The sequence below is a fragment of the Dyadobacter frigoris genome (assembly GCF_005280585.1).
Lineage (GTDB): Bacteria > Bacteroidota > Bacteroidia > Cytophagales > Spirosomataceae > Dyadobacter > Dyadobacter frigoris.
In genome coordinates this window covers 403,699-461,369 of record NZ_SZVO01000003.1, presented here as the reverse complement: position 1 = coordinate 461,369, position 57,671 = coordinate 403,699, and the positions used below count along the sequence as shown (strand labels likewise).

Below are 57,671 nucleotides of genomic sequence, written 5' to 3'. Positions count from 1 at the left end.
GGACGTTGAAATGAAGCGTTCCGGTATCTCCCACCTGTCCACCCATTTCAGCATAAAAAGGAGTGCGGTCCAGAACGATGTGGTACTCGTCGCCGGTTTTGGTTTTTACCTTACGGTATTTTACTATATGACTATGCGTTTCTTCAAAATCATAACCCAAAAACTCAACACCATCTGATTCTCGAAGTTCAATCCAGTCGGTCGCTTCTTTGGCTGCATCCTGGCGCGATCTTGCTTTTTGAGCTGCCAATGCATCCTGGAAACCAATTTCATCAATAATGAAACTTTTTTCCCTTGCAATCAGCGCAGTCAAATCTACCGGAAATCCGAAAGTGTCGCTTAGTTCAAAAACTTCATCGCCAGCTATTACATTCGTTTCTTTTTCTTTTAACGCAGTCATAATGATATCAAGGCGTTTAAGTCCTGATTCAAGCGTGCGCAGAAAGCTTTTTTCTTCTTCCAGAATCACCCTTGTAACAAATTCCTCCTGTGAAGTAAGTTCAGGGAAAACATCCTTGAACTGCTCGGAAAGAACAGGTATCAACTTATGGAAAAACGGTTCGGAAAAACCCAAATATGAATATCCGTAGCGAACAGCACGGCGTAAAATCCGACGAATTACATAACCCGCTTTTACATTGGAAGGCAATTGTCCGTCCGTAATGGCAAAAGCAACGGCACGAATGTGATCAGAAATAACGCGCATGGCGATATCCGTGAAAGGCTCGTCGCTGCCATATGTTTTTCCGGATAATTTTTCCAAAACCTTAATGGTATTCTGGAAAACGTCCGTATCATAATTTGACATTTTTGCCTGAACAGCCATACAAAGACGTTCAAAACCCATTCCGGTATCTACATGGGTAGCAGGCAAAGGAATTAAAGAACTATCTGCTTTACGCTCAAATTGCATAAATACCAGATTCCAGATTTCCACCACCTGAGGATGATCGTTGTTGACCAACGATTTTCCGGAAATTGAATCCACATCTGCTTGTGGGCGTAAATCTATGTGGATTTCAGAACAAGGTCCACATGGGCCGGTATCGCCCATCTCCCAGAAATTATCTTTTTTATTACCAAGAATAATGCGTTCTTCCCCTACAATTGGCACCCACAAATCCCATGCTTCCTGATCAAACGGCACGCCGTCTTTGGCATCGCCTTCAAAAACAGATACGTAAAGTCTTTCCTTTGGCAGCTTGTAAACTTCTGTCAATAATTCCCAGGCCCAGGTAATCGCTTCCTTTTTGAAATAATCTCCAAATGACCAATTTCCAAGCATTTCGAACATAGTGTGATGGTAAGTGTCAAACCCAACATCCTCTAAATCATTATGTTTACCTGAAACGCGAAGGCATTTTTGTGTGTCCGCTATACGGCGCGAAGGCGGTGTGCCATTACCCAAAAAGAAGTCCTTGAACTGGGCCATTCCTGAGTTATTGAACATCAGGGTGGGGTCATTCTTAGCTACCAAAGGAGCCGAAGGAACTATAAGGTGATCTTTACTACGGAAAAAATCCAGAAAAGACTGGCGTATCTGATGCGAAGTCATTGTATGTAATTTGGTACTAAATCTCTGTGAAAATGTCCGTAAAGTTAGTGAAAAATGCAATTTTGTAATTACGACCGGGTTATTAATTACCAACTTAGGCATTTGAGCTAATTGACTATTTTATTTTTGTCACTTTATTTTGCCGGTTTGAAATACAGGTAATAAGATTAATCCGGATTTTATTTTTGACTAATGTAAACTTTATTGGACACTAACCAGATGTAATATTAAGGTCACGTTAATAAGTTATGCGCGACAGGTGTGTAAAATTGTAAATCTGTTTTTATTACAATAGAGTATAAAAACAAATGAACCTTCTTTTTTAAATAATCAACAAGTAAAGATTGACACCAGGTAAAATTTTTAAATAATTGCCGGAAGTGTTTTGTTTCATGAAACAGACAAACATTCCCTTAACACTCTCAAAGAGCAACTGATGAAACCCTATTCGGAGTATTCGGCCGAAGAGTTAGCGATGGAAAACCTTTTTATCCGATGGGTACGTTTTCCAAATGATCCGCCTATACGCTCTTTTTGGGAAAATTGGATGGTAAAATATCCAAACAAGAAAGAGACGATTGACAGAGCGCGTGAACTTGTTTTAATAACATCAGAATGGAAGCCGGAAACGCTTTCTAATCAGGATGTTAATTCATTATGGGATCGTATAAGGACTTCTCTTGAAATCATTAAAGAAAGAGAACCGGGCGACTCGCCGCAAGACCCTTTGCCTGAAATTTTGAAATCAAACGGCCTGATCCTTGGTGTGATTTCCATGGCTCTTCTGGGTATTTTATGTTTTATTTTACTGATTTTTATTAGGTAATCTTGTCATTCCTACGCGCTGTGTTTTGTGAAAAAATAGCGCTTTTCCAGGTTCTGCATTCTGTAAATTTATCAAAAATGTGCTGTTTTACACTGTATTACTCCGCTTTTAAAGCACATTGAATTCCTTTTTTTATTCATTATTTTCTGGATTTAGGAATACCTTCAAAATCTGTCCAACTGATTTTTTTCAGGTTTTTTTACGGATTATCCGCAGAATTTTCGTCTATATTATTTGTACTAAATATGTATAAAGTACAATTTTATTGACTTTTTATAGAATAGTAATATCATATATTTTATCATAGATTGTCAGTATTTTACCATAAAATATTCGATGATCCATATAATGGCAACGTTCCCGATAACGATTGCATAAATAAAATTCATCTTTCCTTTTCAATTGTCTTCTCCTTTCTATAATCTCAACCAGGAATTGAGAATTGTACTTTGTGTGCAAAAAACTAGATTTATTGGTTTTGTTCAAAAGTGATACGTCGCTTGCGCAGTAATAATCAGACAGTTGAAATTTCTTGTCCGTCCAACAACTTAGAAAGAGTTTATCAAGAATTAATATTTAACCTGTCCCTCAATATGCTGAAAAAACAACTTTTTCTGATCATTCGCTTACAAGGTGTCTGTTTTAATCAAATCTACAATTCGGGACTGCCCTGAAATCTTCTTCTTTGTTAATCGTCCTTAATTAATAACTAAACCTGACATAATTCTAAAAAACTGTAACCTATGTAATGATCTTATAAATATATTATGAAAAAATTAAATCATTTATAGGGGTAAGAGGTAGTTTCTTCGTCAGCAACATTGAGTTTTAAAACATTTTTAATTCTAAAGTCACAATACAGTATGAAAAAAAACTTTACGTGCATTAGGCAATACTTATTCGGTTGTGCCGTGGTGAGTGTAATGAGCCTGAGCCTTTCAGCCCATGGCTCTTCATTGAATTCAGGAACTTCTCCAAAAGAAACAGCAATTGACAAAACGATATCAGGACAGGTATTATCCGTAGAAGATAATACACCGGTTCCGGGAGTATCTGTAGTGTTAAAAGGAAGCAGAGTGGGGACAAATACAGATGCTGATGGTAAATTTAAAATTGATGTACCGGACAATTCAGCCGTATTGGTATTTTCATCCGTTGGCTTTGTATCACAGGAAGTACCTGTTGGCACTAAAAGTACGATCAACATTGTGCTTGCAAGTGATATGAAAAATTTGAGTGAAGTTGTGGTGGTTGGTTATGGTACACAAAAGAAAAGTCAGCTGACTGGCGCAATTTCTTCTGTAAGTTCCAAAATGATCAACGAAATGCCTATCACTAACCTTGGACAGGCTTTGCAAGGCCGTGTTGCCGGGGTCGACGTAGCACAATCGGGAAGTAAGCCGGGAACTGTACCAAAGATTCTTATCCGAGGTCGTCGTTCCTTTAATGCTGGAAATAACCCTTTATATGTTGTTGATGGAATTCCACTTTCAGGTGATCGGAATGAATTGCTTGCAACGCGTCCATTTGATTTTGTAACGGGCGGTTATGAAGATTTGAATCCGAATGATGTTGCATCCATGGAAATCCTGAAAGACGCAACGGCGACAGCGATTTATGGTGCCCGGGGAGCCAATGGTGTAGTACTTGTAACTACAAAAAGAGGTGCGCCAAAAGGAAAAACTACTGTAAGTTACGACACTTACGTAGGTACAACCAATGCATTAGACAAAGTGCATTTGTTAAACGGGGCAGAATACGCAGAACTAAAACGTGAATCCCGCAGAACAACAGGTACTTATAAAGATGAAAACGGAGTAGCGGTGCCAACAGGAACAACCAATACTTATGCGGATTCTAAATTATTCGAAGCAATTGAACTTGATGGTATTGCTAATAACCGAACAACGGATTATCAGAAGATGATGGTTGGAACTGGTTTTCAGCAAAATCATTCTTTGGGTGTTCAGGGTGGTAATGAGAAAACCCAGTTTTATATTTCAGGAGGTTTTTTCAAAGACAAAGGAATTATTCCTGGTCTTGATTACACGCGTACGTCAGTTCGCGTAAATCTTGATCATAATATCAATAAACGTGTTAAAGTAGGTATTTCTTCTTATACCATGTACAGCGTACGTAATGGAGCCAATAGAAATCCATATGGTTCTACTCTGGCACAAAATCCATTGGCACGTGCTTATGACGATAATGGGAAACTTATTTTTTCCCAGACAACTGATGCGCTTTTGACTAACCCGATGGCAGAACTTGTTAAAGGGGCACAAATTGATCAGACTAAAAAATATCGTTTCCTTAACAGTATCTATGCTGAGGTTCAGATACTTCCGGGTTTGAAATACCGTGCAAACTTTGGCCCTGATTTTAGTATTCAGCGCGCAGGACGTTTTATCGGAGCGCAAACCAATGATATAAAAGGTGGTAATCCAACGGCTTCTAACAACAACCAGTATGGTTTTAATTACACGATTGAAAACATCCTTACGTATGCCAAAACATTTGGAACGGTTCATAATTTCAACGTAACCGCTTTGCAGTCTATTCAGCGCGACAATTTTGAATACAATAATATTTCCGTACAGGGTGTGCCGGTTGAAGGGCAGCAATTCTACAATGCAGGGAATGCAAGTACTGTACTGGGCGTAGGTAGTAACTTAATTCAGTGGACGCTTAACTCTTACATGGTTCGTTTGAATTACGATTATAATGACAAATATCTGGTAACGGTTACTGCCCGTCGTGACGGATCAAGCCGTTTTGGTGAAAATACAAAATATGGTAATTTCCCTGGGGTCGCTGTTGCGTGGAATATGTACAATGAGGAATTCCTTAAAAATATCAAATGGATCGATCAATTGAAAGTACGTGCCAGTTATGGTAAAACAGGTAACCAGGGGGTATCTCCTTATCAGACTCAGGGATTGGTGAAGCGTACAGCTTATGCATGGGGAAGCACAGCTGCTTATGGCTACCGACCGAATTCTATCGGGAATCCTGATTTGAAATGGGAATCATCTGCAACCAAAAACATTGGTATCGATTATAGCTTCTTTGGAAACCGCGTTTCAGGATCTATCGAATTATATCAGACTAACACAACGGATTTGCTTCTTTCTGATCAGCTTCCAACATCTATCGGATTTAATGCCGTTACGCGTAATGTTGGTGAAACACGTAACCGTGGTATAGAAATAGGTGTTTCAACGGTTAATATCAACTCGAAAGGTGGATTCAAATGGAGTACCGATTTTGTGTTCTACAAAAATAAAGAAGCAATTCTTTCTCTTTACAATGGTAAAGTAGATGATACGGGTAACAAATGGTTCATCGGAAAGCCGCTAAATTCGTTCTACGATTACAAAAAAATAGGAATATGGCAGTTGGGTGAAGAAGATGCAGCCAAAGCGCAAGGCTTCACTGTTGGGCAGGTTAAACTTCAGGATACCAACAAGGATGGAAAAATCACGGCTGATGACCGTGTAATTCTTGGATCTGATATTCCATCCTTCCAGGGCGGTATTACAAACAGATTCAGCTACAAAGGATTTGACCTGTCATTCTTCATCTTTGCTCGTGTAGGTCAGAAAATTCTTAGTAAGTTCCACCAGAACAACCTTACATTGCAAGGCCGTTACAACCAGATCAAGGTTGATTACTGGACACCGAACAACCCTACCAATGAATTTCCAAGACCAAACTTTAATCAGGAATTCCCGGTTTACAACACGTCATTTATTTATTTTGATGGCTCATTCGTGAAAGTTCGTAATATCAATTTTGGTTATACATTCTCTAATAAATTGGTTCAGAAACTTGGACTTGAATCTCTTCGCCTGTTTTCAAGCATTCAGCAGCCATTTATTTTCTCGAAATACCGTTCGAAATACAATGGTATAGATCCTGAATCTTCTGATGGAAATGTTAACAGTGATGTTACACCTGCAACACGGGTTATGACGTTCGGTTTGAATATTAAATTCTAATTAGGCTATCAGCCGGATAAATATAAAATACGCCGGCTGAGATTAAGATTGAAAAATAGCCAGTTATTAACAATTTTAAAATTAAAAAAATGAAACATAAATATTTGACCAAATCATTCAGAGCACTTGGCATTGTGGCTTTGCTTCTGGTTGGACAGTCTTGTAAGGATTTACTTGAAGAAAAAGTAATTTCAAGCATTAGTGATGATTATCTTGCCACTACGGCAGGTTTTAATTCAGCAGTTAATTCTGCGTATTCGTCGCTACGAAATTTCTATGGTACGGAAAGAGGCCTTTCCATGACGGAGTATGGTACAGATTTATACTCTGCCGGTGCTGATGGAAGTTTTAAAGGCTTTCACTTTTATGATTCTCAGCTAATTGGTACAGTAAGTATCATTCAGGAGGTTTGGGAAGAGCTTTATAAGGGAATTAACACTTGTAATGCTGTGATTGAACGTGCAGCCGCAGTACCAGGTGTTTCTGACGCAATAAAAACCCAAAGAGTAGCAGAAATGAAGTTCTTAAGAGCGCATTATTACTTTATTCTCTTTCAGCAATTTGGTGGTGTAGATTTGCGTCTGACTGAGACAATTTTGCCGACAAAGACAACAAAACGTGCATCGGAGGCTGAAATGTACGCAGCCATTATCAAGGATCTTGAGGAATCGTTGCCAGGTTTGGAAAACAAAGCTAAATCTTCGGATTACGGTCGTGCTACAAAAGCTGCCGCTGAACATTTGCTTGCAAAAGTTTACCTTGCCAAGGCCACTTCTACTGTGAAAGCAGCGGATGATTATGCCAAAGCAGCAACTTATGCACAGAATGTAATTTCTAATTACGGTTTTAAATTGTTGCCGGATTTTGCAAGCGTTTTTGTTCAGGGAGCCGGTGAAATTAACGATGAAGTTATTTTTGCGGTACAGTATACTTCTGATCCGCTTACCAATATTTCCGATCCAACTACAAATGGTAACGGTAATAATCTTCACTTGCTTTTTGGTATGCAGTATGATGTACAGGCAGGTATGCAAAGGGATATTCAGTACGATCGTCCCTTCAAACGCTTGAAACCGACAACTTATGCTTTGGAAACTGTTTTCAAAGATCGTGTAAATGACTCACGCTACAAGAAAACGTTTAGAGATACATGGTTGTGTAATACAACGGGTGGAACTTTCACTAATGTATTTGACAATTCCAAAAAATCAGTAACGTTCAAAGCGGGTGATACAACAATATTTGTACCAGGTGTGGAATGGACTTTGGCGCAGCGGGCTGCGAAGCCTTACCAGGTTTTAGTACCAAGTCTGTACAGCCTTTCCCTTTTCCCGACGCTTGTGAAATTTATGGATCCGCTTCGTCCTGACAAAACATATGAAGCTGGTAGCCGTGATTATCTGGCTTTCCGTTTGGCCGATACTTATTTAATGCTGGCTGAGGCACAAATAAAACTTGGGAAAACTGCTGATGCTGTGACTTCAATAAACATGGTTCGTCGCCGTGCCGCGTTCTCAGGAAAAGAATCTGCCATGGAAATTACTGCTGCTGATGCAACTATGGATTTCCTTATGGAAGAACGCGGACGTGAATTACTTGGTGAACAAACACGTTGGCTGGATTTGAAACGTTGGGGAAATCTTGTGGACCGTGTAAAAAAATTCAACCCCGAGGCAGCGGTTAATATCAAAGAAACCAATAATCTTCGTCCGATCCCTCAGACACAAATTGACAGAAGTGATAAAGGAACGGATGGTGCTTCGGTGTTTCCACAAAATCCAGGGTATTGATCAAAGTGCTTAATTGTAAATAATAAATGGAATTTTAGAGTATCAGTATTTGGATATTCTATTTTCAAACTAGTAAGGAAAAGCTCCCGCTTATGGGGGCTTTTCCTCGTTATAGTCGTCTTGATATTACAGGACAAGTCATAAACCAAAACCAAAAATATTATAATGAAAAATATTGAATCCATTGACCGAAGATTATTTCTAAGAAACATGGTGATGGCGAGTGCAGCGCTGTTAACTTCATCCGCCTGGGCAGAAATACTTGTAAAAAAGGGGGATGTGAAAATCGGATATTCCGCTATAACCTGGGGCGGGAAAGATGAACAGGCCATAACCGATCTATCCGGGCTTGGATTTAGAGGAATCCAGTTGAGGGCTAATACTTTTGCTCCGTACCGGACAAGAGTTTCTGAATTAAAGGATTCACTTGCCAGGCACAATCTGACTTTGTGTATGTTTTCAAGCGGGAATGTGGAAATTGATCCGGCCAAACTGCAAAGTACAATTGACACGCATGTCGCACATGCGAGTTTTGTAAAGGCATTGGGTGGTAACGCTTTACAGTTAACCAACAGTTTGCGCCCGAAAGATCGTGCTCCTTCAATAGAAGAATTGAAAAAACTGGCTCAGGTAATGAATGAAGTCGGAAAGCAAACGGCAGATATGGGTGTTCAGGCCGTTTATCATAATCATATGAACCAGCTCGGCGAAACACCGGAAGAAGTGGATGTGATTGTGCAGGCCATGGATCCGCGCTATATCAAATTACTTCTGGACATAGCACATTACAAACAGGGTGGTGGAGAGCCCCAGGATGCGGTGATCAAATACAAAAACATCATTCATTCTCTGCATTTGAAAGATACCAAACCGGTAGAAAGTAAAAGCGGATACAAATTTGTGGAACTGGGGCAGGGGCGCGTAAATATTCCGGCTGTATTTGAATCCCTTGATAAAATCAAGTTTAAAGGTTGGGCTGTGATTGAACTTGACGGCGTACCTGATCCTGAGAAATCTCCTTTGGTTTGTGCCGAAATTAATAAGAAATACATTGTGGAGACTTTGAAGTATCCTTTGGGGTAAGGGTTTTAAAAAAGCGGTTATTCCCTGAATAACCGCTTTTTTTTAAATTATTTTTTCTTTGGCAGTTCCGGCAACTTTACATTTGCCAGCATTTTTTTCGCGAGTCCGACTTTCTCAGGAAATAATTCCTTTCCTTTAAATCTTTCCAGTCCCTTATTGATTTTGATGCTATTTGTATTTTGTGGTTTCATTTTTCACGGTTTTTTTTACCAAAATCTGACATGATTTTTTGTCTGCGGAATTCTTCAAGAGTGTATTTCAAATTCGATACTAACTGATAAGTGCTGGTCTATCCTTTAAAGACAGGAATATTATCGGTTTAATAATGAATACCTCACCGCGACTACTTTGATTAATAAATACTGTTACCCAAGAATTCATTCTAAACCTTTCAACAATTTGTCAGGGTAAAAGTGCTAATCTATCGTTATATAGTTTAAAGCTTTTCCTTCTTATATAACCAATCATAGTTATAATTTACAAACAGCCATTTTGGCGATAATGGAATATGAAAATTTACAAAGTACACATTGCGTTTTTAGTATTAATCTTATCATTTTCAGTAGCTAACGCACAAAAATCGAAAGATGGCTGGCAGGATCTGTTTAATGGAAAGGACCTGACCGGTTGGAAACAATTAAATGGAAAAGCTAAATATGAAGTAAAAGATGGCGCCATTGTAGGAACCTCGGTTATGGATACGCCAAATTCTTTTTTGACAACAGAAAAAAACTATGGTGATTTTATCTTCGAATGTGATGTAAAAGTTGATAATAAACTGAATTCCGGAATTCAAATCAGAAGTCTTTCCACACCTGATTATCAAAACGGACGGGTACATGGCTATCAGGTTGAAATTGATCCGAGCGACCGTGCGTGGTCAGGCGGACTTTATGATGAAGCACGTCGTGGCTGGTTATATTCATTGGATATCAATCCTGAAGGGAAAAAAGCCTTCAAAAAAGATGCCTGGAATAAATATCGTATAGAAGCAATCGGAAATTCGATCCGCACTTTTGTCAATGGAATTCCGGTGGCTGATGTTGTGGATGATATGACTCCTAGCGGATTTATTTGCTTGCAGGTTCACGCAATTGGTAACAAAGATAAAAGTCTGGAAGGCACGCAGGTGAGCTGGAAAAATGTTCGCATCAAAACGACCAACCTTAAACCAAGTCGAAAAACGAATATCCGTATTGTCAACCTTATTCCAAATACACTTGTGGAAGCTGAAAAAGCGCAAGGATGGAATTTGCTTTATGATGGAAAGTCGGTTGATCAATGGACCTCTTATGCCGGTCCGGAATTCCCTTCAAAACGCTGGAACTACAATGACGGGTCTATTACTATTTCAAAATCAGACGGTTCTGAAACAGGAAATGATATCATCACGAAAGAACTTTACGGACCAGCGTTTGAATTTCAGTTTCAATTTAAATTAACAGAAGGTGCTAATAGCGGGGTGAAATATTTTGTTGATAAAAAGTTTAATTCCAACGGAAAATCCGGTGTTGGACTGGAATTTCAGGTTCTTGATGACGAAAGACATCCGGATGCAAAAATGGGCAAAAACGGAAACAGAACCATCGGCTCACTTTACGATATCATCACATCCGAAAAACCTGCGAATGCAATCAAAAAAATTGGGGAATGGAATTTGGGACGAATTGTAGTAAACCCGGATGGCACCGTTCAGCATTTTTTAAATAATCATAAAGTTGTTGAGTATGTTCGTGGATCTCAATCTTTTAAGGACTTGGTAGCACAGTCGAAGTTCAAAGGCTTTGAAGGTTTTGGTCTTTCTGAAAAAGGATATCTGTTGTTACAGGATCATGGGGATAATGTTTCTTTCCGTAGCCTGAAAGTTAAGGTATTAAGTAAATAAAATTTAGTCTTTCAAAATTTCATTCATAATTATGACTACCAGAAGAGATTTTATCAAAAAAACAGCTTTGATAACCGCAGGAGCTGCTGTAAGTATCAACTCAGTAAACGCATCAAGCTATCGCCGTATTTTAGGAGCTAATGACCGTGTGCGTGTAGGAATTATCGGATTCTCTGATCGTTTCCGCAGCTCGCTTGCTCCAAGTTTTGCTGAACATTCCAAAGAAATGAATTTTGAGTTCATGGGCGTTTCCGACATCTGGAACCGTCGCCGTGACGAAGCTGAAAAATTTATAAAAGGAAAAGGCTGGTCGGCCAGCGAATTTGTTAAAGCACGTAACAACGAGGAATTGCTGGCTCGTAAAGATGTTGATGCAGTTATCATCAGTACTGCCGATTTTCAACATGCGCTTCATTGTGTTGAAGCAGTAAAATCTGGTCGTGATGTATATGTTGAAAAACCTTTTGCTGAATCTTTGGCTGACGGAAAACTTGCACTGAAAACAGTAGAAGCTTCCAAGCAAATTGTTCAGGTAGGTTCGCAGCGCCGCAGTGCTCCTAACTATCATGCTGCCAATGACTTTATCAAATCGGGTAAATTTGGAGATATTTCGATGGTTGAAATGACCTGGAATGTTAATCAGCCCGGAAGATGGAGACGTGCCGAACTGGTTTCTCAAATCAGAAAAGAAGATACTGACTGGGATCGTTTCTTATTGAATCGTCCGAAAACAGAATGGAATCCACGTCATTATCTTGAATTCCGTTTGTTTTATCCATATTCATCAGGTCTGCCGGGACAATGGATGTCGCACCAGATTGATACAGTTCACTGGTTCTCAGGATTGGAAGCGCCACGCAGCGTTGTAGCAAATGGAGGCGTGTATGTCTGGAAAGACGGTCGTGTAAATGCGGATACTTTCTCGGCAACATTTGACTATGGCCCTTTTGATAATCCGGATAAAGGATTTCAGGTAATTTATTCTGCACGTATGCACCAGGCCGCTGGGGATGTGAAAGAATATTATTACTCAAATGGTGGTATGATCAATCTGGATACCAACAAAATCACTTCCGAAGGTGGATTAAAAGAAAAAGATGCTGCCGCAATGGGTATGAAAGCGAATTTGCTTCCTGATCAGTCTTTAAAAACGGGTGAAAAAATTTCGACAGATGCCAATACTGGATCTGACCCGATGACGTCACTTCACATGCGTAACTGGATGGAATGTGTACGCAGCCGCAAGCAGCCAAACGCGCCGGCACGTGCAGGATTCAACCATTCGGTAGCAAATATTATGTCAACACAAGCTTTGCACACGGGTAAAAAAGTGACCTGGGATCCAAAGAAAAGCGACATCGTGCTAAGTTAATTTTTATTTAAACGCAGAGGTAAGGGGAGCGGCCGCCGCGCGGTTATGCGCAGAGTTACACAGAGTTTTTTGTTTAAAATAAAATACCTCAGTGTAACTCTGCGTAAAACTCCCCCTTACTGTGCGTTTAACACTTAAAAGATATACAAGTGAAGTTTAGATATACCAGTATTGCGATTGCTGCTTTTTCTTTGGCAGTGAGCGGCTTGGTTCAGGCCCAGAAGGTTGACCTGGTCGATAATAAAAAAGAAAAAAAGGTGGAGGTAAATATTGATGGGAAACCATTTACTTCTTATTTCTATCCGGGTGAAGATGTTTTGAAAAAGGCAGTTCTTTATCCGGTCATGACAGCAAAAGGTACTTTGGTAACCCGTGGCTGGCCACTAGATCCACGTCCGGGAGAACGTATCGATCACCCGCACCACGTCGGGATCTGGCTGAACTATGAGAATGTAAATGACAACGATTACTGGAACAACAGTAATGCGGTTGATCACGTAAAACATGCTTACGGAACCATAAAACATACCGGAATTGCTTCCATAAAAAGTGGAAAAGATAAAGGAGAATTAACCGTTACTGCCGACTGGGTTGACAGAGACGGCAAGCTGACTTTGCAGGAAAAAACGACTTACATATTTTCGGGAAAAGGTACTACCAGAACCGTCGATCGTTTAACGACTTTGACTGCCGTTATCGACGCTGCTATGCCGGATGTTAAAGACGGAATGTTTGCTATTCGTGTGGCAAGAGAACTGGAATTGCCTTCGACAAAACCTGAAATATTTACAGATGCAAGCGGGATTGCGACCAAAGTTCCTACGCTGAATAATGAAGGAATTACCGGAAATTACCGTAACAGTAATGGCGTTACAGGTGAAGATGTTTGGGCTAAAAGAGCAGTCTGGTGTAACCTGACAGGAAAAATCAAAGATGAGGACATCAGTATCGCCATCATTGATCATCCAAAAAATGTTGGTTATCCTGCTTATTTTCATGCAAGAGGTTACGGCTTATTTGCAGTGAACCCATTAGGTCAGGAAGCTTTCAGTGATGGAAAAGAAGTTTTGAATTTCAAATTGAAAAAAGGAGAATCTACAACTTTCCGTTACCGGTTAGTAGTTGCATCAGAACATCTTTCAGATGCATCAATCAATGCTATGGCTGCTGATTTTGCAAAAGTGAAGTAATTATCTTAATCATAAGTAAATAAAAAAACGGCTTGTAATTTCTTCCGTGGAGGTAGAAATCACAAGCCGTTTTTAGTTATTGGAATAAAATTGATTCTGGTTATTTCCCCATAACCCTAAAAACAGGATATCTTAAATATTCCTTTTCTCTGTAAGGAGAATTTTCATAAATAAATCGTAACTGTGCATCTCCGCTTTTGGCAAAGGCCTCGTCAGATTTTCTTTTGTCATCCAATAGTTTTTGCAATTCTGGCGATTTGCTCAAAAGCTCAGCAGCCAGATCTTCAAAAACGTAACTGGAATAACCTTCTTTTGCCTGAAGAATCGTATCAAAGAAATTCCATTTGAAAAACGAATCAACCGCTTTCGGTTCCAAGGTTTCAATAATATAGCGGTTTGTCCATTGATTTACAGGAATATACCAGTCACCTTTACTGAATTTTACTTTTTTCTTTTCTGTGCGAAGTTCCGTATTCGTATGCCAGTAATGTCCTTCAAAAGGCTGTTTTGGCGCGTCGTAGCTTTGGATATAATAAACTTCAACATCGCGTTCTTCATCTTTTTCAATCTGCGTCATTTGTACCTGATTGAGTTTTAAAAGATCGATCACGTTAAACCAGCCTTGCGGAATAATGTAGGCCAATGGTTTTTGAACAACGTCCAGCGGTTCATAAGTATCGTAAAATGGTGCCTTCACATTTAAAGGTTTCGTACGATCATAATGCAGCCGATCTTTACCGCTTACCTTACTTGGATAATATTCCGGAGTAAATCCTTTGAAGTCGATTTCCGTAGATTTCTCTTTATTGTTTTGCCAGGTAATTGCGAATTTTTCCTGCGTTTTTACGGCCTCTTTTGTCTCTTTCCGAATCTGTAAAACAGCCTTTCTATACTGAGCCAAAACTTTCAGATTTCCATGCAGATAGGCATAAGTTGCCTTCACACGTTTATCATACGATTTAAGCATATGTGTTTCAGTCATCACCCCAAGCGTATGAAAAAGCGCAGCATAACCGGTTGAATATCTCGGCCAGTCAGGGAATTGGACAAAACCTTTATCCGGCGTTTGCCCCCAGGAATTTACATAAGGCGTCGCTTCGTAACCTGCTTCTTCCAGGTATTTGTACATAAAGGGAAGGAAAGTTTCTCTTTGAAATTTTCCCAAAGAACCGCCTAATTTATCCTGCTGGGCATAATCCAACGTCATCACGTACTGATAATCTGCGCCATTACTTACGTGTGTATCAGCGAAAAGGTCCGGGTCTAATTCGTGAAATATGGCGGCAAAACTTTTTGCATTACGCGTATCATTTTTGATGAAATCACGGTTCAAATCATAGTTTCGTGCATTTCCCCGAAAGCCGTATTCTACCGGTCCATCCTGATTTGTACGTGTGGTGCTATTGCGGTTCAGCGCGCCGCCGATGTTGTAAAATGGAATAATCGCCAGTACTACGCTATCCAACTCCGGGAATTTTTCGGGATGAAGCGCAATGTCACGGAGTAAAAGCATGGAAGCATCCACACCGTCGGGTTCGCCAGGGTGAATGGCGTTATTGATCAAGTAAATTGCTTTTCCCTGCGCCTTCAGTTTTTCAATATCGAAGGTTTTAGTTTTGGAATAAAGTACCAGACTTAAAGGTTTTCCACTGTCGGTCAGGCCTTTTTCTGTGATTTGAATTTGGGGGAAGTTTTTGGCTAAAAGTTTGTAATAAGCGATACCTTCTTCATAAGTCGGTGTTTCTTTTTCGCCGCTTTTTTCAAAATGTGTTTGGTACTGGGCAATGGCTGCTGTGGAAAAAAAAAGCAGTATTGCCAGGAGTGTTTTTTGCATAATAGTTTTAAAAAAATTGCATATCGACAATTTTACAGATAAGACTGTCCATATGCAATTTTACTTTACTATTATTTGGCAATTATTCTTCTTCTGATACTAAAATGTCGGGATGTGACGTAGCTTCATAATTATCCGCATATTTAATATCGTCTAACCAATAAGCCGAGCTTACGATATCAAATGTTATTTCGTTTGTTTTCTTTTCAATCGTTTTAAGCTCCCAGATAATATTTTTGGCTTCCTCAAAACTTGTTCCTTCCAGTTGATCGCCAAAAAGACGGTTTACCAAATTATGATCTGACATTCCCTGAGCCAAAATTCTTACAATCGGAGCCTCTGGATTTTCTTCAAAAATCGATAAACTCTCAGGATTTTCAGCTGTAAGTTTTAGTTTAAACTGAACTGCTTCTGCTCTTGGAAATTTGCCGTTATAAGCATCAAACAGAAGTTGGGTTGCTTTGAAGAAACTGACATGCAGATCCAGTTTTGGATTTTCTTCCCACAATTTTTCTGTCAGCATCTGATGCGAAAGATTTTCTATCTGGCCATCGGTTAGATTTTCTTCAAGTAAATACTCCAAAACCAGTTTGGCAGCTTCGGCCGGTTCATAGTCGGTAATTGACATGAAACACATTTCTTTCAATTCTGCTTCGCTGATTTCATCCGGATTTTCGTAATCCATTTTCACTAACAAAGCCTTGTAATCAGTATTTGTCCAGGAACCAGGAATTTCTTTTATCGGAGTGAATGATGTTATTTCGACTGCAAATTTATTTTTGTCTTCCATAAATCTTTTATTTGAATGCTTATTGGATAAAACATTTAACCACGAATGATTAGACGTTAGATTCAAGATTAAGTAATCTCAAAATTAAAGTAAGGAAAACTGTGCCAGCAATCAATTTTTAACTTCTATTTCTAGGAGATAAGGTTCTTTTGAAATAAAAAGCGATCGGAAATAATAGCGAAACCATAACAATGGGAAGAAATAAAGATCCCAAACCTTTTACATGTCCGTCAACAACCAAATTGGTAACGACCAGAATGTAAATAAATCCCACCATGGCAATTAACCGAATAAAGCGGATTGTCCTGATAGCGAAATCGAAATTTTTATTTGGTACCAACGTTGCTTTCGATGGATTGAAAACAAATTTAATTGATAAGGTAATACACATGAAAATGGCAGCGGCGATCGCGAATACTGCAAAAATCATTACTTTTTTTCCAAAGCCATCAGCATGTCCTACCACATTAAAATGAAGTGGGATAATGTCCGGTGAACGGACATAAGTGAATACGGTTATCAAACCCAGTGCGATTAAACCAAACCAGCCCGCGGTATCTAACATTTTGTCAACACCGGAAAATTTGGATTTTGCTGACGGTTTTGTGCTTTTAATCTTTGCCATTATTATTAATTTATGTGCAAATCTAATGTTTATATTGATCGATCAGATACAAATAAGGTTCTAAAAGATGATGCGCAAAAACATCTGTTTTGGAATCCGGGAACAATTTGTAATAAGCGTCATCACCGAGCAGGGTGATTGTGGGTCCAATCCTCACATAATCAGAAGTTTTTACATAAACCGGAGGCTGGAATTCGGGCAGCGTTTTCTTAACCATTTTGGAAACATAATTCCCAAGGTATTTCTCATAATGACGCTGCGCTTTTTCACTTGGTTTTTTCAGTTGCCTGTAAGCATGGCGAAGCGCAATTCTTGTAAAAAATTTTTGCTTTTTCAAAACCCCGTCAATATCCCGGAATGGATTTGTCTCATTAAAATCGGATAAATTCTGTACGGAAAATGGCGTTTGCGGAACCCAGTCAGCGCCATTGATCACATTGATACCCCAGCCCCCATCAATCAGATTTTCATATTCATAAGCGTAATAAACATTTCCTGCCTTTGGTGCTGCACTGCAATAGGTTTTGAAACGAATATCTTTTGGTAAAACATTTTGCTTTTGAAGATTGTATAAATGAGACGTCATCAGATAAGTGAGCGCACCTCCCTGACTGTGGCCCATGATGATGAATTCTTTAATTCCTATTTTATAACAGGAATCAATTTTAGGGAGAATATCTCTGGCAAGATAAGCAACGCCAATAAGCCAGCCGACATGCACAGCTGCCCGTGGATTTTCTGCCAAGTGATATTTGAAGGTAAAATCGTTTGAAAGTTTGAGTTCTCCCTGAGCAGGTACCATAGCCGCATAAAAATTTTGAAGCCAGCTAACAGGATTTGTTGTTGTGCCACGAAGATTAATCACAGCCACCGCAGATTTTTTACTACTCCAAAGATCCCAGCGATTATCCATGCCCACAATGGGTGAATTGTAAATGGATTTGAAATGAACGGGATATGGAATTTTATTCTTGGTGGTATCATAAAGTCTGGCATGCATTTTCATCAGTTCAATATATTCCTGTTTCTCAAAACCAGGTTTTAAAACACTGGTCTGAGCATGTGCCGGAATAATGCATTGAGCTACCAATAAAGAAAAAATGATACTTCTGATCATTTTTGCCGGTACTTTGAAAGATAGAAGAAGTGTGATCATAGCTGTTGTTGAATGTGTAGTAAATATATTAATTAATGTTGCTGCAAGTGTGCTTGTTCCTATTTAACGGCAGTTTTTTTGAAAAATAATTAGTCCAAAACCATGTTGCATTTGACTTTTTCCAATTATTAGAATACACTTAGAGTTTGGTTATAAGCTCTGTGAAATTTTTATGGCTGCTATTTATTTTTTATTTTAGCCAGTCTAAAAAATATTTTCATGGAGTTATACTATTCGTTTTCTGTATTAATTGTCATATCTGCGGTCTTTGCTTACATCAACGCGCGTTTCCTGAAATTGCCTGCTTCCATCGGCGTAATGGTCATTGCGCTCCTGGTTTCTCTGGGTTTGCTTGCGACCGATAATATATTTCCCCACACATTTGACAGGATCACAACGTTACTGAACAGCATCGATCTGACCGAAATTTTGATGGGTGCGATGCTTAACTTTTTACTTTTCGCTGGTGCTATCCATATCCATTTGGAGGACTTAAAAGAACAGCGGATACCCGTCATGGTTTTCTCCACGGTAAGTGTGGTGATTTCCACATTTGTGATTGGTTTGATGATGTATGAAATTCTTCCATGGCTTGGCTTAGGCATTCCGTTCATTCAGTGCCTGGTTTTTGGAGCGCTTATTTCTCCCACGGATCCCATTGCCGTTTTAGGTATTTTAAAACAGGCCGGTGTACCCAAATCTCTGGAAACCAAAATTGCCGGTGAATCACTTTTCAATGATGGAATGGCCGTTGTTGTTTTTATTATCATGCTCGCTTTGGCGAGAGGTGAGGAGGTCAATACTTCTTTTGTTGGTATATCAACGCTTTTGGCAAAAGAAGCCCTGGGGGGAATATTATTGGGTGTTGTGCTCGGATTTATCGGTTCTCATGCCAATAATAAGGTGGATGGCTATAATGTTCACGTACTGATTACACTCGCAATTGTCATGGGCGGGCATTTGGCAGCAGAAGCTATGCACATGTCAGGACCGCTTGCTATGGTTGCTGCCGGATTGATGATTGGTAACTATGGGAAAAATCTGGGAAATATTACGGCAACGGAGCAAGATTACCTCGACAAATTCTGGGAGCTTATCGATGAAATATTAAATGCGCTTTTATTCCTGATTATTGGATTTGAATTATTGCTGATCCCGGATCTGAAACAATATGGCTGGATAGGAACCATTACGATTGCAGTCGTTTTATTTGCCCGGTTTATCTCAATTTATATTCCGGTCAGGATTATTCCTTTTCGCAAACGGTTTGGTAAACAATCCATTATCATTCTCGTTTGGGGAGGTTTAAGAGGCGGTGTTTCCATCGCACTGGCTTTGTCGATTGATAATGATCTGAACAAAAACCTGCTTCTGGCAATTACTTATTTCGTAGTTCTCTTTTCAATAATTGTACAAGGCCTTACGGTTGGGAAACTGACCGGGAAAATTGATAATGTAGAAGATGCGATAATTTGAACAAAAGGTAACACAGGAATTAAATATCTTCCTGTGCTACCTTTTTTATAAGGGCATTCGTTTTGTGCAGCCAAATATCCTGAGCCCGGCAAGTCCAGTGAGAATCACCTCTGAGATACGCTTTTTCTTTCATTTTCCTGAAATCAGGCAGCACATCAATGTAAGGAATATCAAGTTTTGGATTGGAATAAACTCGACTGATCAGTTTATTATAATTACCATATTCCGGCATTAAGACAGATACTTTGTTTGGAATAACAGATAATATGACGTGATCAAAGCCTAGTTTCTGAGCCAGTATTTTACTTTTAGAAACATTGCTGACAATAGAATCAACTTCTGAATCTTCCAGATCTGTAAAAGATGAAGTGATAGCAGGCGTGTCCGTATCAAGGTAATAAACCACGTTTTTGTCGTTGTTTACCAAAGTGACTTTTTTATCAGCTCTGTGAAATAAGTGGTATGTAAATGCCGCTTTCATTTCTTTTAATTTCAACAAAATGTCATTTTGAAGAAAGACAGCATCCAGTCTTCCTTCGGTTCCGTCTGAGGAAAATGCAAGGTCAAGTTTATTCATAAAAGATGGTTCCGGTCCTTTTAACACATAAGTTTCGGAATCAGGAACCAGATTATGAACGGGCGAAATCATCTTTTCGCGAAAATGTCTTTCAACGCTTTCCAGCAAAAGAATATTGATTGCAGAAGTGTCCGTTTTCAGATGCAGAATATTATCCCAATGCACATATTGATATTGATCTACTGCAAAATCTTCTTTTTCAATACGTTCCTTTTCCGTGAAACTATCACCGATAATGTACAAATGAATTTTTTTTGAGCCATTATTTTTCTCAACAAAAATCTGCTTTGGACATTTTTTAACAGGGTCTTTAAACTGTGGTAAATTGGATAAACGATACAAATCGCCAAAACGATAACCGTCTTTGGTAAGATTCCATTCATCCAGTTTTGTTTTTAATGCAGGACTCAATCCGACAAGCCAGACAAAGGAAAAAAGTATTAAGAAGATGTATTTCAAATATTTCATAATTAACGCAGCTTAATCGACCAAACCTGTACTTTCTTTTCGGAGCGGCTGAAAATCAGTAATTTGTAATAGGATGGCAGATAGGTTAACTGTACATTCATTTCGGAAGGGATCGGTTTGTCGCCTAAACGTTTTCCGGTCATATCAAATATTGTCGTGTAATTTCCTGATCGGATCGTTATAAAACGATTGTCAACACCAAAAAAATGATACTGGATATTAGAGTTTGGCAACAGATTTTTGATCTCAAAAAGCTCTTTTCCTTCTTTGGTCAGGAATGCTGCTTTGTTGGTAGAAGTCCTGGCCAGAATCCAGTCCAGAGAATTTCTGTCAAACAAAGTTTTAAACTGGCAGGAAGGTTCGGGACGTAATAACTGTGTTTGTGAAGTTATTTTCCCATCCATACTGATCCGTGTCAAAGCTCCGTAAACACTTATTCCGACAAGTTCCGACTGGCCGGTTTCAGGATTTTGCGTCCAGGTAAACGGACTTTCCGCACGTGCCAGAATATCGGCAGGAAATCCGTCTTTTATGGCACCTGTGGTTTTTAAAAGATAGATTTTTCCGTTTCTCTGAGTTACAATATAATTCCGGTTTCCAATTTGATTCAGTGCCACAACCGGTCCCTGAATATTATCAAAATGCGTCGACCGGTTCAGTTTACGGATTGCCTTTGTAACACTTTCCCAAATGTAAAGTTCTCCGGAAGCATCTGTCATGATAAACCGGTTACTGCCATCTTCTCCGCCATCAATCATGTTAAGCGCTGTAATTCTGGCAGCAGAAGGTAACGCTTTGGAAAAACTGGTAATTACGTGTGTCGAATCATCTTCATCAATGGCGTAAACTGCACTCGAAGTGGCAAAAATCTTTTGCTGCCGGCCGATATTCAGGAAATCAACTTTGTAAGCAGAGGTAACAATCGGGCCGTTCAATTTTGTTATTGTCTCCGTTTTCCCTGTTTTCAAATTATTAACCCGGAGCAGATTATTGTCTTTGTCGGTAAGTAAAACTTCCGAACTTCCGTCAATTGGATTTTGCAGAGCGGTTAAAGATGAATCATACAAAACAGGCCATTCTATATCAATATTCAGGAAAGTGCGATTGAGAACTTTATTGGCCGTCTGCCTTTTCTTTGGATTCAGGGTAATTTCAGGATAAGCGTCCCCACCATCGTAACGGCATTGAAGAATAACAGATTCGATTTTGGAAGTCAGATCCGTATATGATTTCGTGTCGGAACCTTCGCCACGGGATTGGGCTTTTCTCAAATTTACGACCAATGAAAGTTGGGCATCTGATTTGCTGCTTGTTAAAACACTGTCATATTCAGCCGACTGCTTCCAGGTCAGCTGATTTTCGTAATCAACAATATAGTTTTGGAGTACCTGAGAGTTGTTGCTCATCACAAGGTAAGGCGCGACATACGTGATATAAGTACGCGGAAATCCGGAAAACATTGGGCCGTAAATACCTGCCGGCAATTCAGGAATGGCAATGGAATAAATATCATATCCCTGAAACTGATCCGTAGAAACATTGGATTCAGGTGTCGAAAGCCTTGCCAGTTTTTTTAGAACAGGCCGTAATTTATCATAGTTTGAAAACTCGGCAAGTATTATTTTTCCGTCACTGATACTGTTATTTTCTTCAAGCTGACAAAGAATAAGCTCAGAACCCATATTGTCCAGAAGCAAATTACTTTCATTTCCGATATGATAAACAAGCTTTTCCCATGCTTCGGATTTTAGCTTCTTATGCCATTTCAAAAACTGGTTCTGAAAATCAGGTTTGTCTTTTACGCCAAAGCGATAAAAATAGGATGTTTGCTGAGAGATATGTTTATGACCTTTAAAAGGTGATCCCTTACTATTTTTCAACCAGTCAGTAATGTAATAATCCGGCGAATCCGTACCGGCAGAAATCATCTGAAGTTTATTTTCGCTTCCGGTGTTTTCAATATGAAAATCCTGGTAGTTAGGAAATACCTTTGCAAATTCTGCAAAATTACTGCTCTGGTTGTTACTGGGAATGATAGATCTCCAGGCCTCATTTTTCAAGTACAAACTGGTTCCGTAATTGGAATCATCACTTTTTGAAAAGGTTGATTTTAGATTTGAACTTGGAATGTGCAGCGAAGATGTACGGACTACATCTTCAATCAAATCACCATAGTAACTTAAAATCAGAAAGTTATCCTTGATTACATACGAAAATAATGGACGGGAATGTGTGTCGTTAATATCCGTAATCCTGTTGTCCTGGAAAGTATGATGCATCACCCGGATATTGTCATGATGCGGATTTTCAAGCCATTTGGAGTCTTTTTCTCCCTCAACAGGAATGTACATGATCACACCCCACTCGGTATTAGTGCGTGGGTGATAAGAATAAGAGATATCCTTTCCCTTTAAAAATGTATTTAATTTTTTATGGTCGGGTGAAAGTAAGTTAAGCAGTGATAAATTATCGCTTGCAATGTCGAGTAAAGGAAGCCTTTTCAGATCAAGATTTGCATCCGTGGCCTCGTAAACCGAATCCTGTAAATGCTCACTGGTGATGACAACAACCGCATTGGAAGGAATATATTTCCAGGCCGCCGAAGAACCGCGAAATGATTTGTATAGAAAATATCCTGCCGGAACCAGAATGATAGCCAGCAGGATAGTAATGATTCGTTTTTTCGACACGGGCTTATTGAGTAAGCAGTTTCAGGCAAAAAACTTACAGGAAACTGTGTTATTTTTAAATATAAAAATACTCAGTATGAGCTGTTTCTCTTTCGTTAAGCACGGATCGCTTTCACGTGTTGGTTCAGTTCCAGACGGAAACGTAGCAATTCTTTAAAGCTGCGGATACAAACTTTCCAAAGATTCCATTTTACAATAGAAACTTCTCCGGTTTCGCGGTCTTTATGTGTAATCGGAATATCGAATAATTCCTGACCTGATTTTTTTGCCATCACCGAAAGGAAAATATTCGGTGCAAATGGTTCCGGGTTAGGAAGCTGGTTCATCAATTTTTGAAGAAACGTACCTTTTATCAATCGGAAAGGAATGTTGCTGTCAAGTATATAAGTACCGTAAACAAAAGAAATTGTCCCTCTCAAAAATTTGGTAATGAACAAACGGACCCCGGCATCATGACGAACTTCGCGGTATCCTAAAATAAATTCAGACTGATGTCTTTTCTCCCAAAGCTTGTCAAAATCATCTGAAACAAACTGGTCATCACTGTCTGTCTGGAATACGTATTGAGAATTTAACTCCAACGCTTTGCGATAACCATTTACAACAGCATTGCCGTGACCACCGTTTTTCTGATTCACAACTGTAAGATTGGTTACTTCTTTTTCAAGTTTGTCCAAAAGTACTTTTGTATTATCCTTAGAGCCATCATTGATGACGATCAGTGTGGTATTGTCGTTTGGGAATTTATTTTTCAGGAAACTTGTCCAGTTGTGTACTACTTTTTCGATACAATCTTGTTCATTGTATGCCGGCATTACTATACTAAGAAGGAACGTCATGCAGAAAATTATTTGGTATGTTGATGCAAAATTAAGGAAAAAAGCCTGTATCCGAAAATTGGATATTTTTTATTGACTAAGCGTAACGATCTTTTAGCGAATTAATTGGTTTTTCGAAGAAATACCAGGAGATCGAAGCAACGATCACAGTAAGAAAAGAAAACAGACAAGCTTCGAAAGTTAAATTGCCTTCCAACGAAGGAAAATGCTGGTAAATTTTATGGATTAGCCTGACCGTCGGATGGTTTGGGCCACTGTGATAATGGTTGTAAATAAAATTGTGATACAGATAAATACCATAACTTATTTTGCCCAGATAGACGCTGACAGGGTTTTCAAGGAAATATTTCGTCAAGCCTCCGTAACCAGTAACTGCCCGTCCAATCAGAAAAAAACTAAAAATGGAAGAAACGAGACGATCAAATACAACGTCCACGATGTTGTGGATATCGGCATAACTTTTATTCCAGTATTGCATTAAAATCCAGCCCAAAAGTCCTAGTAAAACCGGCCAGGTCTTGTCAAAAAGTTTCAGGAAAATATCTTTTTTGTAAAGCTGTAACCACGCCATCAATCCGCCCAATGCAAATGAATCCAGACAAGCTGGCATAGTAACGTAGGAAACGCTCCAGTCTTTTCCTGAAAAATAAAAATAAAAACGAAGCAATACACTCGCAATACCCATGACAGCAAGCCAGGGAATCAGATTTTTTTTCGAAACAAAAAATATCAGAAATGGAAAGAACAAATAAACCTGTTCTTCTACCGCAAGCGACCATAAATGATCACACGAACCAAGCCAGGTTTGGTAAATACCGATATAAATATTGGTACCATAAAGAGCCAGCCAGGCGAATTTCTCACGAACCGGCGGAACATTGAGAATAAATAAAATCGCTAATAAAAGATAGTAAATCGGGAAAATCCGGATCGTCCTTCGTATTAAAAATTTACGAATATATTTTTTAAAGCCATCAGGTTCGGTAACATAATGTTCTTTGCTTTTAAGCAAAATTCTTGAAATCAGAAAACCACTTAAAACAAAAAATATCGTTACTCCCAGTTTCCCGTAAGGGATAATATTAACGGCTGAAAAAAAATGGTCAATAAGTACGAGGGCAACTGCTATAAAGCGGATTCCGTCCAGTTGAATGATATGTCCCTTTGCAGTTGCGTGCATGTTTACCAGTTTACTTTTACTTTATCTTGTGTTACGTTATTTACGGAAATCGTGTCGTCTTTAAACAAAATACCTGTTTCATCACCTTGCTGGCGAATGATTGCTACTTTATAATTCCCTTTTTCAAGTGCAGAAAAAGGAATATCAGCATGAAATCCGGGCGCGAAATAATATTGTTTCAGAAATAATTCCTTCCTGTTATTATTACGGCTTCTATGTGTTGGGAAAACATAAAAACGTTTATCCGAACTTAATAAAATATAAATCCCGCTATCCTGAAGACGCTGGCTGGTGAAGCCGGTATTTTTTACTAACAAAGATTTTGATGTTTTTTCAAAGGAAGTTCCTGCGTACAGTTCTGTTAGTGCACTGGAATTTCCAGCATAGGATTGCCTGTCTGCTATGGCAATTAGTGGCAGCCATTTTTCATAGAATATTGGTGTTTTTTCAACAATCCGGGCAGCAAAAGAAGTATCTGCCGGAGCCTTTAAATCTTTATTTGTGTAAGTCCAGTTGAATTGGCTTGTCGTTAAATCCTTGCGCAGATTAAATGCATCAACCAGATGATAGTGATAGCTGAAAACATTAAAGGTTATAGCCAGAAAAACGATTGCAGTAATATATGGAGATAAAAAACTGCCGCGAATTGGAATAACAACGTATAGATATGCAACCATCAAAAGCAACACTGAATATATTTTATAGCGACTGGTAATTAAGAATTCTAATCCAAAACCTGCGCGGCTATAAACTACAATGACGGCAGTTCCTAGTATAAAAAGGATAGTCCCAAGGCAAAATAGGTCTGTTATCTTTTCAAATTTGACAGTATATTTTTTTGTGGAGATTCTAAAAAGGGTGGCCGATGCAATGGAAATCGCAACGAGGAACAAAAATATACCCATGAAAACGCAGGCGCCAAAATGATCTTTTACAGGAATAGATTCTGCAAAACAACCAAGAAAGGCCATATATCCTTTTGCTAACTGGAAAAGTGAAGCCTTGGAAGCAGGATTTGATTCCGGTTTGGTGTAGGTCCAGAAATAAGCCAGAATTCCTGCCAAACTTAAAATACACCAGACAGTTAGACGTTTACGGTCGCCGGAAAGGAAAAGCATGACCGCTCCAACCGGAAAAACCAGCAAGCCATTCCCACTGGTTGAAATGGTCAGAAGCGCCAGAATTAAGGATAAAAAGAACAAAAACGGCTTGGGATGAACACATAAATAAAGTGTCCAAAGCAGTAATGTGATCACGCCAAAGTTCTGGATAGCGGCCATTCCCCAGTACATATTTTCCCAAAAAGCCAACGTAAGCCAGATGAAAGAAATGGGTACAAGTGCGAATAAAGGCTTTTTGTTATTTTTCAGAAGTACATACCAAAGTGGAATTACACCAAGCAATAACAGATTTCCGATTAGCATTAAATGCCGGTAATTCAACTTGCCAAAAGTGGAAAAGTCAAGCCAGGCGAAAAACCGGTCAAGGGCGATTCGGTGTTCGTTGTGCTGTTTGAAAATTGCTTTTAGTTTTCCCTGCCAGGTTCCGGCATGTGCATATTCTACGATAAATGCTTTTAACGCATGGTCATCCCATTTTGGAATATTGATGGCATAGTAATCCCACACATAAAAATAAACTCCTATGGGAATAAAAATGATCAGGCTTACCAGCAGCGTTAAAGCCCCCTTGCTCATGCAGGTATTATTAATTGATGAATATGTGCCGTCAATGAAGCCGGATCTAACTCGGAAAGTTTCTGGTGATATGCCTGGCTTCCGTATAAACGATTAGGATATCCTTCTGCTTTTAAACTTTTGAAGGAGCTCATTCTAACCCCTTTTTCCAAAAGCTGAACTGAAAGTTGCTGTGCAAGTCCCCCTGTTGCGACATGCTCTTCGGCTACAAGAATTGCAGGTGCTTTTTCAATCAAATTGACGATATCGCTCGTAAGTTCCAGTGGAAAATGCAATGCATTAATCACATTCACTTTTGCTGCCAACTCATTCGATTGTGCCAAGGCAGTCATCACGTTATTAGCAATCGGGCCAAGAGCGAAAATTGTAATTTCCGGAGTTTCTCCCTGATGAATTACTTTAAACGAACCGGAAGAATAAGAATTTTCCGGAGCATTTTTTCCAAAACCTAAACGCAGATAAGCAGGACGGGATTCTGAAACGATTTGTCGGATCACAGGATCCACTTCGTCAGCAAAAGCGGGCACCCAGACATTGGCGTTTTGCAAACCACTCAAACAGGCAATATCTTCCAGTGTATGGTGGCTGCTGCCCATAATTCCATAGCCATATCCACCACCATTACCAACCAGGAAAACCGGCAGATTGTGGAAGCAAACATCATTACGGAATTGTTCCAGACAACGATAAACGATGAAAGGAGCTATGCTGTAACAAAAAACTTTATACCCTTTATGTGCAAAACCAGCTGCTACACCAACCATATTTTGTTCGGCAACACCTGCATTAATAAATCTTTTTCCCAGCTTGCCCTGTAAACTTTCCAGTGCCGCATATCCAAGATCACCGGTGATGAAAACGATAGAATCGTCTTCCGTCGCCAGTTGTTCCATGGTGGCTGCAAATTCTTTTCTCATTTTCTTAACTGTTTAACCAATGTCCTGATTTCGTCCGCCGTTTTGTAAGATTTAGAACCTCGTCTGATACGGGTACGAATATATTTTGGCCGTTTTTTTGTCTCTTCGAAAATCTTGGTGATATATTCTCCCAAAAACGAAATTCCCAGAATGGTTAATCCGCCGAAGAATACGATCAGTACAATAACTGTACTAATGCCTTGCGGCGTATCCCGGAAGAAAAATAGTTTCGCCAGAATTTGCCAGATAATTCCCAGAATGGACAATCCTGTCAAAGTAAATCCGGCGTAACTCATCAATTCCAAGGGAGCGAAACTGAATGAGAAAATTGCTTTTTTCGCCCACCAGATATTTTTTGTCCAATTGTTTGTTGAGACTCCGAACATACGTTCCGGTCTTACATAAGGAACTCCCGTTTGTTTAAATCCAACCCAGGCGCGCAATCCTCGAAGGAATTGTTCTGTTTCCGGTAAATCGACCAGTTCTTTAACCACTTTTCTGTCGATCATGGAAAAATCACCTGCGTCACGGGGAATCGGAATGTAACTTAGACTCTGGAAAATTTTGTAAAATGTTTTATAGAAAAAGTGAATATGTGGTTTCATTTCACGCTGCACACGCACACCGTAAACCACATCGTTTCCTTCCATCCATTTTTCATAAAACGCCGGAATAATTTCCGGTGGATCCTGTAAATCTCCATCCATCAAAACCACACAATCACCGGTCGCAATTTCCATCCCGCTCAAAAAGGCAGACTGAGAACCGAAATTTCGGGAGTGACTGATACCAACAACATTCGGATCTTTATCACAAATTTTGTTAATCACTTCTTCCTGATTATCAGGTGAGCTGTCGTTAACAAAAATGATTTCATAACGTACTTTTAAGTCATTACAGGTTTTTACGATTCGTTCATACATGAATGGAATCGCCTGTGCATCTTTATAACAAGCAATAATTGCCGTGATGACCGGGTTTAATTTAGGATTCAGGAAAGCCGGGAGGATCGAATCTTCATATTTTAAAGCATCCTGCCAGTTTTTTGTTTTTGCCAATCCATCTTCCAATGAAGTTTTTGCTTTCCAGCCAAAATCGGCTTCAAAAGCATCCGGATCACCATACCATTCTGCCAAGTCCCATTTCCGGTTTGACATACTTCCCCATTTTGGTTCTTGTGCGATACCAAAAGTTTTACGGGAAGTTTCAACAAGATCACCAATTGTCGTTTTTCTACCTGTCGCAATGTTATAGGATCTTCCGGCAGTTTCGCTCGTTATTTTAAGCGCTGCATCTAAAAATGCCTCGACGCAGTCTTCAATAAAAACAAAATCACGACTGATATCAGGGGAAACCAGCGAAGGAAGTTCGCCGTTTCTGACACTTTCAATCAGTTTTGGAATAAGTCTGTCGGGTTCTTCCCAATAACCGTAAATAGAATAAAGACGAAGATTCAGGGTTTTTAAATCAAGAACTTTTGCATAATATTCAAGCAAATAAGCCGCAGAAACTTTTGAAACTGCGTAATGGCTGTTTGGCTCAACGCGGTCCGTTTCTTTCGGTGCTGTACAGTTAAAACCATACTCGGAACTACTTCCTGCATGAATGTAAACTGTTTCTTTCGAGCAATTTTGAAGAATATTAGCCGTACCTATAACATTCGTTTCATAGGTAAGATTTACACTGCTTTGCTTACTGTAAGCACCATAAGCGGCAAGATTGAAAAGCGTTTGCGGTTTATATTTTTCAAAAACTTCACGGACAGAATTGTCCGAAAGGATATCGCAGTGAATAATATTTTCAAACGGAACATTTAATAATTTTAACCGCCATGCTTTGGTTGCGTCGTGGGTCAGCGCATAACAATCCTTTCTGATTTTGAAAATATCATTAAAAAGATTTGCACCGATAAAACCACTGGCTCCAAATACGAAAATCGGTCCTTTAAGTTGTTCTATTTTATCGCGGTAATGCGGTAAAGAATCAAGCATTGGTAAGTTCATTAATATAGCGTTCCGTTACTTCCAGACTGGCCTGTCGATATTGTTCTTCACTCATCGGCAGATAATGCCACTCCATTTTATTTTCCATATAAGACACACCTTTTCCTTTTACCGTATTGGCGATAATCGCTTTTGGGAGTCCGTTTTTATGGGTTTTTAATTCTTGTATTGTTTGATGAATGGCATAAATATCGTGACCGTCAACTTCTACCGTTTCAAATCCGATGGCGCGCCATTTTTCAGGAGCAGCCGTTTCTCCTAACACTTTATCTGTAAAACCGAAACCCTGGATTCCGTTTTTGTCAACAAACATAAAAAGGTTATCCAGTTGATTCGCAATCGCATAATGCGCTGCTTCCCAGGTTGTTCCTTCATTCGTTTCTCCATCAGAAAGCAAGGCAAAAGCATAACTATCTTTATCACTCACTTTGGCTGCATGTGCAATTCCGGTAGCAATTGGCAAGCCGTGTCCTAACGAACCTGTTGCGAAAGGAATTCCTTTGTATTGACGTGGAGCAGGGTGGGCGGGAAGTGTTGTTCCGTCCTGATAAAAGGTAGAAAGTTCTTCATCAGAAATTTCACCAAGCACATTCAGACAGGCGTAAAGTGCTGCTGCGGCGTGCCCTTTTGATAAAATAAAAGTATCTTCTTCGGATTTATTTAAAAACAGAATGGCGATCATCAGGTCAATGCAGCTTAATGAGCAGCCGATATGCCCGGCGTTTGCCTGATGATAAAGTCCAAGGATTTTCAGCCGTAATTCACCGCTGATTTGCCTTGGTTCATTTATTATTTCATTTACTGTCATGGCAGTTTGAATGTCGATGTTTGCGATGAAATCAAATACAAAGTAACGAGCAAAATTGTATTATTATGTGTGCAATATACAAAATCTTATTTGACGGTTTTGCCCGGAGAAGTCACTTCTATTATTCTGATTAATATCGAATCCCCTTTAAGTTGATGATTTCCAGCGTATCTTTTTGAATTTTTCGTTTAATTAATATTTTGTCGACTTGTGTTGTATCCATCGCCTGAATATAATTTAAACTTTTTGGGAGATACAAATTAGTAAGCTGGGCGTCCCGTATCGAATAGGCCAGAAAAGAGCGATCCATTTCTGATAAAATTTCGAGTTTAAATGCCGGATATAAAATGGTATCGCCCTTTTGATACTCTTTTTTAATTTTTTGTGCAGCCGCATAATAAGGATTTGGAACGCGTGCCTCAGCAAACTGGCCATATTTTACAGACCGATCCTGATAGAATTCCTGTAATCTCTGTCCTACAAAATAAAATTGAATGGTAAGGAAGAAGAAAATTAGTATTCGGTATTCGGCTGACAATGTTGAAAAGTATTGCAGCAACAGGCTGATCAATATAATAACATAAGGAAATGAAAACCCGGAATATCTTTGCTGCAATCCACTTGTGTGGCCACTGTTAATTGCCATTACGATCAAAAACAAAGTAGGAACGAGTGCCATCATATATAGCAGTATCAATCTTCTGCGCTGCAAACTGTCCGCATCTTTGTATATATCATATAAAAATGACGATGCAAAAATGACCACAGAAAGTACACAGAACTGGAATTTGTTGCTTGTATAAACCAGAGCACTCAAAAGAACGATAATGTAGGGAATTCTTGGTGCGATAAATTCGTGAATTCTGAATTTGTCCTTATAACGGTACCAGACAATCAGTAAAATCCCTACAAGTATAGAAATCAAGGCATTCCGTTTCCCGACAAGCGAATCGGCCATTCCATTTGTAAAGATTACCAGATCGGAAAAAATAGACAGCGATTTGTTAAGAATGTTTGGAAAGGTAGCCGGATAGACGCCGAATGGATTATTCCCCGGATTGGTTTCTGCATATCTTCTATATTCATCGGCCTGGTGATTGAGCGAGTAAAAAGTGTACTTTCCGCCACCATAAAGCAGCCACCATGTTACCCCGGATAAAGCAGCAACGGCAGAAAAGGCCATTTTTACCCAGCCGCTGACTGATCTTAAAAACAGAAGTGCATAAAGGGCATGAACCAAAAGAACGGCAATGACCAGGAAGTTACTCAACAAGCCAAGTCCTGCTGCCAGAATGTAGCCGATGTACAACCAAACTGTATTTCTTTGTCCGGGACGTATTTCAATGATCTGTAAAAACAGATAGGTTGCAAGAAGTGTCAGGAAAAAAGTAAGGGAATAATTTCTTGCCTGATGACTGTATGCGATAAAAAAAGGTTCGATCGCTACAATCCCTGCTGCAATCAATCCGGTGTTCATGGAAAAGAAACGCTTTCCAAAAAGATAGGTCAGGCCGATAATAAAAACACTAAAAACAACTGAAAATAACCTTGCTGAAAAATCGGATATACCTGTGACTTCCAGCCAGAAATGTAAAAGCAGATAATAAAAAGACCCATTTCCTATGTCACTGCGTGTCATCGCTTCGAAATAGTCGGCTGTCGTTTTGGGTGCCCAGAACTCAGAAGATGTAAAAGTCCGGGGATAAAAAGTTTCGTTGTATGTGAACGAGCGTAAAACAGCCGGAGGATGATATTTAGTTGTTGGCAACTGCCATATTGGCGAAGGTGATAATTTTCTTGTTGAAAAAACTTCCTTCTGATTTGCACCTTCCAGTACAATTCCCTGGCTTACAACCATCGTACTTTTTTCATCAAAAAAGATACTGTAAGAGTCCAGATGATAAAGTCTGAGCGCGATACCGATGATGAGAATAACGGCAAGTGTAATCCAGGTTTGTAAACTTTCCTTCTTGTATGTGTGCACCATGTTTGATTGTCGGAAGTTAAAGCCGCGAAATTAAGGAAATTTCCTATGATTAGGCGCTTTTACATTTTTAGTATAGTGAACTCAACACGGCGGTTTTTCTGGCGGGTTGCTTCTGTGAGGTTACTGGCAATCGGTTTTGCCGGTCCCCACGCTTTGGTTTGAATCCGTGAAGCACCTATCCCTTTGGTTACCAGATACTTTTTGACCTCCAAAACCCGATCCTCCGAAAGTTTTACGTTTTTCCTTACATCGCCTTGATTATCCGTATGTCCTTCCAGTAATATTTCCATTTCCGGATATTCATTCATAATACCTATTATCCGGTCAAGTTCCTGAAAAGAAGTTGCCGTTATATTCGCGCTGCTTTGGGTAAACATGTTGTTCGCCAATCGGATCTGTTGTCCAGGCTTGACCGGCTGCAAATACAAATTTTTACGGATTGTTCTGAAACCGGTTTCATCAACCAGATCAATATCTTCGGTTGTGGAAAAATAATCTTTCTGGCTTGCTGTAATGACGTACGCTTCTTTTAAAGGTAAAATCAGTTTGAACTCTCCGGTTTCGCCTTCAAAGGTAGTCTTGCTAAATGTTTCCCCTGTTTTAAGAATTTTCGCTGTTATTTCCGCTTTGACCGGAGTTGTTGTTTCAAATTCAAAAACTGAACCTGTTACCGTAGCAATCGGATCTGGTTTGATGGACGGTGTAAGTCTGATCCTGAAAATATCTTCTCTTCCCAAAGTGTTGTCCGCAGAGCTGAAATATCCATAATCTCCGGCAGCAGGAATGTTAAAATAAGAATCGTGTTTGGCCGTATTAATGTTTGGACCAAGATTTTCAGGTTTAGACCAATTCAACCAGGTATCATCCAAACGATGCGAAAGAAATACATCACCACCGCCATAACCACTTCTTCCAGAAGAAGTAAAGTATAGTGTTTTATTGTCCAATCCTAAAAAAGGTGAATTTTCATCACTGGCGCTGTTTAAAACGGAACCCATATGTTTCGGCTCCGACCAGCTTTCATCTTCTTTGATAAACGATACGTACAGATCCTTTTTACCTTCTGTATCCTTACGCTGCACGGACATAACAAGTACATTTCCATGCGGAGAAATCGCAAATTCAGACGCCTCGTTTTCGTTATACAGATTCTGGATTTTAATTTCTTTGGGAAAACTCCATCCGTTTTTGGTATAAAACGATTTTGATAATCCATAAACCAAACCGCCACCGGGCAAATAAACATTAATCAGATAAATGGTTTTTCCATCGGCTGAAACACCGATAATCGCGTTATCACCACTGGTATTTACAGGTGGTCCCAAGTTCACCGCTTCTGTCCAGTTATTATTTTTATCTAATGTTGAAACCCAGGCATCTTGTTTAGAAGGAGAACCGGTATTTCCGTCATAATCAGCACGGGTGAAATATAATGTCCTTCCGTCCGCCGAAATGATTGGATTAATTTCCTGTCCTTTGCTATTGATCGCTTTTCCTAAGTTTTCCTTTTTCTCATCTTTTAATGATGATGGAGCGACATTAATAATCGCTTCAATTGGTTCTGTTCCGGAAGAAATACCGATCGCATCAATTTGATTGAAACCAGCCACTTTGGATGGATCAAGAATGACTTTAACGGAGGTGGCAATAAGGTTTTCTTGTTTGGAGAATACATGAAGCATTCTGCCTTTTACAGGAATTGGGGCTGCTTTTTCATCATAAAGTAGAAATTCCTTACCTGCGTCATTGTAAGCATAAACGCGTGTAACTGCGCCAGGATTAAAATTTTCGGCAATAGCGATCTGTTTTAAAGCGATAGGTTGTTTAAATCCAACCTTGATCCATTCTTCATTTCGCCCGTCAGGCATGGCGGATTGCCAGGCGCATGGACTGTATCCGAAATCAGGCAATTTATTAGGCTCGTCCAGGATCTGTTTGGAGCGAAATCCCTGGCCGGAATCATTATTTCTGTATTCTGAGGAGTATCCAAGTATTTTATCTGCCCAAAGTACCTGCTGAGCGAATAGTTTTCCGCTAAACAATAGGATAAGGGTAACATAAAAATTCAATTTTCTTCTCAAAAGGCTCATTCGGGGTGCACTTGCTTGTTGTATCATTCGATTCTATTGAGAAAATAATTGTACCGGACTGACGTGCACAGTTATTTTCTCAATAGTATTTTTTCTAATTCAATTTGGGAGTCAATATTATAATAATAAAAGCGAATGACAAAAGTTTAATACTCTAAGGTACATTATCATTAACAACAGTCAAGTTTAGTTTTTTGAACCCACCAGTAAAATCCAGTCCCATTCCGGTTGTGGGTCTGGTGGTTCGATGGTTGCTAATTCCTTTCGTTTCAAAGTCCCGCCAGACCATCTTCTTCCTGTACGCGGACTATACCAAACGGCATGAAATTCCTCGCCGGTAAGCTGGGATAAATCAATTCCAAAAGATCGGAAAGTTGGAATATACATCATTACCATACGTTTGTTCGTCAAGGCAGAAACTGAAATCTCTGTGCTTTGCGTAGTATCCTGAACCATTTTCAGGGAAGCCGCAGGTTCCAGATAATCCCAGGGAAGTCCTTTGAGTATTTTGACAAGATATTTCATGTATTCCCCTCCGTCCTTGGTAATATTCGTTTTCCAGGTCGGATTGAAATTCTTGATCGTACTCATGTGGCAGAATCCGGCAGCAGAATTAAGCAAAGATTCATACGCCTGTTTACGAATTAAGGCCGATTGATCTTTGATCGGAAATTCTGAATTGGCAATCAAAAATGGACTTTTCATTGACTTGCCAATGTTTTTTTGCCACGTTGCCAAAGCTGCATATTCCGAATCTGTAACGGTAGAATCCGGGATAAAAACTTTAAGATCAGTATGATTCTTTTTCAGTGAATCAGGAGGAGAACAGGTAGATAGCGAGGCGACCAGTTTGTTTTCAGAGGTTTTCTTTAAACTTTCCGTAAGCGTTTTTGATAAAAAATCTTTCTGATTTTCGTCTTCATTTACGATCCAGAAAATGTTGTTCAATTTTGAGAAACGTTTGCCTATATATTCTCCAAAAGTACGGCAGGCTTCTTCTCCCTGTGATTCGAAAATGACATTCCAGCTTTGACGGGAAACAACCAGTCCTACGGCTATATTGCGTTCCTTTGCGGCTGAAACCACTTTTTCAAGATAATCAAAATAGACCTTATTCGGATTTGTAATATCATTTTCACCCTGAAAAGGCGTAACCTTCTGGAAATTCCTTTGTGTTGGCAGTGAAGGCAAAACGTGGACTAAAATGGTATTGAACGACTGTCCTTTCCGAATATCCAGATATTGGACGGCTTCCTGATAATCCAGTTTTCTGAGTAATTGCCAGGCCACATCGGCTATTACGAGAAACGGCGTGTCGGTTTGATCTGTAAGATGTTTTCCGTCGGCGCTGACTTTTAAAGGATACTGATAAGTTTGCGGCGGAATGGCTGGTTTGTTCTCTGCGCTGGCTGCTGTTTTGATACTAAAAAGCAAACCCACAGCCAAAAAGGTACGGACAATCATAAGTCCAATGTGCTATTGAACCTCCTGCTGAAATTGGTTTTTGTGAAATAATAATTCATGTAGAGCGGGTTATGGGTTAGACATTAATTTTTTCTTAACTCTGCAATCGTTTCCAGCGGATTTGTCGAATTGAAAACAAAACTTCCCGCCACTAAAACATCAGCTCCGTTTTCAACGAGAAAACGTGCGTTATCATTGTTTACGCCTCCATCAACTTCAATTTTGAAATCCAGTCCAAGCTCTTCGCGCATGCAATTCAGCTTGTAAATCTTTCTGTACGTATTTTCAATAAACTTTTGTCCGCCAAATCCCGGATTGACTGACATGATCAAGACCTGGGAAAGATCCGGCAATATTTCTGATAACATTTCAACCGGAGTATGCGGATTAAGTGCTACACTTGGCAGAACTCCTAACTCCCTGATCAATTGAACGGTACGGTGTAAATGCGGGCACGCTTCATAATGTACCGTTAAAATTGCGGCACCTGCGTCTCTGAATTTTTCAAGATAACGGTCCGGTTGTTCAATCATTAAATGGACGTCAAGCAGCTTGGTTGCATAGCGGTTTATCGCCTCACAAACGGGGAATCCAAACGAAATATTAGGAACAAACATGCCATCCATGATATCCACATGTATGTAATCGGCTTCACTTTCGTTCAACATTTCAACATCACGTTGCAGATTAGCAAAGTCGGCAGCAAGTATGGAAGGGGCAATGAAGGCCATAGAGACAGGTCAGTAATTTATAAATCCGGACGAATTTAAAGAATTTCTGCTGTAAGATGAAAATAATGGGCAAAATGGCTGGAAATGGAGGTTTTGTCTAGCTAAATAAAAAATCAGCCTGGAAATGAAGGCCTGCTAAAATTCTGGATTCGATTACCTGACTGCCACTTGCATTTGAAAATAATTTAAAATATCCATCTTTTAAAAAATAGATTTCAATAGTGTCGTATTCAGGAAGAACGATCCAATATTCTTTCACCCCAAATTTTTCGTAAAGTTGTTTTTTTTCAACTGTGTCAATATGAAAAGTACTTTTTGAAACTATTTCTACCAATAAGTCCGGTGTGCCTCGAATCCAATCGTCAGCGGCAATTTCTGAATTTTCTTGACTGATAAAAATCAGATCGGGTTGAACACGATTTATATTTTCCTCAAAAATAACGTCCAGAGGAGCATAAATACTTCACCTAGATTTCCTTTTTCGACAAAACTCTCAATTATTTTATGAAGTTTTTTTGAAATTTTTTGATGACGGATTCTGGGGCTTGGGGACATAATTTCCTTACCATTAATGATTTGTGTCAAATTCCAGTCTTGAAGTAAGGTTTCATCTTTGTAAATCATAATGAGAAATGTTTTTTACGAAAATACAGAAATCTGATAAGAAAGTGCACTGGTAGCTGTTATTCTTTCAATGCATCAAAAAATATAATAAACACTAAATTTGTGCCAGAATACAAATAGAATGCATTAACATTTCATCAAAAATAATCCATTACCAAGCCGCAAGCCACCAAATATCATGAACCCGGAAGAACGCATTAACGAACTGATCGAACAGATTGACCATTACAATTTTCAATATTATCAGGAAAGCATTTCTGAAATTTCGGATTTCGATTTCGATATTTTATTGAAAGAACTGGCCAAACTTGAAAATGAATTTCCGGATTTTAAACGCAGCGATTCGCCAACCCAGCGGGTAGGAGGGACGGTAACAAAGAATTTTAATGCCGTGTATCACCGCTATCCGATGCTGTCGCTCGATAATACTTACAACGAGCAGGAACTTCGTGATTTTGATGAACGCGTTCGGAAAGGGCTTGATGGAGAGGCTTATGAATATATTTGTGAGCTGAAATTTGATGGTATTTCATTGAGTTTTACATATGAAAATGGCGTTTTGGTAAGAGGCGTAACACGTGGTGATGGTACACGTGGAGATGAAATTACCAATAATGTGAAAACGATCAAATCGCTTCCTTTACGTGTAAAGGCCGATAAAGTACCCCCGATTTTTGAAATCCGCGGCGAAGGTTTTATGCCTTTTCAATCGTTTCAAAAGCTGAATGAAGATATGGAAGCATTGGGTGTGAATCAATATGCTAATCCGCGCAACGCTGCGTCGGGTTCCTTCAAATTACAGGATTCTGCTGAAACAGCCAGACGTGCGCTGGACTGCTATATTTATTCTTTTTTAAGCGATGAGACGATTTTTGCCAGTCATGAAGAAAGTTTACTTGCACTAAAATCATGGGGTTTTAATACTTCGCCGGGTTGGAAAAAAGTGGATAATATTGATGACGTGATCGTGTACATCCATGAATGGGAAGAAAAACGTGCGACGCTTCCGCTTGCAACAGATGGGATTGTGATCAAAATAAATTCCTTTGAACAACAGCGTGAATTAGGTTTCACTGCAAAAAGTCCGCGTTGGGCGATATCATTTAAATATAAAGCAGAGAATAAACCTGCCATTTTGAGATCGGTTAATTTTCAGGTTGGAAGAACAGGAAACGTTACTCCCGTAGCGAATTTATGCGCAGAAAGCGAACGCACCGTTCCTTATAACAAAGTCAAAGGCGTCCATTTGTCTGGCACGTATGTGAAACGTGCAACGCTTCATAATGCCAATGAAATGGAGCGTCTGGATATTCAGTTGGGCGATACTGTTTTTGTTGAAAAAAGCGGAGAAATTATTCCAAAAATAACAGGTGTGGATGTAACAAAACGTGGTTTATTCACAACCGAGCATATTGCTTTTCCAACCAATTGTCCTGAATGCGGTTCCCTTTTGGCCAGAAATGAAGGTGAAGTCGCCTATTATTGCCCAAACGACAGTGCTTGTCCACCTCAATTAAAAGGCCGCATCGAACATTTTATTCACCGTAAAGCCATGAATATTGATAGTCTGGGTGAAGGTAAAATTGAATTACTTTTTGATACCCAACTGGTAAGAACACCGGCAGATTTATACGATCTGACCTATGAAAAATTACTAGGTCTTGAAAAAAATATTGTCAATGAAGAAACCGGGAAATCGAAGAAGATAAGTTTCAGAGAAAAAACGGTCGAAAATATTCTGAAAGGACTTGAACTTTCCAAAGCTGCGCCTTTTAAAAATGTATTATTTGGACTGGGGATTCGCTTTGTAGGTGCGACGGTAGCTGAAAAACTGGCCGCATATTTCAAAAATATTACCGCGCTTCGTTCCGCCACTTATGAAGATTTAGTTAATGTACCCGAAATCGGAGGAAGAATTGCCCAAAGTGTAATTGCCTATTTTTCAGTTCAGGAAAACCAGCTGGTCATGGAGCGTCTGGAAAAGGCAGGTTTGCAAATGACAACGGATGACAAACCTGTTGAAATGGAAAGTAATCTGCTGGAAGGCAAAACGTTTGTAATTTCCGGAGTATTTGCAAATTTTGATCGGGATGAGCTGAAACATAAAATTGAATCTAACGCAGGACGGATTTTAAGTGGTGTTTCAGGAAAGCTAAACTTCCTTTTGGCAGGAGATAATATGGGTCCATCCAAGCTGGAAAAGGCAAGAAAACTGGGGGTTACGATCTTGTCAGAAGAAGAATTTTTAGGAATGATTGAGAAATGATGAAGGAAATTGAGTCAGGTAACTAACTTTGTGTTTTAAAATCAATAATTATATAAGAAATAATGCCATTGGACGAACGTTTCAAAGGAGTCGGAGCAGCGCTGATTACACCCTTTGATGAGCATCAGGAAATTGACTACGCTGGTTTAAGAAAGTTAATCGAATTCGTGTCTGAGGGAGGTGTGGATTATCTGGTCGTGCAGGGCACAACCGGCGAATCGCCTACGATCTCGACAGAGGAAAAAAACGAAATTCTGGCATTTTCAAAGAAGCACAACATAAAGGAACTTCCGATTGTGTATGGCTTGGGCGGAAATGATACCAGAGCAGTTTTGGAAACGATCCGAAAGACGGACCTGACTGGTGTAGACGCGATTTTGTCTGTTTGTCCATATTATAATAAACCAACGCAGGAAGGAATTATCGCGCATTTTACTGCCATTGCTGACGCTTCTCCTGTGCCCGTTTTGCTTTACAATGTTCCTGGCCGCACGGTTATCAACATGAAAGCGGAAACAATACTGAAACTTGCTGAACATCCGAACATTATCGGAATTAAAGATGCAGGCGGAAGTATTGAACAAAGCATGGAACTTGCTGCAAAGGCACCAAAGGATTTTATTTTGCTTTCGGGTGACGATAATCTGGTAACGACGATGGTAAGTGTAGGCTGGCACGGAGTGATTTCTGTGATTGCAAATGCTTTTCCACGTGAATTTACGGATTTGACCTGGCACGCACTGGAAGGGAATTTCAAGGATGCCGCGGCTTTGCAGTTGGCATTTCTGGAATTTGATACCTTGTTATATGTTGAGTCAAATCCGGTTGGTATAAAAAAATGCCTTGAAATTAAAGGTATTTGTGGTTCGGAAGTACGTTTGCCTTTGTTGAAAGCATCAGCGGAATTGGGTGAAAAATTAGAAAAAGCGATGGTTCGGGAAGGGTTTATTTAATTCTTTTTTTAACCGTTCAATTTGTTGACAGGTTTTGTGATTGGTTGAATGTATTATGTCACCCTTTCAGGGTTTTCATCAGGCTCAAATCGATTTTTTTCTATAATAATGTCATCCCTTCGGGATTGTTATTCGGAGGATAAAATGGCAGACATCTTCCGTTTCTAATTTTTGATTACTAACACATAAAATATCATTGGAATGAAAACCCCGACGGGGTGATAGTATTGTAGAAAATTTAGCTGCTATCGACATTTCAAAACCCTGAAAGGGTGACATAAGAAGGTTCTTTATCTAAATAAACAGAATTGATTTTTAATCATCTCTGTTTAATATGATGAAGAACCTGCTTTGTTTAAATTGAGATTTTAAAACATAAATACAATCAAACCGCACGTTTGTTAAAATATTAACCTCATGATTACCTTTTATCCAGGCCCGTCAAAAGTTTATCCAGAAATTGAGCATTATTTATCTGATGCTTATAAAAGTGGAATTTTAAGCGTTAATCATCGCAGTGAGCCTTTTATGAAGATGCTCAAAGAGACGATTGAAACGATGAAACTGAAACTGGAAATTCCGGCGGATTATGAAGTGTATTTTTGCTCGTCAGCTACGGAATGCTGGGAAATTATAGCGCAATCACTGGTTGAAACAAAAAGTCTTCATGTTTTCAACGGCGCATTCGGGGAGAAATGGATGGAATATACCCAGAAGATAAAACCGGCCTCAAGTGGTTTATTTTTTGACTTAAATTCTTTGCCCAAAATAGCTGATATTATTGGATATCAGGATAGCGATGCGATTTGTTTAACGCATAATGAAACGTCAAACGGAACTGCTTTACCGGATTCATTTTTTGAAGAATTAAGAAAACTGACCGAAAAAATTATCACAGTCGATGCGACTTCTTCTATGGCGGGAGTCGTTTTTCCGTGGAAAGAAGCGGATGTCTGGTATGCTTCTGTACAAAAATGTTTTGGTTTGCCGGCTGGATTAAGCGTAATGATAGTTTCTCCGAAAGCTGTTCAACAGGCTGAAAAAATTGGAGAGCGCGATCATTACAACAGTTTGCTTTTTGTTCGTGATAACTTTTTGAAATATCAAACGCCTTATACGCCCAATGCGCTGGGAATTTACCTGGCTGGCCGCGTAATGCAGCAAGTGGAAATGCTTTCAGAAATTTCGGTTCAAATGAAAGACCGGGCAAAAGATTGGTATCAGTTTTTGTCAAAATCCGGCTATAAGGTTCTGGTTGAAAATGAAGAAGTTCGGTCAGATACTGTTATTGCAGTTTCGGGAGAAAAACAACAAATCGCTGCAATAAAAAAAGCGGCTACAGAAAATGGTATTATGCTGGGAAACGGATATGGTTCCTGGAAAGAAACCAGTTTTCGTATCGCCAATTTCCCTGCTATTACTTTGGATGAAATCAATCAGCTAAAAGTTTTCCTGAAAACTTATTCCGAAACTGCCGGATGAGTAGTAATACGGACAAATTGTATTTATTAGTTTAAATGTCTTTTACTCAATTCTCAGAAACACCATCGTGTTAATAGATATGTTGCATCAATACCAGACACAAACAAAGTGTCTGGTGGCCCTCGATTCCATTATTTTTGGATTTGACGGTCATGAATTAAAATTATTACTGGTAAAGCGCGGTATTGAAGATGAGCATCACACCTGGTCTTTAATGGGGGGATGGGTACAGCCCGAGGAAAGTCTGGAACAGGCTTCAAACCGTATTCTTTTTGAATTGACGAGCCTTACCGATATATATCTTGAACAGTTGCATACGTTTGGGAATCCTATGCGTGATCCTGTTGAACGTACGGTTTCTGTTGCTTATTTTGCGCTGATCAACGTTGAAGATTACGATCATAAAATCTCGAAAAACTTTGAAGCTCAGTGGTTTTCCATGCAGGAATTACCGCAATTACTGTTTGATCACAGCGCTATGGTCGAAATGGCGATTGAACATTTACGTTATAAAGCTTCCCAGCATCCGATTGGTTTTGAACTGCTTCCTGAAAAATTTACAATCCCGCAATTACAGAAGTTATACGAAGCGATTTTTGGAGCCGAATTGGATAAAAGAAATTTCAGCAGGAAATTACTATCGACCCATTTACTTGTCAAACTGGATGAAAAGCAAAAAGGATTTTCCAAAAAAGGCGCTTTTTATTACAGGATCAACGAGGAGAAATACAAAAAGCAATTCAATACTTTTTTAAATTTTCTTCCTAATGGTATTGCGTAAACCATATTTATTTCGACAGGCTTCCGACAAAAGGTTTGTGTAAGCAGTCTGTTTTGTTCAACTTTGCGGCTTAATCCTCGAATTGGTGTCGCAATGTTCAATGTCAAAGAAATACTTTCGGTAACGCTGATTCTCTTTTCGGTGATCGATGTGCTGGGTTCAATTCCCATTATTGTTGATTTTCGAAAGAAATTAGGGAAAATTGAATCGGAGAAAGCGACACTTGCCGCAGGAGCAATCATGATCTCTTTTTTGTTTCTGGGAGAAAGGCTTTTAAGTCTTTTTGGCGTGGATGTAGCTTCATTTGCTGTTGCCGGCGCTATTATTTTGTTTCTTTTGGGTTTGGAAATGATTCTTGGGAGAAATATTTTTAAGCACGATAATATCAGTGTGAGTGCCGCATCGATTGTCCCCATCGCTTTCCCGATTATTGCCGGAGCCGGTACGATGACGACCCTTTTAGCTTTACGCACAACCTATGAAATTAATAATATTTTAGTAGGTGTGCTTCTCAATTTGTTTTTCGTTTATCTCGTTTTAAAATCATCCTATTGGATTGAAAGCAAACTGGGACAAGGCGGAACGGATATTCTTCGCAAGGTTTTTGGAATAATCCTGCTGGCGATTGCGATCAAACTTTTCAAAACGAATCTTATTATATAAATCAGAAAGTTGGTTTAACTAACTGATTATTAAATTTTTAATAATAAATACAGGTAATAAAATGCAACAATTAGATAGTCTTAACCAGGTCGCTGAATTTCATACAACATTCAAACATCCGATTCTTGAAACACCAACAATTCCATCCGAAGACCGCAGCCGTTTGCGTGTTGCACTTTTGGCTGAGGAATTGAAAGAGCTGGAAGTGGCGATTCTTGAAAAGGATCTTGTAGAAATTGCAGACGCCCTTTGCGATCTTCAATATGTACTTTCGGGTGCGGTTCTTGAATTTGGATTAGGTAATAAGTTCAGAGAATTGTTTGATGAAGTACAGCGTTCCAATATGTCAAAAGCTTGTATAAGCGTTGAAGAAGCGGAAGCAACTGTGGCACATTACAATGCAAAAGGTACGGAATGTTATTATAAAGAAGACAATGGTAAATACCTTGTTTACCGCACTGCTGACGATAAAACATTGAAAAATATCAATTATTCACCGGCTGATCTGGCTGGAATTATCGCTTCATAAAGAAATTCTAATAGTCATTATTCATTCTAATTTTGAGTAAATATGTCTTCCGTTCTAAACCGGTTTCTTAGTTATGTTCAGGTTGATACACAATCTGATCCGCAGTCTACAAGTTTTCCAAGTACGGAAAAACAACGGGACCTGAGTAATCAGCTTGTTGTTGAATTGCAGGAACTGGGTATTGAAGATGCTCATCTGGATGGACATGGATATGTTTATGCTACAATTCCGGCCAATTCCAACAAGGAAAATATTCCGGTCATTTGTTTTTGTTCCCATGTTGATACTTCTCCGGACGTAACGGGTGCAAACGTAGAACCGATCGTGCACCAGAAATGGGACGGGGCTGATATTGTTTTACCGGATGATAACGAGCAGGTGATCAAAGTTTCGGAGCATCCGGATTTGAAAAACCAGATTGGAAATGATATTGTAACGGCCAGCGGAACCACACTTTTGGGGGCTGATAACAAAGCCGGCGTTGCTGAAATCATGGCGGCTGCGGAGATTTTAGTTACTGATTTGAGAATAAAACATGGTGTGATTAAAATTCTTTTCACGCCGGACGAAGAAGTTGGACGAGGTACTGAAAAAGTGGATCTCGTTAAACTAGCGGCTGATTACGGCTACACGGTGGACGGAGAAGCAGTAGGGACCATGGAGGATGAAACATTTTCTGCGGACGGTGTTAAAATCACGATTCACGGGGTGAGTACGCACCCGGGATATGCAATCGGAAAGCTTGAAAATGCGATAAAAATCGCAGGTGAGATTCTGGCAGCTTTACCAAAAGGTTCTCTTTCGCCAGAAACTACGGAAGGAAAAGAAGGATTTATTCATCCGGGACATATCGGGGGAATTCAGGAAAAAGTGGTGATCGATTTTATTATCCGCGATTTCAATGAAGCAGGTTTGCATGAAAAAGAAGCTTTGCTGAAAAAAATTCTGGATAATGTAATGGCCAATTATCCGAACTCGAAAAGTGAATTTAAGGTAACGGAGCAATATCGGAATATGAAGGAGATCCTTAGCAGGCATCCTCAGGTCATTGAAAATGCCAGGGAAGCGATGAAACGTTCAGGATTAAATCCAATTACGAGAAGTATCCGTGGCGGAACGGACGGATCGAGATTGTCATTTATGGGTTTACCGTGCCCCAATATATTTGCTGGCGAACATGCATTTCATTCACGATTGGAATGGGTTTCTGTTCAGGATATGGAAAAAGCGGTTGAGGTTATTGTAAACCTGGCCCAGGTTTGGGAGGAAAGAAGTTAGTTTGTAATAATGGCAAAAAAGACAAAATTTTATGTAGTGTGGCAAGGTAGACAAACAGGTGTGTTTACCGATTGGAAAGAATGTGAGGCGCAAATCAAGGGTTTTGAAGATGCCCGTTACAAATCTTTTGACTCAATACAGGAAGCAGAAACTGCGATTCAGCGGAATTATTGGGAGTATGTTCAGAAAAAAGAAAACGCTGCAAAAGTTGTTGCAAAAATAGCCCCGGCCAATATTGGTCAGCCCATAAAAAACGCCATTGCTGTTGATGCAGCCTGGAATACTGCTTCCGGCGATATGGAATATCAGGGTACTTATTTGCAAACGGGAGAAAGGATTTTTTTACAAGGCCCTTTTAAAGATGCTACCAACAATATCGGAGAGTTTCTGGCAATTGTGCACGGATTAGCTTATCTGCAAAAAAATAACAGTGAAATTCCGATTTATTCAGATTCCAGAACGGCCATTAGCTGGATCAAAAAGAAACATGCAAATACAAAATTGCAATTAACACCAAGAAACAAGCCGGTTTTTGAAATGCTTCAAAGAGCGGAAAGATGGTTGGCAAGCAATACCTATCCGAACAAAATCCTGAAATGGGAAACAGAATACTGGGGTGAAAATCCGGCAGATTTTGGAAGAAAATAAAATCATTTCATGGCCAGAAATTCATTTTTCAAATTCAAACAGTTTACTATCAATCAGGATAAAAGTGCGATGAAAGTCTGCACGGATGCCTGTGTTTTTGGTGCGTGGGCGGATGTTGAAAATGCCGAAAGAATTCTGGATATAGGCGCAGGTACCGGATTGTTATCATTGATGGTTGCCCAGCGAAATAGAATCGCGGAAATAAGTGCAGTTGAACTGGATGAAGAAGCCTTTTTTCAGGCAACCGAAAATATTGAAGAAAGTCCTTTTCAAAGTCAGATTTCGGTTTCCAAAGGTGCTATCCAGGACTTTTTGCCCGATGAAAAGTTTGATTGTATTATTACAAATCCACCTTTTTTTCAATCTGATTTAAAATCGCCGGACGCAAAAATAAACCTGGCGCATCATGCTGATTCACTTTCGTTTGAGGATTTACTGATTGCTGTGAAAAGATTATTACTGCCCAATGGTGTCTGGAATGTTCTCCTTCCCATTGACGAAGGGGTTGTATTTCAGGATCTTGCGGAGAAATCAGATTGGATTTTATATCGTCAACTAACTTTGTATCATCAAAAAGGAAAGAAACCTTTTCGGAAACTGATGAGTTTTAAACTTAGTGAAATGGCTGATTACAGGCCGTTAGACTCTGAATTATTTATCTACGAAGAGGATGGCAAAACCTATCATTCTGAGTTTGAAAAATTATTGAAGGAGTATTATTTACAATTTTGATCAGGAAAAACACGAACTTTGCACCAAAATATGGATGTGAGGTAACATCCCAGTACTTTATTCATGACCAATTCAGCAATTCAGATATCCGTTGTTATCCCGCTTTTCAATGAAGAGGAGTCTTTGCCAGAGCTTAGCGAGTGGATTGCGCGCGTGATGAATGAAAATAATTTTACTTACGAAGTGCTGTTCATCGACGACGGCAGTAAAGACCGTTCCTGGGATGTTATTGTAGATTTATCTCTGAAAAACCCAAATATCAAGGGACACCGTTTTGTTCGTAACTATGGAAAAACGGCTGCTTTGCAAACTGGTTTTCAGGCAGCGCGTGGTGATGTGATCATTACGATGGATGCCGATCTGCAGGACAGCCCGGATGAAATTCCGGAGCTTTACCGGATGATCAAGGAAGATCGTTACGATCTGGTTTCAGGTTGGAAAAAGAAAAGATACGACCCGATTACGAAGACAATTCCTACCAAAATATTCAATGCTGCAACACGCGGGATTTCCGGCGTGGAGTTGCATGATTTTAATTGTGGTTTGAAAGCGTACCGGAAAGAGGTTGTTAAAAATGTTACCATTTATGGGGAAATGCACCGGTATATTCCCGTTATTGCCAAATGGAACGGTTTTAGTAAAATCGGAGAAAAGGTAGTCCAGCATCAGGCAAGAAAATACGGTTACACAAAATTTGGCCTTGAAAGGTTTGTTTTTGGCTTTCTGGATTTGCTTTCAATAGCTTTCGTCAATAAATTTGGACGGCGTCCGATGCATTTATTTGGCAGTCTTGGAACGCTTATGTTTTTTCTTGGAAGCCTTATTGCTTTCTGGCTGCTGGGGACCAAAATCTATAAAATTTACATTTCTCACGAGCAATACCGGAATGTAACAGAAAATCCTTTGTTTTTTCTTGCCCTTGTAGCAATCATGGTAGGATCACAATTGTTTCTGGCCGGGTTTCTTGGAGAACTTTTTGTAAAACAATCTATATCAAAGTCAGGTGATTATCTGATTTCGGAAAAAGCGGGAGAATAAAAAAGAGAGATTAGATAATTAAATAAGATCATATACCTATTACCTTATAATGAACGCAAACGTACACAAAGCCCATCCCTGGCACGGAATTCCGATGGGAGAAAATGCACCGGATCTTGTAACTGCATTTATTGAAATCGTTCCTACGGATACCGTTAAATACGAAATTGACAAACAGACCGGTTATTTGAAAATTGACCGTCCACAAAAATATTCCAATATTGTTCCGGCACTTTACGGCTTTATCCCAAAGACTTATTGCTCGGATAAAATCGCTGCGCTGGCTCGTGAAAGATCAGGAAGAGACGTTACAGAAGGTGATGGTGATGCGCTGGATATTATTGTTTTGTGTGAAAAAATTATCTCTCATGGTGATATCACCTGCCAGGCAAAACCAATCGGGGGAATTCGCCTGATTGATGGCGGTGAAGCGGATGATAAAATCATTTCAGTTTTGAAAGGTGACGAAGTTTATGGTGCTTATTCAGATATCAGCGAATTGCCGGCAGGTATCGTTGAGCGTTTGAAACACTATTTCCTTACTTACAAAAACCTTCCTGGCGAAAAAGCACATATCGAAATCACGAATGTGTACGGCCGTGAAGAAGCGCATGAAGTGATCATGACTTCTGTTGAAGATTACAAAGATTCTTTCTACTGAATACCACCGTTACCCCAGGTAATGACGAAGGTCGGTATTGAATCCAGGGATCAAGCTGACTGACAGTTAATAATATAGCCGCTCCGGATAGGGGCGGCTATGTTTATTTGTATCTTTGTGGAAATTTTCAAGAAAAGGAATCCTTTAGTATCCGTCTTGTTCAGCATTTTATTTGAATTTTAGAAATGTAAAATTCAGTTTTACAGACTGTTACAGCAAAATTGCGGATTATAAAATATCGTAATGAGTAATATAGAAGAAATAAAAAAACGGCGAACCTTCGCGATCATTAGTCACCCGGATGCCGGAAAAACAACATTAACTGAAAAACTTCTTCTTTTTGGAGGAGCTATTCAAACTGCCGGTGCGGTTAAATCGAATAAAATTAAAAAAACGGCAACTTCCGATTTCATGGAAATTGAGAAGCAGCGTGGTATTTCGGTAGCTACTTCGGTAATGACTTTTGAATACCGCGACCTGCTGATTAATATTCTTGATACACCTGGTCACAAGGATTTTGCAGAGGATACATACCGGACGTTAACCGCTGTCGATAGCGTTATTCTTGTTATTGACTGTGTGAAAGGGGTTGAAGAGCAAACGGAAAGGCTTATGGAAGTTTGCCGGATGCGCAATACTCCGGTTATCGTTTTTGTAAATAAACTGGATAGGGAAGGCCGCAATCCGTTTGAATTGCTGGACGAGCTGGAAACAAAATTAGGAATTCGTGTTCGTCCGCTTACATGGCCGATCAATATGGGTGCTGATTTTAAAGGCGTATACAGTTTGTTTGAAGAGAAATTGTATTTCTTTAAGATCAATAAAACAAAAATTGAAAGTAACGTTGTCGAAATTAATCTTGGTGACGATAAACTGGAAGAACTGCTCGGCTTAAAAGATGCTATCCAGCTAACCGAAGATGTGGAACTGGTTGAGGGTGTTTATGATGAATTTTCCAATGAAGCTTATGCAAAAGGAGAGTTGGCCCCGGTTTTCTTTGGCAGTGCGATCAATAACTTTGGTATAAAAGAATTGCTGGATACTTTCTGTGAGATTTCTCCGCTTCCTCAGCCACGTGCAACAGATGTTAGAGAAGTAGAACCGACAGAATCTAAATTCAGTGGGTTTATATTTAAAATACATGCAAACCTTGATCCGCGTCACCGCGACCGTATCGCGTTTTTGAGGATTTGTTCTGGTAAATTTGAACGAAGAACTTTTTATCACCACGTCAGGCTGAATAAAGATGTCCGTTTTGCGAGCCCGTTTACCTTTATGGCCTCAGATAAAAGCGTGATGGACGAAGGTTTTCCGGGCGATGTTGTCGGACTTTATGATACAGGAAACTTCAAAATCGGCGATACTTTAACAGAAGGAGAAAATCTCAATTTTGCTGGTATCCCAAGTTTCTCTCCGGAGATTTTCAAGGAATTGATCAATCTGGATCCAATGAAATCGAAACAATTGGAAAAAGGAATTCAACAGCTTACCGATGAAGGTGTTGCGCAGTTGTTTAATCTTGATCTTGGAAATCGTAAAGTTGTGGGAACGGTGGGAGAGCTGCAATTTGATGTAATTCAATACCGTTTGGAACATGAATATGGTGCAAAGTGCCGCTGGGTTCCAATGAACATCACGCGCGCCTGCTGGCTTACAGCGGACGAAAAACCCGCGATGGATGAATTTATCCGTTTGAAAGGTAACCAGATTGCATTTGACAAAGACCGTAATCCGGTTTTCTTTGCTGAATCAGACTGGATGATCCGTATGAACCGTGAAAATAATCCGAAAATACATTTCCATTTTACGTCTGAGTTTAAGACGGAAGTTGCATTGTAGCTTTTGGTATTAATTATATCGTTTTAAAAAGTAAAAAAAGAGCATGGCCAATCGGCTATGCTCTTTTTTACTTTTAACTATTGTTAATATTACCTGATTATCTCAATAAACTTAGGAATCACTCCCTGATCTGATTCGATCTGAAGTACATATCTGCCTGTGCCCATTTTTGATGTATCAATAAATTCATTTTGTCCGGAATTTGTAAATTTCTTCTTTAAAATTACCCTGCCGTACATGTCAATCACATTCATTGTAATCTGTTTATTAACCGGAATTTGTTTCATATCAATGGTCAGTACAGTACTTGCCGGATTAGGATAAAACACAATATCATTACCATTTTGAACAAAAACAGAGATTATTCTGCTGAAAGCAAAACTATTATCCATATCAACCGGGCGCAGTCGATAATAATTTGTTCCGGAAGCAGGTTCCTTGTGGATAAAACTGTATTTGGTATCATTACTTGCTTTTACCGTGCCAATAGCAGAGAAATTTTTCCCGTTTCTGCTTATCTCCACAATGTATTTATCTACATTAACCTCGGCAGCAATTTCCCAGTTAAGTACTACACTTTTTGCTTCCGCTATTCCGTTAAAATTGATAATGGTAACAGGCAATGGCGTTGTGCTGTTGTTTAAACCGGGAGAGCCGTTATCTGCCGCACTGGCTTGCCAGTTACTTGCCAGGCTATTGTTGAGATTTACTTCTTTAAGTTCCAGTGATTTCCCACCTCCGTCTGCAGAACTGGGCCACGGCGTATTGTCAAGATATTCAACAACGTCAATGGTATTTCCAAAAGCATCCGATAAAACAAGTTTTTGTGATTTATTGGAAAGGTTTCTAGTATATTGCCCGAAAGCAGTCTTGCCATAAACCGTGTTGAATTTTGCTGAGTTACTCGCTAGTACCAAAATGCCATCTCCTGCCAATGTACTGCTCTCCGGGAACTGATAGGAAAGTCCAAGTCCTGAAAAATAGATTCCTGTGAGATCGATAGATGAATTACTCTTATTTTTTATTTCAATAAATTCAAGATCATTACTCGCATTATCGGCGGTTCCTTTTGGATTGTACATGATTTCATTGATCACAAGTCCGGGAGGAGTGGGGAAACTACAAGTGGAAGATGAGGCAATGTTAGTAGTAATCCATGCACTTCTGGCCCGGATAAACGATTTCAAAAATGATATCTGATTCGGGAAATTATCGATTGTATTCCATTTTTGATTTTCTCTGACTTCACTTTCTTCCAGCTGGGCGGCAAGTGAATCGATCCAGCTGTCCAGCAAATCGATATTGAATGGCTGCCCGGGCTGAATAAGTTCATTCCAGCGTTTGGCAATATAACACCTGTACTCTGGGTTATCGAAGATCTGTTTAAAAAAACTCGGACCTTCATTAGTACCATTGTTAAACTGCCATTCCGATGTCGAAGATCTGTCGTCGACCTCTTTTACTAATCCAAATCCAAAATTAAAGTCCCATACCGGACCAGCCCTGAGTTTTCCATTTCTGTCCTGATGGAAATAAGTACTGTATTGATAGGCATCCACACAGCTGGATATCTCGTTGATTAGCATATAGTCAATAAATGTGGGAATATCTATAATAGAAGGAAAACCATTAGCGATGGAGGCGTTATTTGCACCGGCCTGTGTTTCCAGATTCCTGAATATAGATTCGACATAAGCTTTTTGTTGGCTGGTTATTGCCGTAGGATCCGGAGTGTCATTAATGAAATCTACTGCTCCTGTATTGCCGTTCATCGTAAAGGCAACCGGATCTCCACCGGTTGTTTTATCAGCTTTGATAATATATCCTCCTGTAACATTTGGCGAAACATTATCTGTTGTCAGCATTTCCATGATATTTACACGGTTATCGTCCTGTTTTATTTTTTCCTGCAAAAGGTATAATCCGTTATATTCTCCATTGAGCACTACTTCACAGAAAACAGTTCTTGTAGCATATTGGCCAATATTTCGGGACAAATTATTGGCTATATAATCGTGTAAAAGGCTGGGATCAAAGGCAAGACCGTTTAATATCCAGTCGTTTTCACTTGGCATATTGAGCAGGGATACATTTCGGTTCGAGACATTATCATCTTTTCTTGTTTCAAAACCATAGGCTTTTTTTGGGGCAGTCTGGGAAAGCGAGCCTCTTATTTCGATGGCAATTCGCCCATTGTAATTAAGATAGGCTGTGTTAGCCTGATCGGTAAGATAATTTCGCTGACCTTCTCCCCGGTAAATAATTTTCATCGAGGCACCTATTTTCGGGTCATCCTCAATACTTGCACTGCCATCTGTATTTATTATCACAATAGGTAAATTACTATCTGTGAAAGTTTGGGAGACTGCTCGTGTCGATAAAAACAGCAGCCATGAAATTAGAAAAAGTTTGGTATAGTTATTCAGCATATGTTAAGAGATACAGGTAAGCGGATTTAGATATAATAGGAGTAACCATCTAATGGAAAATATCCACCGGATATTTTAGCAACTTAGAAATCCGGAAAATGAAATAGGAGTAGTAACTGTTGGATGTGCTGTATCTGTATCTATTGAAGAGGAGCGTCAATAAGTAATCTGGTAAAGTAAGTAATCTATTATCATGCTAAATTAACAGTAAGTTTTAATTTTTGAAAAATTAAATAGAATATTATTATGTTTTTTATTGAAAAGGTCATAAGTTTTCTTGGTTATTAAACTTACGACCTTTTTTCTTACCAGATTTCGTGCGCTGAATTAATTTCTGGGACCTCTGCCCATTCCGCCATTTTTCCGACGTTCTTCCATAGCGGCTTTATATTTTTCCTGCTGCTCAGGGGTCAACACTTTTTGCAATTCCGTGTTGAACGCGTCCATAGATTCCCTCATTTTTGACCTGTCTGTGTCCTGGGAATTTCTCATTTCTTCCATTTTCTGAGCGCGGGTCAAATTCAGGGTGTAAACCTGTTTTTGCTGATCTGCGCTAAGTCCAAGTGTTTCGGTCAAATTTTTAGTCTGATTTTCTGCACGAGCTTCCGGTGTCATTTTGGCCATGTCACGTTGTGCGAAAGCGGTAAAACTTGCAAATGCCATTATGATGGCGATAATTCCTCTTTTCATTGGTTTTAAAGTTTTAGATACCAGGCTTAGAGAGGAATGAATGGAGAAGGTTTAATGGCTAAATGAAATTATTTAATAAAATAATCTTGCAGCTAATGCTATACTTATTGCTGCGGTGTAACTCATTAACGTTCCCACGAGAATGTATTCAGATTTTTTGCTGATGTAGGTTGGTGGAATTTCTCCGGCAGCTGCTTTGTCATTGTAACGTAACAGTGACTTTGCGGCTATTAAAAATCCAATCGCTGAGTATTGACTTAACAAAACGAAAATAAATATTAGCAGTCTTTCAGACATTCCTATCCAGCGGCCAGCATTCGCGAGGTTATCATCGGCGTGGGGTAGAAGTTTGTCGAGCTCATCCCGCCAAGGTTTTGTGAGCATACCGACCAGAAAAGAAACAGGTGAAAGTACAAGAAATGTTCCGGTTAAAATGGCAATGATTTTCGTGTTGTGAAACCAGTCTTTTAAATGAATAAATTCTATGGGAATGGTGCTCGTAAGGATAATTGCTGTAACGGCAATAGTAAGGAGGTGAGTAATTTGGTCGCCTATAAACCAGTTTGCTGTTCCTTTTTTGTCGAATTCAAGTTTGACAATATCGATAATTCCATGAACCAAACCGATAGCAATTGCAGGAATCGGGTTTCGAAAATGCCCTAGTAAAATGTAAGAAGTTATAATTACTACGCCTATGTGAGCGTACAAATATCTGGACCGAAAGGATTTAGCTCTTTTATCTTCAACCCAAGCTGTGGGCTGCCAATAAAAATCAGCTAACACATGTGCTAGCAATAGAAGCAGGAACTCAATCATTTTATTTTGGTGTATAGTGCGAGATGTTCCGGGAATGTACGAAGAAAATGTTCGATTGCCCACCACTTTGATGAAGTAATGCGTTGACTTACTGCCGGCTGACTTATAGATAGTTGAGTGACAATCTCGGAAATATTCTTATTTTGAATAAGCGCAGCGATTACTTCACTTTGTGCTGGTGTCCAGTTTTCTATTAAGGTTTCCAGTAAATCCATAATAGCATTCAGTGGCTCTGAGTTTTCAGGAAGAGCAATACCAATTCTTGCTTTTTGTTTCCTGATATTGTCAGCCAAATGGCCGGATAATCTGAATGCTTCTCCATCGGAAGTTCCGGGCCTATCAGTTAGTAGATCCACCGTTCCTATGCCAATTGCGATCCGTAAATCACTTTTGGGAGAATATGATTTCATAATGGTCCGGGATAAAACCGCAACTTTTAACGTGTCTTCCGGATTTTTTAATACGCCTTGAAAGCTATCTCCCCGATAAATTTCAGGTGCTAACAGCCATTTAAATGAAGCTTTGTTGAGTATCACAATTAATTCATCCAACCACTTCCCGGTTTGTTCGGTTGAAAAATGAGTTGAATTAACCATGTCTGCGGTTACAACCGCCTGAAATTTCTTTTTCATATAAGGTAAAAAGCTTATAATATACAAATATAAGGTTTTTACCTTATAATCTAATTATATAAGGCTTTTTACTTATAATTGTAAAATATAAGCATTTTGCCTTATATTTTATAACAAAGATTCTACCAAAAACTCCCATTCTTCCTTCAATGAACCTTTAAAAACATCAGCTCCTGCGCGCCTATACCAATATCCGGCGTTCCAGGTATCACCTTCAACGCGGTGTAAATAGGCATGAAGACGATCGTACGATTCTGTCCCTTCCTGGCTTTGTGCAATGTCGTGAGCTGCTTCCCAGTTTTTATTTGCATCATACCAGAGCGCTTGTAAAATCACTGAAATTCCTTTTGGAGGTTTGGTTTGTGAAAGGCTGGATTTAAATTGATCGTAAGTCATATCAGTAGCGGCAAAATTAATTGTGATGCAAAAAAACAAACCAATATTGAAATTCCAAGTACGGATTGTACAGATAGTACATTAAATCGTTGTTAGACCAATATTTAGTGTTTTCATTGTATATTGTCTGAACATTCCTTTATTATCAATAAACTGTTATTCTTTTCCAAAACTCCTATTTCTATGATGAAAAAATTATCAACGTTAGTGTTTGGACTGACCTTAACTTCGTTGTGCCATGCCCAGGAAACTTTTCCACGCAACGGCACTTATGATGAAAGAACAGGACGGTACGCATTCACGAATGCAAACATTGTGGTCGATTCCAAAACAACAATTCCCAATGGGACCCTGCTAATCGAAAACGGAATAATCCGGGAGGCGAGCAAGCAGGTGAAAATCCCTGCCGGTGTTGTGGTGATCGACCTGAAAGGAAAATATATTTATCCTTCTTTAATTGATCTGGATTCTGATTATGGAATGCCGGAAGTGAAAAATGAGGCACGCGGTCGCGGACGCCAGACACCGCAGCTGGAATCAAATAAAAAAGGTGCTTTTGGCTGGAATCAGGCTGTGCAGCCTGAAAATGACGCAAGCCAGGTTTTTAGTCCTGATGCAAAAAAAGGTGGCGATTTGCGTAAAATCGGATTTGGAACTGTATTGACCTATTCGCATGACGGAATCGTAAGAGGAAGTGGTGCCGTAGTTACGCTTACCGATGAATCTGCTAACAAAGCCTTATTGAATGGAAAGGCTTCGGCACATTTTTCATTCAGCAAAGGAACTTCGGGTCAAAATTATCCTTCTTCGGGTATGGGTGCAGTAGCGTTGCTTCGTCAGAATTATTATGACGCCGACTGGTATGCAAAAGGCGGAAAAGCGAAGGAGACAAACCTGTCGCTGGAAGCTTTCAACCAGATCAAAACGTTGCCTTCATTTTTTGAAACCAATGATAAGTATAGCCTGCTTCGTGCGGACAAAATCGGTGACGAGTTTGGTACGCAATATGTCATCAAAGGTGGTGGAGATGAATACCAGCGCCTGGAAGAAGTAAAAGCAAGCAAAGCGACATTGATTTTGCCATTGGATTTCCCGGCGGCTTATGACGTTACAGATCCATGGGACGCTGATGCAATCACAGTTGCTCAGTTAAAACATTGGGAGATGGCTCCGGCTAATGCTTCTGTTCTTACAAAAAGCGGTATAACTTTTGCTTTTACAGCTGCTGATTTGAAAAATAAATCTGATTTCTGGTCTAAAATCCGTTCGGCCATTGAGTATGGTTTGCCAAAGGACAAGGCACTTGAAGCTTTGACAACAACGCCTGCACGTTTGATTAAAGCGGAAGGACAGGTTGGAAGTCTGAAAGCAGGTATGCTGGCTAATTTTCTGATTACTTCGGATGAATTGTTCAGTAAGGATAATGTGATTTATGAAAACTGGATTCAGGGAAAGAAATTTATTATTGCGCCAATCGATGCACCTGATCTTCGCGGAACGTATTCGTTTTCAATCAATAAAGCGGCAACCGGCAAGATAGAAATATCCGGTTCTGTGGAAAAACCTGATTATAAAATCACTATAAAAGATACGGTAAAGGTTACTCCGAAAGTAATGCTTGCCAATGATCTGCTTACGCTAACATATCAGCCTGAAAAGAAAACGCCTGGAACGGTAAGACTTACAGGATGGATTGCAGGCAAAGGTTTGGCCGGAGATGGTGTGATGCCGGACGGTTCGCCGCTTACCTGGAGTGCAACCTTAACAGAGCCTTACAAATCCGTAGCGAAGAAAGATACAGCAGTGGCTAAAATTAAAGAAACTGGCCCGGTAGTATATCCTTTTGTTGGTTTTGGAAATGAACAACTTCCAAAGTCTGAAACTGTATTTGTAAAAAATGCAACGGTTTGGACAAATGAAAAAGAAGGAGTTTTACAAAATGCTGACGTGATTATCCAAAACGGAAAAATCGCAAAAGTTGGAAAAGGACTATCTGCTCCCTCAGGTGCACGTACTGTGGACGGAACGGGAAAACATTTGACAAATGGTATCATTGACGAACATTCGCACATTGCTTTGTTTGCGATAAATGAAGGATCTCAGACAAGTTCAGCCGAAGTTCGCATGAGTGATGTGATTAATCCCGATGATGTAAATATTTACCGCCAGCTTGCCGGTGG

45 protein-coding genes (2 of these 45 only partly in view) are annotated in these 57,671 nt (G+C 39.5%); 21 read left to right on the top strand and 24 right to left on the bottom strand.

The annotated features are described in order from the left end of the window. A protein-coding gene (gene alaS / locus FDK13_RS09020) for an alanine--tRNA ligase (RefSeq protein WP_137339641.1) crosses the window boundary here: on the bottom strand, window positions 1-1,555 show its 5' portion. It extends 1,094 nt beyond the left edge of the window; the window shows 1,555 of its 2,649 coding nt (coding positions 1-1,555); the start codon lies at window positions 1,553-1,555; the stop codon falls past the left edge of the window. A gap of 436 nt (window positions 1,556-1,991) precedes the next feature. Between alaS and FDK13_RS09015 the strand changes: the two genes are divergently transcribed. The 4 genes from FDK13_RS09015 to FDK13_RS09000 all read left to right on the top strand — a co-directional run bounded on the left by FDK13_RS09015 (window position 1,992) and on the right by FDK13_RS09000 (window position 9,255). Continuing rightward, window positions 1,992-2,381 (top strand): hypothetical protein, encoded by a 390-nt coding sequence (locus tag FDK13_RS09015; RefSeq protein WP_137339640.1) that lies wholly within the window; start codon window positions 1,992-1,994, stop codon window positions 2,379-2,381. An 863-nt stretch (window positions 2,382-3,244) separates the two neighbouring features. Continuing rightward, window positions 3,245-6,382: a SusC/RagA family TonB-linked outer membrane protein gene (locus tag FDK13_RS09010; protein ID WP_229215972.1), complete on the top strand. Its 3,138-nt coding sequence runs from the start codon at window positions 3,245-3,247 to the stop codon at window positions 6,380-6,382. Window positions 6,383-6,471: 89 nt separating this feature from the next. Further along, window positions 6,472-8,172 carry a RagB/SusD family nutrient uptake outer membrane protein gene (locus tag FDK13_RS09005; RefSeq protein WP_137339639.1) on the top strand — a complete coding sequence of 567 codons (1,701 nt, stop codon included), beginning with the start codon at window positions 6,472-6,474 and terminating at the stop codon, window positions 8,170-8,172. Window positions 8,173-8,337: 165 nt separating this feature from the next. Continuing rightward, on the top strand, window positions 8,338-9,255 hold the full coding sequence (locus FDK13_RS09000) for a sugar phosphate isomerase/epimerase family protein (RefSeq protein WP_137339638.1): 918 nt from the start codon (window positions 8,338-8,340) through the stop codon (window positions 9,253-9,255). A gap of 47 nt (window positions 9,256-9,302) precedes the next feature. Here FDK13_RS09000 and FDK13_RS35340 read toward each other — a convergent pair whose 3' ends face one another. After that, window positions 9,303-9,446: a hypothetical protein gene (locus FDK13_RS35340; RefSeq protein ID WP_170982753.1), complete on the bottom strand. Its 144-nt coding sequence runs from the start codon at window positions 9,444-9,446 to the stop codon at window positions 9,303-9,305. 317 nt (window positions 9,447-9,763) lie between these two features. Here FDK13_RS35340 and FDK13_RS08995 point away from each other — a divergent pair, with 317 nt between their 5' ends. The 3 genes from FDK13_RS08995 to FDK13_RS08985 all read left to right on the top strand — a co-directional run bounded on the left by FDK13_RS08995 (window position 9,764) and on the right by FDK13_RS08985 (window position 13,702). Beyond that, entirely contained in the window at window positions 9,764-11,140 is a 1,377-nt protein-coding gene (locus FDK13_RS08995) for a 3-keto-disaccharide hydrolase (RefSeq protein ID WP_137339637.1), read from the top strand. 31 nt (window positions 11,141-11,171) lie between these two features. Beyond that, window positions 11,172-12,512: a Gfo/Idh/MocA family protein gene (locus FDK13_RS08990; RefSeq protein ID WP_137339636.1), complete on the top strand. Its 1,341-nt coding sequence runs from the start codon at window positions 11,172-11,174 to the stop codon at window positions 12,510-12,512. Window positions 12,513-12,661: 149 nt separating this feature from the next. Continuing rightward, window positions 12,662-13,702 (top strand): DUF6807 domain-containing protein, encoded by a 1,041-nt coding sequence (locus tag FDK13_RS08985; protein WP_374756090.1) that lies wholly within the window; start codon window positions 12,662-12,664, stop codon window positions 13,700-13,702. 100 nt (window positions 13,703-13,802) lie between these two features. Here the strand turns inward: FDK13_RS08985 and FDK13_RS08980 are convergent, their stop codons facing one another. The 4 genes from FDK13_RS08980 to FDK13_RS08965 form a co-directional block, all read right to left on the bottom strand. Then, entirely contained in the window at window positions 13,803-15,536 is a 1,734-nt protein-coding gene (locus tag FDK13_RS08980) for a M14 family metallopeptidase (protein ID WP_137339635.1), read from the bottom strand. An 82-nt stretch (window positions 15,537-15,618) separates the two neighbouring features. Beyond that, complete coding sequence (locus tag FDK13_RS08975; protein WP_137339634.1) at window positions 15,619-16,326, bottom strand: hypothetical protein; 708 nt, start codon at window positions 16,324-16,326, stop codon at window positions 15,619-15,621. A gap of 118 nt (window positions 16,327-16,444) precedes the next feature. Next, window positions 16,445-16,951, bottom strand: a complete 507-nt coding sequence (locus FDK13_RS08970) for a DUF1648 domain-containing protein (protein ID WP_137339633.1) — start codon at window positions 16,949-16,951, stop codon at window positions 16,445-16,447. Between the two features lie 22 nt (window positions 16,952-16,973). Continuing rightward, a complete protein-coding gene (locus tag FDK13_RS08965) occupies window positions 16,974-18,107 on the bottom strand; it encodes a lipase family protein (protein WP_137339632.1) in 1,134 nt (377 codons plus the stop codon). A 219-nt stretch (window positions 18,108-18,326) separates the two neighbouring features. Here FDK13_RS08965 and FDK13_RS08960 point away from each other — a divergent pair, with 219 nt between their 5' ends. Continuing rightward, complete coding sequence (locus tag FDK13_RS08960) at window positions 18,327-19,583, top strand: cation:proton antiporter (RefSeq protein WP_137339631.1); 1,257 nt, start codon at window positions 18,327-18,329, stop codon at window positions 19,581-19,583. Window positions 19,584-19,602: 19 nt separating this feature from the next. Here the strand turns inward: FDK13_RS08960 and FDK13_RS08955 are convergent, their stop codons facing one another. The 13 genes from FDK13_RS08955 to FDK13_RS36580 all read right to left on the bottom strand — a co-directional run bounded on the left by FDK13_RS08955 (window position 19,603) and on the right by FDK13_RS36580 (window position 37,473). Further along, complete coding sequence (locus FDK13_RS08955) at window positions 19,603-20,628, bottom strand: hypothetical protein (RefSeq protein ID WP_137339630.1); 1,026 nt, start codon at window positions 20,626-20,628, stop codon at window positions 19,603-19,605. A gap of 2 nt (window positions 20,629-20,630) precedes the next feature. Next, window positions 20,631-23,318 carry a hypothetical protein gene (locus tag FDK13_RS08950; protein WP_137339629.1) on the bottom strand — a complete coding sequence of 896 codons (2,688 nt, stop codon included), beginning with the start codon at window positions 23,316-23,318 and terminating at the stop codon, window positions 20,631-20,633. Window positions 23,319-23,413: 95 nt separating this feature from the next. Next, window positions 23,414-24,157 carry a glycosyltransferase family 2 protein gene (locus tag FDK13_RS08945; protein WP_137339628.1) on the bottom strand — a complete coding sequence of 248 codons (744 nt, stop codon included), beginning with the start codon at window positions 24,155-24,157 and terminating at the stop codon, window positions 23,414-23,416. A gap of 76 nt (window positions 24,158-24,233) precedes the next feature. Next, window positions 24,234-25,337 (bottom strand): acyltransferase family protein, encoded by a 1,104-nt coding sequence (locus FDK13_RS08940; RefSeq protein WP_137339627.1) that lies wholly within the window; start codon window positions 25,335-25,337, stop codon window positions 24,234-24,236. 2 nt (window positions 25,338-25,339) lie between these two features. After that, window positions 25,340-27,034, bottom strand: coding sequence for a hypothetical protein (locus FDK13_RS08935; protein WP_137339626.1), 1,695 nt, complete (start codon window positions 27,032-27,034; stop codon window positions 25,340-25,342). Continuing rightward, complete coding sequence (locus tag FDK13_RS08930; RefSeq protein WP_137339625.1) at window positions 27,031-27,951, bottom strand: transketolase family protein; 921 nt, start codon at window positions 27,949-27,951, stop codon at window positions 27,031-27,033. The genes FDK13_RS08935 and FDK13_RS08930 overlap by 4 nt, the downstream gene beginning before the upstream one ends. Beyond that, window positions 27,948-29,942, bottom strand: coding sequence for an NAD-dependent epimerase/dehydratase family protein (locus FDK13_RS08925; protein WP_137339624.1), 1,995 nt, complete (start codon window positions 29,940-29,942; stop codon window positions 27,948-27,950). The genes FDK13_RS08930 and FDK13_RS08925 overlap by 4 nt, the downstream gene beginning before the upstream one ends. Continuing rightward, window positions 29,935-30,762: a transketolase gene (locus FDK13_RS08920; RefSeq protein ID WP_137339623.1), complete on the bottom strand. Its 828-nt coding sequence runs from the start codon at window positions 30,760-30,762 to the stop codon at window positions 29,935-29,937. Before FDK13_RS08920 ends, FDK13_RS08925 begins: the two co-directional genes overlap by 8 nt. A 130-nt stretch (window positions 30,763-30,892) precedes the next feature. Further along, entirely contained in the window at window positions 30,893-32,749 is a 1,857-nt protein-coding gene (locus FDK13_RS08915; protein WP_137339622.1) for a glycosyltransferase family 39 protein, read from the bottom strand. A 59-nt stretch (window positions 32,750-32,808) separates the two neighbouring features. Further along, on the bottom strand, window positions 32,809-34,866 hold the full coding sequence (locus FDK13_RS08910; protein WP_229215971.1) for an OmpA family protein: 2,058 nt from the start codon (window positions 34,864-34,866) through the stop codon (window positions 32,809-32,811). Window positions 34,867-35,025: 159 nt separating this feature from the next. Next, the gene (locus FDK13_RS08905) at window positions 35,026-36,303 is read right to left on the bottom strand and encodes an apiosidase-like domain-containing protein (RefSeq protein WP_137339621.1); all 1,278 of its coding nucleotides are present in this window, start codon (window positions 36,301-36,303) and stop codon (window positions 35,026-35,028) included. Between the two features lie 83 nt (window positions 36,304-36,386). Next, entirely contained in the window at window positions 36,387-37,034 is a 648-nt protein-coding gene (gene rpe / locus FDK13_RS08900) for a ribulose-phosphate 3-epimerase (RefSeq protein WP_137339620.1), read from the bottom strand. A gap of 97 nt (window positions 37,035-37,131) precedes the next feature. Then, complete coding sequence (locus tag FDK13_RS36580) at window positions 37,132-37,473, bottom strand: Uma2 family endonuclease (protein WP_374756091.1); 342 nt, start codon at window positions 37,471-37,473, stop codon at window positions 37,132-37,134. A gap of 363 nt (window positions 37,474-37,836) precedes the next feature. Here FDK13_RS36580 and ligA point away from each other — a divergent pair, with 363 nt between their 5' ends. From ligA to FDK13_RS08835, 12 genes are all read left to right on the top strand, one after another. Beyond that, window positions 37,837-39,924: an NAD-dependent DNA ligase LigA gene (ligA, locus tag FDK13_RS08890; RefSeq protein ID WP_137339619.1), complete on the top strand. Its 2,088-nt coding sequence runs from the start codon at window positions 37,837-37,839 to the stop codon at window positions 39,922-39,924. Between the two features lie 62 nt (window positions 39,925-39,986). Beyond that, window positions 39,987-40,877, top strand: coding sequence for a 4-hydroxy-tetrahydrodipicolinate synthase (dapA, locus tag FDK13_RS08885; RefSeq protein WP_137339618.1), 891 nt, complete (start codon window positions 39,987-39,989; stop codon window positions 40,875-40,877). Between the two features lie 417 nt (window positions 40,878-41,294). Beyond that, on the top strand, window positions 41,295-42,359 hold the full coding sequence (locus FDK13_RS08880) for an aminotransferase class V-fold PLP-dependent enzyme (RefSeq protein WP_137339617.1): 1,065 nt from the start codon (window positions 41,295-41,297) through the stop codon (window positions 42,357-42,359). Between the two features lie 79 nt (window positions 42,360-42,438). Then, window positions 42,439-43,140 carry an NUDIX hydrolase gene (locus FDK13_RS08875; protein WP_170982752.1) on the top strand — a complete coding sequence of 234 codons (702 nt, stop codon included), beginning with the start codon at window positions 42,439-42,441 and terminating at the stop codon, window positions 43,138-43,140. 93 nt (window positions 43,141-43,233) lie between these two features. Then, a complete protein-coding gene (locus FDK13_RS08870; protein ID WP_137339615.1) occupies window positions 43,234-43,803 on the top strand; it encodes a MarC family protein in 570 nt (189 codons plus the stop codon). A gap of 61 nt (window positions 43,804-43,864) precedes the next feature. Next, the gene (locus FDK13_RS08865; RefSeq protein WP_137339614.1) at window positions 43,865-44,332 is read left to right on the top strand and encodes a pyrophosphohydrolase domain-containing protein; all 468 of its coding nucleotides are present in this window, start codon (window positions 43,865-43,867) and stop codon (window positions 44,330-44,332) included. Window positions 44,333-44,374: 42 nt separating this feature from the next. Then, the gene (pepT, locus tag FDK13_RS08860; protein ID WP_137339613.1) at window positions 44,375-45,610 is read left to right on the top strand and encodes a peptidase T; all 1,236 of its coding nucleotides are present in this window, start codon (window positions 44,375-44,377) and stop codon (window positions 45,608-45,610) included. A gap of 9 nt (window positions 45,611-45,619) precedes the next feature. Beyond that, window positions 45,620-46,258, top strand: a complete 639-nt coding sequence (locus FDK13_RS08855; protein ID WP_170982751.1) for a ribonuclease H1 domain-containing protein — start codon at window positions 45,620-45,622, stop codon at window positions 46,256-46,258. A gap of 9 nt (window positions 46,259-46,267) precedes the next feature. Continuing rightward, window positions 46,268-46,990: a tRNA1(Val) (adenine(37)-N6)-methyltransferase gene (locus FDK13_RS08850; RefSeq protein ID WP_137339611.1), complete on the top strand. Its 723-nt coding sequence runs from the start codon at window positions 46,268-46,270 to the stop codon at window positions 46,988-46,990. Between the two features lie 63 nt (window positions 46,991-47,053). Then, window positions 47,054-48,028, top strand: a complete 975-nt coding sequence (locus FDK13_RS08845) for a glycosyltransferase family 2 protein (RefSeq protein ID WP_137339610.1) — start codon at window positions 47,054-47,056, stop codon at window positions 48,026-48,028. Between the two features lie 49 nt (window positions 48,029-48,077). Further along, window positions 48,078-48,689, top strand: a complete 612-nt coding sequence (locus tag FDK13_RS08840; protein ID WP_137339609.1) for an inorganic pyrophosphatase — start codon at window positions 48,078-48,080, stop codon at window positions 48,687-48,689. Window positions 48,690-48,932: 243 nt separating this feature from the next. Continuing rightward, window positions 48,933-50,528, top strand: a complete 1,596-nt coding sequence (locus tag FDK13_RS08835) for a peptide chain release factor 3 (RefSeq protein ID WP_137339608.1) — start codon at window positions 48,933-48,935, stop codon at window positions 50,526-50,528. Window positions 50,529-50,617: 89 nt separating this feature from the next. Here FDK13_RS08835 and FDK13_RS08830 read toward each other — a convergent pair whose 3' ends face one another. From FDK13_RS08830 to FDK13_RS08810, 5 genes are all read right to left on the bottom strand, one after another. Then, complete coding sequence (locus FDK13_RS08830) at window positions 50,618-52,957, bottom strand: CotH kinase family protein (protein ID WP_137339607.1); 2,340 nt, start codon at window positions 52,955-52,957, stop codon at window positions 50,618-50,620. Between the two features lie 327 nt (window positions 52,958-53,284). Continuing rightward, on the bottom strand, window positions 53,285-53,647 hold the full coding sequence (locus tag FDK13_RS08825; protein ID WP_137339606.1) for a DUF4890 domain-containing protein: 363 nt from the start codon (window positions 53,645-53,647) through the stop codon (window positions 53,285-53,287). A 72-nt stretch (window positions 53,648-53,719) separates the two neighbouring features. Continuing rightward, window positions 53,720-54,463 carry a DUF3307 domain-containing protein gene (locus tag FDK13_RS08820; protein WP_137339605.1) on the bottom strand — a complete coding sequence of 248 codons (744 nt, stop codon included), beginning with the start codon at window positions 54,461-54,463 and terminating at the stop codon, window positions 53,720-53,722. Continuing rightward, window positions 54,460-55,095 (bottom strand): hypothetical protein, encoded by a 636-nt coding sequence (locus FDK13_RS08815; RefSeq protein ID WP_137339604.1) that lies wholly within the window; start codon window positions 55,093-55,095, stop codon window positions 54,460-54,462. Before FDK13_RS08815 ends, FDK13_RS08820 begins: the two co-directional genes overlap by 4 nt. A gap of 108 nt (window positions 55,096-55,203) precedes the next feature. Next, entirely contained in the window at window positions 55,204-55,491 is a 288-nt protein-coding gene (locus tag FDK13_RS08810; RefSeq protein WP_137339603.1) for a hypothetical protein, read from the bottom strand. 183 nt (window positions 55,492-55,674) lie between these two features. Here FDK13_RS08810 and FDK13_RS08805 point away from each other — a divergent pair, with 183 nt between their 5' ends. Continuing rightward, window positions 55,675-57,671, top strand: the 5' portion of a protein-coding gene (locus FDK13_RS08805) for an amidohydrolase family protein (protein WP_137339602.1). 1,033 nt of this gene lie beyond the right edge of the window; 1,997 of the gene's 3,030 nt are visible here — the first part of the coding sequence; its start codon is at window positions 55,675-55,677; its stop codon lies beyond the right edge, outside the window.

Coding starts and splice junctions, on each gene's coding strand:
- FDK13_RS09015 (WP_137339640.1), top strand. CDS start 1,992: ATGAAACCCTATTCGGAGTATTCGGCCGAAGAGTTAGCGATGGAAAAC.
- FDK13_RS09010 (WP_229215972.1), top strand. CDS start 3,245: ATGAAAAAAAACTTTACGTGCATTAGGCAATACTTATTCGGTTGTGCC.
- FDK13_RS09005 (WP_137339639.1), top strand. CDS start 6,472: ATGAAACATAAATATTTGACCAAATCATTCAGAGCACTTGGCATTGTG.
- FDK13_RS09000 (WP_137339638.1), top strand. CDS start 8,338: ATGAAAAATATTGAATCCATTGACCGAAGATTATTTCTAAGAAACATG.
- FDK13_RS35340 (WP_170982753.1), bottom strand. CDS start 9,446: ATGAAACCACAAAATACAAATAGCATCAAAATCAATAAGGGACTGGAA.
- FDK13_RS08995 (WP_137339637.1), top strand. CDS start 9,764: ATGAAAATTTACAAAGTACACATTGCGTTTTTAGTATTAATCTTATCA.
- FDK13_RS08990 (WP_137339636.1), top strand. CDS start 11,172: ATGACTACCAGAAGAGATTTTATCAAAAAAACAGCTTTGATAACCGCA.
- FDK13_RS08980 (WP_137339635.1), bottom strand. CDS start 15,536: ATGCAAAAAACACTCCTGGCAATACTGCTTTTTTTTTCCACAGCAGCC.
- FDK13_RS08975 (WP_137339634.1), bottom strand. CDS start 16,326: ATGGAAGACAAAAATAAATTTGCAGTCGAAATAACATCATTCACTCCG.
- FDK13_RS08970 (WP_137339633.1), bottom strand. CDS start 16,951: ATGGCAAAGATTAAAAGCACAAAACCGTCAGCAAAATCCAAATTTTCC.
- FDK13_RS08965 (WP_137339632.1), bottom strand. CDS start 18,107: ATGATCACACTTCTTCTATCTTTCAAAGTACCGGCAAAAATGATCAGA.
- FDK13_RS08960 (WP_137339631.1), top strand. CDS start 18,327: ATGGAGTTATACTATTCGTTTTCTGTATTAATTGTCATATCTGCGGTC.
- FDK13_RS08955 (WP_137339630.1), bottom strand. CDS start 20,628: ATGAAATATTTGAAATACATCTTCTTAATACTTTTTTCCTTTGTCTGG.
- FDK13_RS08945 (WP_137339628.1), bottom strand. CDS start 24,157: ATGACGTTCCTTCTTAGTATAGTAATGCCGGCATACAATGAACAAGAT.
- FDK13_RS08940 (WP_137339627.1), bottom strand. CDS start 25,337: ATGCACGCAACTGCAAAGGGACATATCATTCAACTGGACGGAATCCGC.
- FDK13_RS08935 (WP_137339626.1), bottom strand. CDS start 27,034: ATGAGCAAGGGGGCTTTAACGCTGCTGGTAAGCCTGATCATTTTTATT.
- FDK13_RS08930 (WP_137339625.1), bottom strand. CDS start 27,951: ATGAGAAAAGAATTTGCAGCCACCATGGAACAACTGGCGACGGAAGAC.
- FDK13_RS08925 (WP_137339624.1), bottom strand. CDS start 29,942: ATGCTTGATTCTTTACCGCATTACCGCGATAAAATAGAACAACTTAAA.
- FDK13_RS08920 (WP_137339623.1), bottom strand. CDS start 30,762: ATGACAGTAAATGAAATAATAAATGAACCAAGGCAAATCAGCGGTGAA.
- FDK13_RS08915 (WP_137339622.1), bottom strand. CDS start 32,749: ATGGTGCACACATACAAGAAGGAAAGTTTACAAACCTGGATTACACTT.
- FDK13_RS08910 (WP_229215971.1), bottom strand. CDS start 34,866: ATGATACAACAAGCAAGTGCACCCCGAATGAGCCTTTTGAGAAGAAAA.
- FDK13_RS08905 (WP_137339621.1), bottom strand. CDS start 36,303: ATGATTGTCCGTACCTTTTTGGCTGTGGGTTTGCTTTTTAGTATCAAA.
- rpe (WP_137339620.1), bottom strand. CDS start 37,034: ATGGCCTTCATTGCCCCTTCCATACTTGCTGCCGACTTTGCTAATCTG.
- ligA (WP_137339619.1), top strand. CDS start 37,837: ATGAACCCGGAAGAACGCATTAACGAACTGATCGAACAGATTGACCAT.
- dapA (WP_137339618.1), top strand. CDS start 39,987: ATGCCATTGGACGAACGTTTCAAAGGAGTCGGAGCAGCGCTGATTACA.
- FDK13_RS08880 (WP_137339617.1), top strand. CDS start 41,295: ATGATTACCTTTTATCCAGGCCCGTCAAAAGTTTATCCAGAAATTGAG.
- FDK13_RS08875 (WP_170982752.1), top strand. CDS start 42,439: ATGTTGCATCAATACCAGACACAAACAAAGTGTCTGGTGGCCCTCGAT.
- FDK13_RS08870 (WP_137339615.1), top strand. CDS start 43,234: ATGTTCAATGTCAAAGAAATACTTTCGGTAACGCTGATTCTCTTTTCG.
- FDK13_RS08865 (WP_137339614.1), top strand. CDS start 43,865: ATGCAACAATTAGATAGTCTTAACCAGGTCGCTGAATTTCATACAACA.
- pepT (WP_137339613.1), top strand. CDS start 44,375: ATGTCTTCCGTTCTAAACCGGTTTCTTAGTTATGTTCAGGTTGATACA.
- FDK13_RS08855 (WP_170982751.1), top strand. CDS start 45,620: ATGGCAAAAAAGACAAAATTTTATGTAGTGTGGCAAGGTAGACAAACA.
- FDK13_RS08850 (WP_137339611.1), top strand. CDS start 46,268: ATGGCCAGAAATTCATTTTTCAAATTCAAACAGTTTACTATCAATCAG.
- FDK13_RS08845 (WP_137339610.1), top strand. CDS start 47,054: ATGACCAATTCAGCAATTCAGATATCCGTTGTTATCCCGCTTTTCAAT.
- FDK13_RS08840 (WP_137339609.1), top strand. CDS start 48,078: ATGAACGCAAACGTACACAAAGCCCATCCCTGGCACGGAATTCCGATG.
- FDK13_RS08835 (WP_137339608.1), top strand. CDS start 48,933: ATGAGTAATATAGAAGAAATAAAAAAACGGCGAACCTTCGCGATCATT.
- FDK13_RS08830 (WP_137339607.1), bottom strand. CDS start 52,957: ATGCTGAATAACTATACCAAACTTTTTCTAATTTCATGGCTGCTGTTT.
- FDK13_RS08825 (WP_137339606.1), bottom strand. CDS start 53,647: ATGAAAAGAGGAATTATCGCCATCATAATGGCATTTGCAAGTTTTACC.
- FDK13_RS08820 (WP_137339605.1), bottom strand. CDS start 54,463: ATGATTGAGTTCCTGCTTCTATTGCTAGCACATGTGTTAGCTGATTTT.
- FDK13_RS08815 (WP_137339604.1), bottom strand. CDS start 55,095: ATGAAAAAGAAATTTCAGGCGGTTGTAACCGCAGACATGGTTAATTCA.
- FDK13_RS08810 (WP_137339603.1), bottom strand. CDS start 55,491: ATGACTTACGATCAATTTAAATCCAGCCTTTCACAAACCAAACCTCCA.